Below are 57,671 nucleotides of genomic sequence, written 5' to 3'. Positions count from 1 at the left end.
ACGTTCCCAGATGGTGAGGATCCAGATAGTTTTGCCAAGTCCAATACTTTAGAAGAGCTTTCGAATTACCTGTCTGAAAACGCTAAGGATTTTATACAGTTTAAAGCATCTTTATTAGTCAAGGAGTCTGACAATGATCCAATTAAAAAAGCTGAAACTATTCGTGAAATTGTAAATAGTATCTCAAAAATACCAGATCAGATTAAACGTGAAGTATATATTCAAGAATGTGCTCGGATAATGGATATTAGTGAAGAGGTTTTGTTCAGTACTCTCGCTCAGATACATAAAAAAGATGTACAAGAAGCCAATAAGAAGTACAAACAAGAACAAAAAGCATTTGAAGTAGTCAGGAATGAGGATCAGGTTAAGGAGAAGGTAAATGTTCAATATGAATTAGAGAGAAAAATTATTGAGATTTTAATGCTTTATGGAGATAGGACAGAACAATTTGAAGATTTAGTTTTGAAGGAAGATGAGGTTTCAGGTGATTTAATAATGGAGCCTACAATCCATGAGACTCGGGTTTTTGAAAAAATATATTTAGATCTTCAAGAAGATGAAATGATGTTCTCTAATGAAAGTTTTAGGGAAATGTACTACTCAATTATAGATAAACTTAATCAAAAGAACGAATTTTCTACTAAGGATTTTATTAATCAATTAGATCAGGATTCTGCCTCAACAATAACAAGTATATTAATGGAGGACGAAAAATATAACCTTCATGATTGGCATAGAAACAATATCATTCCGAAAGAAAAAGAACACACAATATCACAATTAGTGAGTCAGACTATATTAAGTCTACGCTGTTATCTAATCGATCAGAAAGTTGCAGAATATAAAGAAGATACTTTAAGAGAACAGTCAGATACTCGAGTAATTTTAGAAGACGTAAAAGATTATGTTGGCCTTAAAATGCTATTATCAAGAAAGCTTGGTAAGGTTATCGGAGGGTACGCTACGAAGTAAGATTATGGTGTTGTGCTTGGTGAATTAAATCTACAATATTAGTTACATTCAACTTTTTAAATAATCTCGCTTTATAAGTACTTACAGTTTTTTCATTTATATCAAGCTCTTGGGCAATTTCCTTGTTTTTTCTGCCTATTGAAAGTAGTTTTAGTACTTCGACTTCTCTGGTAGACAATTTTTTAAACAACCTGCTTCTGCTCTTACGAGTATCTTCATAGTGCAAATGTTTATCCATTTTTTCACTTAATGATAATTCGCCAGCATTTACCTTTCGCACGGCAGTTTCAATTTCTTCAACACTCGCTGATTTACTTAAATAACCAGATGCTCCTGCTTTAATGGTACTAACAGCATAAATTTCTTCAGGCTGATGACTGAAAATTAAAACCCTAACATCTTTATTTTCTTTTTTTATAGCCCTAAGCGCTGTAATCCCATTTAATTCTGGCAGATCAATTTCTGAAATGATAATATCAACATCATTGCGTCTAACGAATTCAAAAATCTCTATGCCACTATTTAACGTTCCAACAACGTTAAAATCTGGTTTACTATTTAAAAACAAATCAAGACCTGTTCTTACGATGGGATGACTGTCTACAATCAATATATTTAACATGATAATTGATTTTAGGCTTGTTTAAAGCAATGTTAATAAAATGAGCTAGATGAGACTAAAGATATCAGAAGGTATTGAACAAAAATAACTAAAAACTTAAGTTAAAATACAATTTATTCGTTAAAACGCAATAATTACCGCAAATCAATAGGAATTTCGCAAATTGGTATAGGAATCATCTTGTGTTTGTTCATTGTATTGAAGCGTTTGTAAATCTCAAATGCCTTCTTTTGTCTCCCTTTAAAATCCGAAGCTGTTTTTCCTTCATCATCCATTTTCATAGCCCATTCTAATTCTGGATAAGAAGCACCAATCTGGTCTTCGTCACTGCGCGCATCGCCAAATAAACCATCACTTGGTGGGGCTTTCATAATGGAATTAGGTACTTCCAAATATTCGCCAATTTCATAGACTTCAGATTTCAATAAATCCGCAATTGGACTAAGATCTACTCCGCCATCACCATACTTGGTATAGAATCCTACTCCAAAATCCTCCACTTTATTACCTGTTCCAGCAACAAGCAATCCTAAAATGCCTGCATGATAATACAAAGTCGTCATCCGCATACGGGCTCTAGTGTTGGCTAAAGCCATATCTACTGTGGTATGATTACCATCCAAACTCACTTCGGTCTTAAACTCTTCAAACACTGGTGTCAAATCAACACGAGTATCCTTTACATTTGGAAAGCGTTTTTTAAGCTGTGCTATATGTTCTTGTGCTCTGCTAACATGACTTGGAGCTTGATGAATTGGCATTTCAATACATAATACATCTAAACCTGTTTTAGCACATAATGTAGATGTTGTTGCTGAGTCGATTCCCCCAGAAATACCTACGACGAAACCCTTTACTTTGGCATTTGTTGCATAATCCTTTAACCAATTTACAATGTGATCTACTACCTTTTCAGTATGCATAATTTTTAGAATATTTTAATATAAAAGAAATGTACCTTTGCACAACAAAAATAACGGAAACGTGTTAGGATTAAAAATGTTTTACCAAATACAAATACGATTTTGCATTATTTTAATGACAACTTTGTTTTTAGCATCCTGTTCTAAAGATAAAAGCCTTGAAAATGAAATTTCTAAGATTGATATTGATTACACCATTGAACGTTTTGATAAAGCGTTTTATAATGCCAATTCTAAAGACTTATCAAACTTAAAACAAGTATTTCCATTCTTGTTTTCAAAAAAAATACCAGATTCAATTTGGGAGAAGAGAATAAACGATACACTTCGAAAAAGTTTAATGTTAGAGGTTAATAAAAAGTTTTCAGATATAAAGGTCGTGAAAAATGAACTGAAAGGGCTTTTTCAACACTTAAAATATTACGATAAAACATTTAAGATACCACGTGTTATTACTCTAACAAATGATGTGGCCTACAGAGATAAGACGATTGTTACTGATTCCATTACATTAATAGCTCTTGATAATTTTTTAGGTGCAGACCACGAATTTTACCAAAACATTCCAAGATACCTTGCGAGTAATATGAAGAGAGAGCAAATTGCAGTAGATATTGCAAATGGTTATGCAGAGAAATATGTTTATCAATCCGGTAAAAAGACCCTATTAGATGAAATGATTTATTATGGCAAACTACTATACTTTAAGGATATCGTGATTCCATTTAAATCAGATGCTGAGAAAATAGGATACACTGAAGAGCAGTTAAGTTGGGCAGAAGCTAATGAAGGCCCAATATGGAGCTATTTTGTAGAGAAAGAATTGTTGTATAGTACTGATAGTAAGTTACTGGCACGTTTTATTATGGATGCGCCTTTTTCAAAATTCTATTTAGAATTAGACAGGGAATCACCTGGAAGATTGGGTCAGTATATTGGTTGGCAAATAGTAAGGGCATTTGCGGATAGGACTGAATTGTCAGTATTTGATATTATACAAACTGAACCTGAAGAAATTTTTAGAAAATCAAGATTTAAACCGAAAAAATAATGGCAAATACCTTAAAAAGTAAAATTGAACTAAATGTAGAGTTAGACGAAAATCGTGTGCCAGAAAAACTGAATTGGTCGGCACAGGATGGTGGTATTGATAATGAAGAGGCGAAGGCAATTATGCTTGCGGTTTGGGATAGCAATGCACAAGAAACCTTAAAAATAGACTTATGGACTAAGGACATGCCTGTTGATGAGATGAAATTATTTTTTCATCAGACTTTAGTTACAATGAGTGATACATTTATGCGGGCTACACAAGATGAAAAAATGACTGCGACCATGAAAGATTTTTGCGATTATTTCGCGGAAAAACTAGAATTGAAAAAGAAATAATTATTTAAAGCTCTTCTCTTATTAAAGTTAAAGTGAGGGTCAATATTAAATGATTCAGATACTTCAATATTTGCGTGGTGAGGATCTAATCTTTTGAGCCTCCTTAATCCACTATTATCAAAAATTTCCGAGATTATTAACTCGTTAAATTTACTTAAGCGAGTTTGACTGTCAAGTTTATTCTACTACAGACATAAATATGCAACAAGTTTAATAAAGCCTCCACTATTTTCGTTTTTTATTTCCAACTAATGGTTTAATTGGGTTTTTATATTCTCATAAAATTTAGGATAATTAAACTCTTGGTTTTTAGAAATAAGGTAACTATTACATTCATTCGTTAACTTTGAACATATCTATTAAATCTTAACGACATTCTACTACATACAATCAAATTGAAATCAATTTTTAGTTTGAAGAAACATAAACTACTTTACCTCCAAAAATTGTCATTGAAATCTTTGTGTCTAGTATATCTCCTTCATTTACAGTCATTAAATCTTGATTGTAAATGGTAAAATCAGCCAATTTTCCAACTGAAATAGAACCTTTTATATCTTCTTCAAAAGCACCATAAGCGGCATCTAATGTATATGATCTCAAAGCTTGCTCTCGTGTCATTTTTTGTTCAGGTTCATAACCACCTTCAGGTAGACCTTTCAGGGTTTTTCTGCTGACACTTGCATAAAAACTTGCAATAGGATTTAGAGGTTCTACAGGAACATCTGTGCCATTTACAATTGGAACACCACTTTGCAATAATGTTTGCCACATATATGCACCGTCTTTAATTCTTTTTTCACCAAGTCTATCTATTGCCCATGGTCTATCAGAAGACATATGTACGGCTTGCATTGCAGGGATTACACGTAATTTTGCAAATCGTGGTATGTCTTCGGGGTGTAAATGTTGGGCGTGTTCAATTCTAAATCTATGATCTTTTGAAGACTCAGGATATTTGTTAAGTGCTATTTCATAGCGATCTAAAATCTCACGATTCGCTCTGTCTCCAATAGCATGCGAGCAGACTTGAAAGCCGTGCTCCAAACCATTTAGAGCAGTTTTCCTTACAAACTCCATAGGCAAAGTTTCATGACCAAAGTGATTTGGTCTGTCCGAATATGGCTCTAATAGCCATGCGCCTCTTGATCCTAATGCACCATCACAGTTGAGTTTCACAGATCTAATGGTAAAAAGATTATCCCGATCTACCATAATTCCTTTTTTAAACCATTCATTCAATAAATCTTCATCCCAACCTGTTAACATGCCATAAATGCGTGTTTCCATTTTGCCTTCAGCCTTCATTTTATTGTATAGCTCAATAGTTTCTCTTGGGATACCTGCATCATGAAAGCTGGTAATTCCGTTTTTATGACATGCTTCAACAGCTAAATCAAAGGCCTTAATGTCTGAATCTGGAGTTCTTTCAGGTATGTGCTGAGTAATCAAAGACTGAGCACGTTCATTAAATACGCCAGTTGGTTTGCCAGATGCGTCAACTAATACCTCACCTCCTTCAACCTCGTATACCTTAACGCCATCAATTGATAAATTGATTAAACCTGCTATTTCCATTGCCTTTTCGTTAGCAAAACCAGCATGACCACTCGCATGTCTCAAATAAACTGGATTATCAGGAGAAACCTCACTCAATAAATGATGTGTTTGAAATCCATGTACCGTTTCTGCAGGTATACTGTCCCATTTACTTTGATGCCAACCTCTACCAGTAATCCACTCACCAGGTTTTGCTAATTTTACACGGTCCGAAACAGCATCTACAATAGCTTGATAACTTGTTGTATTCATTAGGTCAAGGTTTAGTTCATTATAACCTAAGCCCATAAAATGACCATGACCTTCTATTAAACCAGGAGTCATGGTCTTACCTTTTAAATCTATAAGTTTTGTGTTTTTACCTTTGAATTCTTCGGCTTCCTCAAGACTGCCAGTAAATATAATTTTATCATCTTTCGTTGCAATAGCTTCAACAGTGACTAATGAATCAACTGTATATATGGTTCCTCCAAAAATTAGCATAGTTGCTTTTTGTGAATTATGTTTAGAACAAGACCAAGCAATTAAACAAATAATTAATAATGAAATAGAAATTTTACCTGTTGACATTTTTAGAATTTTTGAGCTTCTGAAGTTACGATTTTTGGAAATATAATTTGAATTAAAAATTATCAGTTTTGATTCACTTTATTTTATAAATTAGTTTATGAGAAAAATTTTATTTGGAGTAGTAATAACACTTATTGTTTTATTTACTTTTAAATATTGCGGTAATAGAAATGAGAATAAAATGACTCTTCAATATAATGAGGAAACTATTAATTCAATCGAGGGATTTAATAACTTGGGTATAAAACTTTAATTTAAATAGGATTAGCTAAAAATAGCATTCCTGACTTTTGAAATTCCTCCACCATTAATGGCATCAATACCATTTTGCTTGAGGAATCTAGTTGCGCTCGAAGATCTTGCGCCACTCGCACAATATACAATTACTGGTTTGCCAGCTTTCTTAATTTCATCAATGCGATAAAGTAATTCTTGTAGTGGTATGTTTAAAGACTTTTTAATATGGTTCGTATTAAACTCCCTTTCAGTTCTTACATCTAGATAAATTGCACCTTTAGCAATATATTCTGTCAGTTGATTCGTAGATTGTCCGAATAGTGTGCTTAAAATTCCCATGTTGTAGTTTTTTGTCAAAAATGAGAACTTACAAGCACATTAAACGTAACTATTGTTACATGAGAGGTTTATAAAAAATAAATTTCACTTAATTTCGCTAATGAAATGAAGAATAAAATTGAATCTCGAAAAGAGGAAATTATAAGGGTAGCTACTAAACTTTTTAAGGAAAAAGGATATAGTGCAGTTACGATGCGAGATATTGCAAAATCTATGGGTATTAAAGCAGCTAGTCTTTATAACCATATAAATTCTAAACAAGATATTCTTAAGACTATTATCATTTCTCTTGCTGAACAATTCACGGCTGGTATGCTAGAAATTAAAAGTTCTGGCGAATCTTGTGTCAATAAATTAAAGGCCATTATTAAGCTTCATGTAACATTATCTAGTCAGAATATTTATGGAATGTCATCTCTAAACAACGATTGGATGCATTTAGAGGAACAACTGCCTTACTACATCAAGTTGCGATCAGAGTATGAGGATGATTTTAAAAATATTCTAGAGCAAGGTATTGGTAAGGGTGAGCTAATAAATGTAAAACCAGATGTAATGATGTTTTCCATTCTAACAACCCTGCGCTCGCTCTATTTATGGATACCCAAAAAAGAGGATATTGATCTCCATGATCTAACAGAAAATCTAAGCCAGATTTTACTGGATGGTATTAACAAATAGTTTAGATATTATTTTTTAACTTTGTTCACTAACTAACAATTGTTAGTTAAAATTTAAAACAAAGTTTATGGCTCAGTTTTATAATTTAAAAATCAAGGATATTTATAAAGAAACAGACGATTGTTCTGTTCTTACAATTGATGTTCCAGATGCATTAAAAAATGAATTTTCTTTTCATCAAGGGCAGCATCTTACCTTAAAAGCAGATATTAATGGAGAAGATGTACGAAGGTCATACTCATTATGTTCCAGCCCTGTGGAGGATAAGTGGCAGGTTGCCGTTAAGCAAATACTTGGTGGTAAGTTTTCTACCTATGTAAATGAAAGTCTAGATGCTGGTCAAAATATTGAAGTGATGGCTCCAAGTGGCACATTCGGAGTTGATATAGTTGAAGTAGCTTCAAAAAACTACTTGTTCTTTGCTGCAGGTAGTGGGATTACACCAATTATATCAATGATTAAAACCCACTTAAAAAGAGAGCCAAATTCAACTTGTAAGCTATTTTATGTAAATAAAACAGCAAAATCTATTATCTTTAAAGAAGAGCTAGAGCAGTTGAGAAACACTTATTTTGGACGATTAGAGATATACTATTTTCTGACCCAAGAAAAGCGTGATATAGAACTATTTAATGGAAGGTTTGATGATAAAAAGATGGATGTGCTCACAAAGATTTTTATTGATATACCAGATACTAGCGAGGTATTTCTTTGCGGACCAGAAAAAATGGTCAACTACGTGAGTAACTATTTAATGGAGGCAGGCTTACCAAAAGAACTGGTTCATTTTGAGTTATTTGTTACGGGTCTCACAGAAGAAGATATTAAGCGACAAGAACGCTTGGCAAAACAAAATGTTGAAGGTGTTGAGGTAACTATAATTGATGGTGGCAAAGAGTTTTTGTTTACCATGACTAAAGATTATGATAATTTATTGGACGCTGCACTAAATGCAGGTGCTGATCTACCATTTGCTTGTAAGGGCGGTGTTTGCAGTACATGCAAGTGTGAAGTTAAAGAAGGAGATGTGGAGATGAAAATAAATTATGCTTTAGAGGAAGAAGAATTAAAACAAAACTTGGTATTAAGTTGCCAAGCTGTTCCAACTACTGAAAAGGTAATTGTAGATTTTGATGTTTAATATTGAAGAAGAAAAATAAATAAAGACCAATTTAAAATGAGTGAAGATCAAATTAAAAATTTAGAAGCTCAATTCGAAGCACGTATAGAACGTGACGAGAAAATTGAACCTAAAGATTGGATGCCAGAGAAATATCGTAAAACACATATCAGGCAAATTTCTCAGCATGCCCATTCTGAAATTGTTGGTATGTTACCAGAAGGTAATTGGATAACCAGAGCACCTTCTTTAAGGAGAAAAGTAGCATTATTGGCCAAGGTTCAGGATGAAGCTGGTCATGGTTTGTATTTATACAGTGCCTGTGAAACCTTAGGTGTTTCAAGAGATGAATTATACGAGCAGTTGCATACAGGGAAGGCCAAATACTCAAGTATATTTAATTACCCTGCATTGACTTGGGCAGATATGGGTGCCATAGGTTGGTTGGTTGATGGTGCGGCTATTATTAATCAAGTGCCATTATGCAATACATCTTTTGGGCCTTATGCAAGAGCCATGATACGTGTATGTAAAGAAGAGAGTTTTCATCAGAGACAAGGGTTTGAGATTATGCTGAAACTCGCAAATGGAACACCAGAACAAAAGGAAATGGCACAAGACGCTTTAAATCGCTGGTGGTGGCCAAGTTTAATGATGTTGGGACCTACAGATGACAAATCTGTACATACGGCACAATCCATGAAATGGAAATTAAAACGTAAAACAAATGACGAATTACGTCAGCAGTTTATTGATCAAACTGTGCCGCAAGCTGATGTTTTAGGTTTAACAATTCCAGACCCTGATTTAAAATGGAATAAAGACAGAAAGAGTTATGACTTTGGGGCTATTGATTGGGAAGAATTTTTGCAGGTTGTTAAGGGACATGGTCCTATGAATAAGGAAAGAATGAAAGCACGTGTTGGTGCATGGGAGCGTGGTAAATGGGTTAGAGATGCAGCAATGGCCTATGCAGAAAAGAAACAAGCAAGAAAAGAAAAACAAGCAGTTTAAAAAAATTAAAACTATGTCAACAAAAAACTGGCCACTTTGGGAAATATTCGTAAGAAGTAAAAACGGATTAGAGCACAGGCACTTTGGTAGCTTGCATGCTACAGATGCAGATATGGCATTGGAAAATGCTAGAGATGTTTATACAAGACGTAATGAAGGTGTAAGTATTTGGGTGGTAGAATCTAAACATATTACTGCTTCCAATCCAGAAAATAGTGGAGAATTATTTGAACCAGCACAAGATAAAGTATATAGACATCCTACTTTTTATGATGTTCCAGATGAAGTAAAACACATGTAATGAAAAACGAGAATTTATATAATTATATACTTGGTATTGCTGATAATTCATTGATCTTAGGCCAACGGCTTGGAGAATTAACAGGTCATGGACCAAATTTAGAAACAGATATTGCATGCACAAATATTTCCTTGGACTTATTTGGACAGGTAAGAAGTTATTTTCAGTATGCAAGTAAAATTGCAGGTGATGGAAGATCAGAAGATGATATTGCCATGCTCAGAAAAGAAAGAGATTATAAAAATGTGTTATTGGTAGAACAACCTAATACCAACTTTGCTTATACAATTGCAAGGCAATTTTTATTCGATGCGTATCATTTGGTATTTCTAAGAGAATTGCAAAAAAGTTCAGATTTAACTTTAGCAGCTATAGCTAATAAGTGCATCAAGGAGGTAAGTTATCATGAGCGTTTCTCCTCAGATTGGGTGAGGCGCTTAGGTGATGGCACTGAAGAAAGTAAATCGAAAATGCAAGAAGCGATTGCAGATTTGTGGGTTTATACAGATGAGTTATTTCATCAAACCGAAGCAGATAAGGCAATGGTGGCTGAAGGAATTGGTATTGACGTTATTAAACTAAAGGAAGAATACTATAATTATGTGGCTGGAGTATTAGAAGAATCAACTTTAGAAGTACCTGATATTAAATACTTCCAAAAAGGTGGTAAGCAAGGAATTCATACCGAACATTTAGGATATATATTGGTAGAATTACAATATATGCAACGTGCATACCCAAATATGGAATGGTAAAATGACAACTACAGAACAAATCATTGATAAATCTTTGATAGCAATTCTAGAACAGGTATCAGATCCTGAAATTCCGGTTTTGTCAATTATGGACATGGGTGTTGTGCGTTCTGCCGTATTTGAAGATGGTGTTGTAAAGGTAGAAATAACACCTACTTATAGTGGTTGTCCAGCGATGGATGTCATTGGAGATGATATAAAAAAAGCTTTAGAAGAGGCTGGGTACAAATCAGAGATCAATTTAATTTTGCATCCTGCTTGGACAACAGATTGGATTACGCCGCGAGGAAGAAAAGCATTGGAAGATTATGGTATTGCAGCACCGCTTGAGGCAGAAACAGATAAGGACGTCTTGTTGCATGGTAAGAAAATTGTAAAATGCACTAACTGTGGTTCTCAAAATACACGATTAGTAAGTCAGTTTGGTTCAACTGCTTGCAAAGCACAATTCCAATGTGAAGACTGCCAAGAACCATTTGATTATTTTAAATGTTTAAAGTAATGTTAGGATTAAGAACAACAGCTTATATAGTTAAAGATTTGGCCCAAGCAAAGGCATGGTATACCAAAGCTTTTAAAACTGAGCCCTATTTCGATGAATCTTTTTATGTAGGATTTAATATCCAAGGATATGAATTGGGGCTATTGCCAGAGGGAAATGAAACCAATTTAAAAGGAGAAAATGTGTTATCTTATTGGGGTGTTGAAGATATCCAAAAAGAGTTGGAAAGATTAATAGAATTAGGTGCTACCATTCATGAGAAACCAATAAATGTTGGTGGTGAGCTATTGGTTTGTTCTGTTAAAGACCCTTGGAGCAATATTATAGGATTAATATATAATCCATATTTTAAATTACCTGAATAGTATGAATGACTCAATTTTATTGACAATAGAGAATAAAGTAGCACGAATAACTTTAAATAGGCCGGAGGTTTTCAATAGCTTTAATCGTGAGATGGCTTTGAGTCTCCAAGGAATTCTAGATGATTGCGATTCTAATCCAGATGTTAGGGCAATAGTTCTTACTGGAAATGGTAAAGCGTTTTGTGCGGGTCAAGATTTAAAAGAAGTGACTGATCCAGCACTTAATCCTGGATTTAAAAAAATCTTAGAGGAACATTATAATCCAATAATAACTAGAATACGATCAATTAAAAAACCAATTATTGGAGCCGTAAATGGAGTTGCCGCAGGTGCTGGGGCTAATATTGCCTTGGCTTGTGATATTGTTGTAGCACACGAAAAGGTTAGTTTTATTCAAGCATTTAGTTTAATTGGATTGGTTCCTGATAGTGCAGGAACTTACTTTTTGCCACGATTAATTGGGTTTCAAAAAGCCCAAGCTTTAGCAATGTTGGGTGACAAGATTTCTGCTGAAGAAGCGGAAAGAATGGGAATGATATATAAATCTGTTCCATTAGAGGCTTTTGACGAAACCATAAATCAATTAGCGAATAAAGTTTCTAATATGCCAACTAAGGCGCTAGGTCTTATCAAAGAATTATTTAATCAATCAATGACCAATTCTTTAGAGGTTCAATTGGCATTAGAGTCCAAATTACAAATAGAAGCAGCTAGTAGTAATGATTATGCTGAGGGTGTGGCTTCATTTATAGAAAAGCGAAAGCCAAATTTCAAAGGAAATTAGTTGGATAAAGAAACACTCATAGAAGTTCATAATAGAATAAAACCCTTTATTCATAAAACGCCTGTTTTAAGTTCTAGCTTAATAAATGAAATGGTTGGTGCTGATATTGTTTTTAAATGTGAGAACTTTCAAAAAATGGGAGCGTTTAAAATGCGAGGTGCAGCAAATGCCATTCTATCACTTTCAGAGGACGAAAGGGGCAGAGGTGTGGTAACACATTCCTCAGGCAATTTTGCACAAGCAGTTTCTTTAGCAGCTCAAAAATTAAATGTTAAGGCTTTCATAGTAATGCCTGAGAATGCTCCTCAAGTAAAGAAAAATGGAGTAAGGACTTATCACGGTGAAATCATTGAATGTGAATCAACACCAGAAGCTAGGGAAACTACTGCCAAAAAAATTGAAGAGTTAAACGGAGCTACTTTTTTGCATCCGTCAAATCAAGATGAGGTGATTTATGGTAATAGTACTGTTGCGATAGAATTATTGGAAGAGTTTCCTAATTTAGATGTAATTTTAACTCCAATTGGTGGAGGAGGATTAATTGCTGGTACAGCTTTGGCTGCGCAGTATTTTTCAAAAAATTGTAGAGTAATAGGTGGAGAGCCAATGGAAGCAGATGATGCATATCGCTCTTTGATTTCTGGTAAAATAGAAACAAATAATAGCTTTCATACAATTGCTGATGGACTAAGAACGCATTTAGGTGATCGTAATTTTCCTATTATTCAAAAATATGTGGAGAAGATTATCCGTGTTGAGGAGAGTGAAATTGTTGATGCAATGCAAATCATTTGGGAACGGATGAAAATAATAATCGAGCCTTCTTGTGCAGTACCGTTTGCAGCTGTATTAAAAAACAAAGAAGAATTTAAGAATATAAAAGTCGGTATAATTTTATCTGGCGGTAATGTAGATGTAAAAAATCTACCTTTTTAAAATATTAGAATGAACGTAGGAATTATAGGTTCTGGAACTATGGGAAGTGGTATAGCACAAGTTGCTGCCACTTCAGGATGTTCAGTAAAATTATATGACACCAATATCGATGCACTGCATAAGGCTGAAAATACTTTGGATAAGATACTGTCTCGACTTATTGAGAAAGGTAGAATTGATAGTGCAGAAAAATCAAGAATCCAATCTAATATAGACTATGTCAATAGTTTAGATGAATTAGGAAATTCTAATTTAACTATTGAAGCCATAGTAGAAGATTTAGATATAAAGAAAAAGGTATTTGAGCATCTCGAAACCTATGTTTCAGAGGATTGTATTCTAGCCTCAAATACATCGAGCTTATCAATTGCATCAATTGCCTCTGCTTTGAAAAAACCAGAACGATGTATAGGTATTCATTTTTTTAATCCTGCACCGTTAATGAAGTTGGTTGAGGTTGTTCCTGCCATACAGACATCTGAAGAAGTGCTCTCCAAGTCTGTGGATGTAATCACAAATTGGAAAAAGACGGTAGCAGTAGCTAAAGATACACCTGGATTTATTGTTAACAGAGTGGCAAGGCCATACTATGGTGAAGCACTTAGAATTTATGAAGAAGGTATTGCTGATTTTGCAACTATCGATTGGAGTTTAAAGACAATTGGTGGATTTACAATGGGACCTTTTGAATTGATGGATTTCATTGGAAACGATGTTAATTATGCAGTTACAGAATCTGTGTTTACAGCCTTTTACTTTGATTCAAGATACAAACCGTCATTTACCCAAAAACGTCTTGCTGAAGCTGGATATTTAGGTAGGAAATCTGGTAAAGGTTATTACGATTATTCAGAAGGGACTGCTAAACCTAATCCTACAGAAGATAAGATACTTGGTGATAAAATATTCAATCGTGTTCTAGTAATGCTTATTAATGAAGCGACAGATGCTTTATTTTTAAATATTGCTTCTGCAGAAGATATTGATAATGCCATGACTAAGGGTGTTAATTATCCCAAAGGGTTGTTAGCTTGGGCAGACGAGATAGGAATTGATAATTGCGTTACTACTTTAGATAGACTTTATGATGAGTATCACGAAGACAGATATCGCTGTAGTCCATTATTAAGGAAAATGCTTAGAGATAAAAAGACATTCTTTTAATGAAAGGTGAGGCAATTCCACATAAAATGTTGAGTCAAGATGCTTTTAGCCAATGGTTGGGCATAGAAATCTTAGAGTGTGAGGTTGGTCTTTGCAAATTAGGAATGACCATTAGAAAGGATATGATTAATAGTATGAATAAAGCTCATGGTGGCATAAGCTATTCATTAGCAGATGCGGCATTTGGATTTGCGGCTAATACACATGGAAAATATGCAGTGTCAATTGAGACTAGTATAAATCATATTGAAGCTGTAAATGAAGGAGATTACTTGGTGGCAGAGTCCGTAATTGAAAAAGTAAAGAATAAGCTTGGATTCAATGTTATTGAGGTTAAGCGAGAGGAAGAATTAGTTGCGTTATTCAAAGGTATAGTTTATAGAACCCAAAAAGATTGGGAAGAATAAAAATATGAAGAAAGCATATATTATAGATGGTGTACGTACACCTATAGGAAGTTATAAAGGCACATTGTCTGCTGTTCGTACAGATGATATGGCAGCCTTAGTAATTTCAGAAGTTGTTAAACGAAATCCTAATATCCCCAAAGAGGCTTACGATGACGTTATTATGGGTTGTGCCAACCAAGCGGGAGAAGACAACCGCAATGTGGCGAGAATGGCATCACTATTGGCAGGTTTACCATATACGGTTCCGGGAGAAACGGTAAACAGATTATGTAGCTCAGGATTATCCGCAATAATACATGCAAATCGTGCTATTAAGTCTGGTGATGGAGATGTATTTATTTCTGGAGGAGTTGAAAACATGACAAGGGGACCTTATGTCATTGCGAAACCATCTACAGCTTTTGGAGGTGACTCTAAAATGTATGATTCAACTTTTGGGTGGCGTTTTATAAACCCCAAAATGCACCAAATGTATGGTACAGATGGAATGGGTATGACTGCAGAGAATTTAGTAGAGAAGTATAATATTTCTAGAGAGGACCAAGATAAGTTTGCGTTTTGGAGCCAGATGAAAGCTTCAAAGGCTCAAGAAAATGGGCGATTGGCGAAAGAAATAATAACTGTTGAAATTCCACAGCGTAAAAAGGATCCTATCTTATTCTCAAAAGATGAATTTGTAAAACCGAATACCTCAATAGAAGTTTTAGGGAAATTGCGATCTGCTTTTAAGAAAGAAGGTGGAAGTGTTACTGCTGGTAATTCATCAGGATTAAATGATGGTGCGGCTGCAACAATAGTTGCGTCAGAAGAAGCAATAAAGAAATATAATCTTAAGCCGCTAGCGAGAATTGTGAGTTCAGCTGTTGTTGGTGTTGAGCCTAGAATTATGGGTATAGGCCCTGTTGAAGCGTCAAATAAGGCATTGGACAAAGCGGGATTAACAATGGATGATATAGATGTAATTGAGCTTAATGAGGCCTTCGCGGCACAGGCATTGGCTTGTACAAGAGCTTGGGATTTAAAAGACAATGATCCTAGAATAAACCCAAATGGTGGATCTATAGCTATAGGACATCCATTGGGTGTAACAGGAACAAGGATAGCATATTCTGCCGCTTTAGAACTAAATGAGCAACAAAAGAAGTTTGCCTTAGTAACCATGTGTATAGGTGTTGGTCAAGGCTATGCTGCAATTTTAGAACGTGTTTAAAATGAAAAAAATACAACATTACGTACAAGGACATTGGACCACTGGTTCAGAAGAAGGAACACCAATTCTTGATGCAGTTACTGGAGAGGCTTTTGCTTCAGTAGCAATAGAAGGTTTGAATATTCCTGAAATTCTACAATACGGCCGATCTAAAGGTGGTGAAAAGCTTCGTAAAATGACCTTTCAAGAGAGAGGTAATATGCTTAAAAAATTAGCATTATACCTTACTAAAAGAAAAGATGTATTTTATGAATTAAGCTATAGAACTGGAGCAACTAAAGTTGATAGTTGGATAGATATTGAAGGTGGATTTGGTAATCTTTTCGCTAATGCGTCGTTACGTAAATTGTTTCCAAACCAAGCCTTTCATGTAGAAGGTGATCCAATTGATTTATCAAGAGGTGGGCGTTTTATGGCCCATCATATTATGGTACCAAAAAAGGGTGTAGCAGTTCATATAAATGCATTTAATTTCCCAGTTTGGGGAATGTTGGAGAAATGCGCTGTTAATTGGATGGCAGGTGTACCGGCAGTGGTCTTACCAGCGCCATCTTCGTCTTATTTGGCAGAAGCTGTGGCAAGAACAATAATTGATTCTGGTATTCTTCCAGAGGGTTCTCTTCAAATTATTAATGGTACTGTAAAGACAATATTAGATACTGTTGAATCTCAAGATGTAGTGACTTTTACAGGATCAGCGCAAACAGGCAAATTGTTAAAAGCACATTCAAGACTTATTGAGGAATCTGTACCTTTTACTATGGAAGCGGATTCATTAAATGCATCAATATTAGGTGAGGATGCGCTACCGGGAACTAGAGAGTTTGACTTGTTTATTAAAGAAGTCCGTAAAGAAATGACTGTAAAGGCTGGGCAAAAATGTACAGCGATTAGACGTATTATTGTGCCTGAAAAATTAGTTGAGGATGTGCAAATTGCTTTGGGGAATGCACTAGACAAGGTGACAATTGGAGATCCAAGGTTAAAAGAAGTACGAATGGGTTCTTTAGTTAGTCGTCAACAAGTGCAAGCCGTGAAAGATTCGGTTTATGATTTGGCAAAAGAGGCTGAGATTGTTTATGGTGATTTAGATAAATTAAAAACCATTGGTGCTGATGCAAAAAAAGGAGCCTTTATAAGCCCAATTTTATTGAGATCTGATCATCCATTTAACAGTACAATTGTCCATGAACGAGAAGCTTTTGGGCCTGTAAGTACTATTATGCCTTACAAAACCTTGGATGAGGCTGTGACTTTAGCGCAAATGGGTAAAGGCTCGTTGGTGTCTTCAATTGTGACTTATGATGATAATATTGCAAGAGATTATGTGGTTAATGCAGCAAGTCATCATGGTAGGATTTTAGTGTTAAATAGGGAAAGTGCTAAAGAAAGTACTGGCCATGGTTCACCTTTGCCTTATTTAGTTCATGGTGGTCCGGGTCGTGCTGGTGGTGGTGAAGAAATGGGAGGAATGCGTGGGATAAAACATTATTTACAGCGTACTGCAATTCAGGGTTCGCCAACTACAATAACAGAAATTACAGGAATCTATCAACAAAATGCTAAATACAAAAAGGCAGAGCAACACCCATTTAAATACCACTGGGAAGATATTCGGCCGGGTATGTCTTTAAAAACCCACAATCGTACTATAACGGATTCAGACATTGTAAATTTTGCTAATCTTACTTGGGATCATTTTTATGCGCATACAGATATTACATCTTTAGATGGTAGTATTTTCGAAAAGCGGACTGCTCATGGTTATTTTATCATTTCGGCCGCGGCAGGTTTGTTTGTTTATCCAAATAAAGGTCCAGTAGCAGCGAATTATGGATTAGATAGTATTAGATTCTTAAGGCCATTATATCATAATAATACAATTTATGTGCGTTTAACCTGTAAGGAAAAAGTAGATAGAGATGTAGCTTCAGCAGAACATCCAAGTGGTATTGTAAAATGGCATGTAGAGGTTTTTGATGCTAATTTCGAAAACAGACTAGAAAGCCAAAAGAGCGATAAAGACAGTCCTTTAGTTGCAGTTGCTACCATTTTAACTATGGTTCAGAAAAAGCAAGAAACTTTTGTTGAAATGACAGATGAAAAAATAAATGAATGTCTATCTAAACTCACTGAAGATACCAAGCCAAAATGGGGAATCATGACACCACAGCACATGATTGAGCATTTAGAATATACTTATAAAATTGCTTCAGGAGAAATTCAAGACTTTGAAGTTTCTACACCAGAAAAGATAATAGAGAAAGTAAAGAATAGTCTTTGGGATTATTCAAAATTCCCTCAGAATTCGCAATTCCCTTTACTTGAAAAAGACACACTCGACTCTTTAAAACACACAGATTTAGTAACAGCTATTTCAAAATTTAAAGATCAACGTGAAGCGTATATAGAATACTTTAAAGAGAATCCAGATGCCATACTAGATAACATGGTGTTTGGAGAATTAAACAGATATGAATGGTATCTTCTAGAACGAAAACATTTGAACCATCATTTTGAACAATTTGGATTAATATAATTATGGCTGAAGCGTACGTAAAACAAACCATAGAAAATGGAGTAGGGTATATTGAGTTTTTTCATCCTGCTCACAATTCATTACCTAGTGATATACTTGCCAGACTTGCAGATACAATAACCGAAGCTGGACAGAACTATAAAATCAAAGTAATTGTTCTAAAGAGTGGAGGAGACAGAACGTTTTGTGCAGGCGCGAGTTTTAATGAACTTATAAGTATTAATGATGAAACCACAGGTAAAATATTCTTTTCAGGATTTGCCAATGTCATTAATGCCATGCGAAAATGTCCAAAATTCATAATTGGAAGAGTACAAGGAAAAACCGTTGGAGGAGGTGTTGGTCTTGCATCTACAACAGATTATTGTATGGCAACAAAATTTGCCTCAATTAAATTGAGTGAGCTTAATGTTGGAATAGGACCGTTTGTTGTTGGTCCAGCTGTTGAAAGAAAGTTAGGTTTAAGTGGAATGTCCCAAATAGCAATTGATGCCAATAGTTTTTATTCAGCAGAATGGGCAAAACATAAGGGCTTATTCACCCAAGTTTATGAGACAACTGAAGAACTTGATGACGCGGTTAAGGCATTTGCAGAGAACTTATGTAATTACAATACTGAAGCCATGGCGGAGATGAAGTCGATGTTCTGGCAAGGCACTGAAGATTGGGATACCTTATTAGCTGAACGTGCTGCAATTAGTGGTCGATTAGTTTTAAGTGATTTTACAAAAGAGACATTGAAGAGGTTTAAGTAATGATTTACAGTTTTCAAGGATATATTCCTGTTGTTCACAAAAGTAGCTTTGTACATCCTTTAGCTGCTGTCACTGGCAATGTGATTATTGGCAAAAACTGTTACATTGGACCTGGTGCAGCCATAAGAGGAGATTGGGGTCAAATCATTTTAGAAGATGGCGTTAACGTGCAAGAAAATTGTACTATACATATGTTTCCTGGCAAGTCTATTACCTTGAAAGAAAGTGCTCATATTGGACATGGTGCCGTAATTCATGGTGCTAACTTGGGTAAAAATTGTCTTATTGGTATGAATACCGTAATTATGGATGATGCTGAAATAGGTGATGAGTCCATAGTTGGTGCAATGGCTTTTATAAAGGCGGAAACCAAAATACCAAAACGAAGTTTGGTCGTTGGTAATCCTGCTAAAATTGTTAAGCAAGTGAGCGATAAAATGATAGCATGGAAAACAAAAGGAACACAATTATATCAGCAATTACCAGCTGAATGTCATGCTACACTAAAGGAGGTTGAGCCATTACGAAAAGTTCCATCTGATAGAAAACTTCAAGATGATCTTTACAAAACACTTCGAGAAACTTTTCTAAAAAGTAATTAAATATTATTCAAATCAATTTCATTAGTTTCTTTCCCAGTTGACAAGGTGATAAGACTTTGTACATTTCCTAAATAAGGTAAAAGTGTTAATTTAGAAATTATAAAGTGCTCATAGGCTTGTATATCTTCAACAACTAATTTTAATAGATAATCAAAGTTTCCACTTACGCGATGGCACTCAATTATTTCAGGGAAGTTGTTTATTTCAGTCACAAATTTTTCAAGGTAGCTGCGTGTATGTCCTTGGAGTGTAATGCCTATAAATACCGTAAGCTTAAGACCTATCTTTTTATTGTCTAAGACAGCAACATATTTTTTAATATAACCTTCTCTTTCAAGCTTTTTAATACGCTCAAAAACAGGAGATGTGGTCATACCTAACTCATCTGCTATACTTTTGGTTGTTCGGTTACTATTATGCTGGAGAATTCCCAGTATTTGGGTGTCAATTTTATCCAAATTGTAGGCCATAAGAATTTTATTTTGTCTAATCAATAAAACTCAAATATAAAAAGAATAAAAAATTTATAAAAATATAATATAAAGAAAAAAATTCTGTTTTAATCCAATTTAAAAGTTTTTAACACAAGAAAATTATGATATTAAGTATCTTTGATGCTTATAAAAACTATATTCAAATTGGCTAAAATTGAATTTAAAATGCCCCGATTGGGTGAAAGTATAACTGAAGCAGCTATTATCACATGGTTTAAGGATGTTGGAGACCCTATTGAAGAGGACGAAATGCTGTTAGAAGTTGCAACTGATAAAGTTGATTCCGAGGTGCCATCTAATATTTCCGGTACTATTGTAGAAATTTTGTTTGAAGTTAATGAGGTCATTAAAATAGGTGATACCATAGCTATTATTGAGGGTAATGGCGAGACTGTGAATTCAAAACCTAAAAAGAGTATCATTTCCAAAAAACTTGAATTCTCAGAACGTAAGCAAAAGAAGGTTGTAATTAAACCCCAAACACTTCAACTGCAAAACACGGAAAAGTTTAGTGTTTCAAATTCTAATACATTCTTCTCTCCATTAATAATTTCAATTGCAAAGGAACATCATATAAGTTTTGAAGAGCTGGCTCGAATACCTACTACTGGTAAGGAAGGTAGATTGCGTAAGAGTGATGTATTTCAATATATTGAAGAGGGTAGACCATATAAATTTGCCCAGTCCTTAACTCAAGATCCAACTGCTTATCGAATTCCTCAATTGACTTTTGATAAGGGTAAGGGTAAGATTGTAGAGATGGATCGCATGCGTCAAATGATAGCAGATCATATGGTGTATTCAAAACACACATCACCACATGTAACTGCTTATGTAGAAGCAGATTTGACTAATATGGTGATGTGGAGAAATACTAACAAAAAAGTCTTCCAAGAAAAATATGGCGAGAAGCTCACTTTTACACCATTGTTTGTGGAAGCAGTCGCAAAAGCAATTAAAGACTTCCCTGATATAAATGCATCCGTAGATGGGAAAAATATCATTATAAAGAAAGATATTAATATTGGTATGGCAACGGCTTTACCAAGTGGTAATTTAATTGTTCCTGTTGTTAAAAATACGGATTCAAAGAGTTTATTAGAGCTAGTGAAAGATGTAAACTTATTGGCTTCAAAAGCTCGTGAAAATAATCTGCAGGGAGATGATATTAAGGGAAGTACTTTCACTATTTCTAATGTGGGAACATTTGGGAGTGTTATGGGTACACCAATAATAAACCAGCCAGAAGTTGCCATTCTTGCTTTGGGTATTATTAAAAAACGCCCTGAAGTTATCGAAACTGAAAATGGTGACGAAATTGCAATTAGAAGCATGATGTATTTATCACTTTCTTTCGATCACAGAGTTGTAGATGGCTTTTTAGGTGGGAGTTTTGTCCGTCGTGTAGCAGATTATTTTGAACAATTTGATATTAATAGAAAAATATAAGTTATGTCTTATTCAATCAATATTAATAAAGTTGAAAAATCTGGTATAGACCAATTAGATTTTGATAATATTCCTTTAGGAACAACCTTTACGGACCATATGTTCGTTTGTGATTATGAAAACGGAGTATGGGTTAACCCAAGAATAGAACCTTTAAGACCCATACCAACACACCCTGCTGCGATGGCATTACATTATGGTCAGGCGATTTTTGAGGGTATGAAAGCCTACAAGGATCCAGAAGGTACACCAATGCTTTTTAGACCAGAACAAAATGCCACTAGAATGAATAAAAGTGCAGATAGAATGGGTATGCCATTATTTCCTGAAGAATTATTTGTGGAAGGCTTAAGGGAGCTTGTCAGTATAGAAAGAAATTGGATACCACCTCAACAAGGAAGTGCATTGTACCTAAGACCATTTATGTATGCGGACGAACCATTTATTGGTATGAGAGCTGCTACCCATTTTAAATTTATAATAATGGCTTCTCCAGCAGGACTATTTTTCAGTAAACCAATAAAATTATGGGCTGAGAATTTTTTTATTAGAGCAGCACAAGGAGGAACTGGAGAGGCAAAAGCAGCAGGCAATTATGCTGCAGCAATAAGACCTACAGAGTTGGCCAAGTCAAAAGGCTATGATCAGGTTTTATGGTTAGATGCTGATGAGCACATGTTTATCCAAGAAGTTGGAACAATGAATATCTTCTTTAAAATAAATGGTGAATTTATAACGCCAGAATTAGATGGTTCTGTATTACATGGAATAACAAGGGCAAGTGTCATAGAGTTATTAAGAGATCTGGGCTATAAGGTCACGGAAAGAAAAATTACCATTCTAGAAATTAGAGAAGCTTCAAAAAACGGGGAACTAGAAGAAGCTTTTGGTACTGGAACTGCAGTTGGTATAGCATATATACAGGAGATAGGTAAGGAAGGTGATACGATTCATGTTTCAACCGAAAATCCAGTAGGAGTAAAAGTCAATGATACCCTTAATGCAATAAAAACTGGCCTTATAGAAGATAAGTTTGGTTGGATGAGAAAGGTTCAAAATGAACTCGCTTAAATGAAAAAAGAAATATTAAAGAAAGGCTTTATAAAACTCTGTACGGCCAAGGCAATGACTGAGTTATATGAGGCTAATTTCAAGCAAGTTTCAAAATATGTACACGCTACATCAAGAGGTCATGAAGCTGTTCAAATAGCTCTTGGATTGCAATTGTTGCCTCAAGATTATGCATTTCCTTATTATCGGGATGATGCCATGTTGCTTGCGTTTGGTATGGAACCTTACGATTTAATGCTGCAGCTTTTAGCCAAGAAGGATGATCCGTTTTCTGGTGGTCGGTCTTACTATTCTCACCCAAGTCTAAAGGATGATGACAAACCTAAAATTCCGCATCAATCTTCTGCAACAGGTATGCAAGCTATTCCTGCAACAGGAGTTGCGATGGGAATTAAGTACAAGGAACTACAAGGACTAAATGAGATCACAATGGAAAACCCCTTAGTGGTTTGTTCCTTGGGAGATGCATCTGTAACAGAGGGTGAAATTGCTGAGGCATTCCAAATGGCTGCTTTAAAACAGATGCCAATTCTTTATCTGGTTCAAGATAATGGTTGGGACATATCTGCAAATGCCGAAGAAACTAGAGCTCAAAATGCATTTGAATATGCTAAAGGATTTCATGGTCTTGATGCTATAAGTATTGATGGAGCAAATTTTATAGAAAGCTACAATGCTTTAGAGGAAGTAATTGCAACTATTAGAAAAGAAAGAAGACCAATTCTGGTGCATGCAAAAGTGCCGCTATTAAATCATCATACTTCTGGTGTACGCATGGAGTGGTATAGAGATGATTTAGATGAAGCTAAATTTAGAGATCCATACCCAGTTATTAAAAAGCAGTTATTGGATGCTGGATTTTCAAAACAGGAAGTAAAAAAATTAGAAGAATCAGCTTATAGAAAAGTTGATTCTGATTTTAAAAAAGCTTTAAAAGCAGAAGACCCAAAACCTGAAGATTTATTTACACACGACTTTGTGCCAACACCTATTATTGAAGAAAGTGGTGTGCGTGAACCAGAAGGTGCAGAGAGAGTTGTTATGGTAGATTGCGCTTTGTTTGCCGTAGAGGAGCTAATGCGTGAGCATAAAGAGTGTTTATTATATGGGCAAGATGTTGGTGGTCGATTAGGAGGCGTTTTTAGAGAGACTGCAACATTGGCACAGAAATTTGGTGACGATCGTGTGTTTAATACACCAATACAAGAGGCATTTATCGTAGGTTCTACCGTTGGAATGAGTGCCGTTGGATTAAAGCCAATTGTTGAGGTGCAATTTGCAGATTATATTTGGCCAGGATTAAACCAGTTATTTACCGAAGTAAGCCGAAGTTGTTATTTAACAAATGGGAAATGGCCGGTGAGTATGATTCTTAGGGTTCCCATTGGCGCATATGGTAGTGGAGGACCATACCACTCTTCATCAGTAGAGAGTGTTGTTACGAATATTAGAGGGATAAAAATTGCTTACCCTAGTAATGGTGCAGATTTAAAGGGGTTGATGAAAGCAGCTTATCACGATCCAAATCCGGTTGTCATTTTAGAACATAAAGGGTTGTATTGGTCTAAAGTGCCTGGTACAAAAACAGCAACTTCAATTGAGCCTGCAGAAGATTATATTCTGCCATTTGGTAAAGCTTGGGTTCTTCAAGAAATTTGGAAACAAGAAGATGTTGAAACACTCACAATTGTCAGCTATGGTATGGGAGTACATTGGGCATACAATGCATCTGGTGAATTGGGATTGAGAGACCAAATTGAAATTATTGACCTCAGAACTTTGTTTCCATTGGATGAGGATACTATAATGAAATCTGTAAAGAAAACAGGTAAGTGTTTAGTTGTAACTGAAGAACCTTCGAATAATAGTTTTGCCAGAGCCTTGGCCGGTAAAATTCAGGAAGAATGTTTTAAGTATTTAGATGGGCCAGTTATGGTTATTGGTAGTGAAAATATGCCAGCTATTCCATTGAATTCTACATTGGAAGAAACTATGATACCATCAACTGAAAAGATTAAAGCTAAAATTGAGATGATTTTAGATTATTGATTTATTAATCTATAAATAAGTATAGCTGTTCTTTTAGTTAAGGCTTCAAAAGTGTTGAGATTTACAGTTTCCTCTGGAGTATGTGCGCCTGAGCCCATTGTACCCAATCCATCTAAACAATCAACATATTCTGCAACAAATGAAGTATCTGCGGCGCCACGTTTTCCTGGGTCGTAAGCCAATACCTCTCCTTGATTTAAATCCATGCTTACCGTGTTTAATATGGATAATAGGTTTTTATTTCCATCGGTAGGTCCCATAGCTGGATAGCTATCTGTAAATGAAATTTCTGCTGAGGTCTGTGGTAAGTTATTCTCAACGATAGCTTTCATTTTTGAACGAGCATCTTCTTTTTGTTTTTCGGAAATAAATCGCAGTCCACCTTTTACGATGGCAGTTTGTGATACAACATTACTTTTCCCGAAGGTATTTCCTTTGCTGGTCATTTCATCTAATTCTAAAAATGTACCACCAAGTAATACACCTGGGTTAAAGGTTAGGTATTCTTCACCTTTTACTGAGGTATAAAACTCATTTAGTATCCGAGACATTTCAAAAATCGCACCTGCTCCAACATGTTCATTAAATATTCCTGATGAATGTGCGCGTTTACCAGAAACTTCTACTTTCCAACCGGAAGACCCTCTTCTGGCAATAGTCGCATAATTAAATCCAGTTGAAGTTTCAAATCCTAAGGCAATATCACTTCGCTTAGCTGCGTTCACTAAATCTTTTCTGCTAATACTTAATGGTTTTCCTGTGCTTTCTTCATCACCGGTAAAGGCAACAATAATTTGAGCATTATTCAATAGGTTGTTTTCATGTAATGCCTTTAATGCATATAAAATGATAACATCACCGCCTTTCATATCATTTCCACCTGGTGCATGAGCAATACTATCATTTACCATTTTAAATTCTTGGAAAGGACTGTCTGACTCAAAAACCGTATCTAGATGTCCTATGAGTAATAGTTTTTGTCCTTTATTACCAGATGTTTCGGCAAAGAAGTGCCCAGCTCTATTCATTTCTTCTGGCATTTCAATCCATGAAGTTTCAAAATTGATGTCTTCAAAAGCATCCTTAAACACCATTCCAACTTTCTTAACACCTTCAAGGTTCATGGTGCCACTATTTATATTAACAACTTTCTTTAAAAAGGAAATTGCTTCTGAATTGTTTTGCTCAATAGAACTTAAAATTCGTTTATCTGTTTTTGATAGGTTCTGAGCAAATAAAGCGTGCGATAATATTATAAAAAGGAGGTAGAGTAATTGCTGGATTTTCATTTTTATTTTTGTTGACTTTATCCTCTAAAGGTAAAAATTAAAATAATTAATTATGAAAAGTCAAATTATAGAATTTGTATCTTTCTATTTTAAAAAATAACAGGTTGTATTCTCATTGTATTTTGCATGTTTAATGTGCTAAAGGAATAAAATCATTGTACTAAAAATTTATAGATGCTAACTAAAAAACGATACTCGGTCAAAGACATGGTGCTTTGGACACGAGGAGAATCTTTAATATATCTTTTATATGCTGGTATAATTACTGTATTATACCATGTTTTTGAATTTACTTTTCTAAATGTGCCATGGACGCCAGTGGCTTTAATTGGTACAGCCGTTGCCTTCTTGGTTGGTTTTCAAAACAATTCTGCTTATGGTAGAATATGGGAAGCTAGAAAAATTTGGGGAGGAATAGTGAACACCTCTAGAACTTGGGGAATGAAGATTCAAGATATGGTTACTGATGAGTATTGTGATAAGCCTGTTGCCGAAGATGAATTGAAGTATCATAAAACTACGTTAATATATAGGCATATTGCATGGATGACCGCAATGAGATATGCTATGCGTCAAAGAAAATCTTGGGAAACACAGCATCAGGCTAAAACCAATCAAGAATGGCGAGATATGATTCATATTCCAGAAGAAGTATCTACACTTGAAGATAATTTATTAATGTATTTATCCGAAGAAGAAAGAACTTATGTTCTATCTAAAGGAAACAAGCAAACGGCCTTGTTGTATTTACAGTCTAAACGTATTAGAAACTTAAAGGAAAAGGGACTTATTTGGGAATTTGCTTTTCTGGAGCTTGAGAATGTTTTAGAATCATTATTTACACATCAAGGAAAGTCTGAGCGTATTAAAAACTTTCCATATCCAAGGCAATACGCAAGTTTATCTCTGTATCTTACAAGAGTATTTGCAATTTTATTACCATTTGGCCTTATACCTGAGTTTGCGGAAATAGGTCATTCTATGTCAGATAGTTTTTATTTAATTGGAAAATATTTTATTTGGACAGCAGTTCCATTTTGCGCAATTGTATCATGGGCTTTTCATACCATGGAAAGATTAGCGAGAACAGGTGAAAATCCGTTTGAAGGCGGACCAAATGATGTGCCAATTTCCACTATTGCAAGAGGTATTGAAATAGATTTACGTCAAATGTTGGATGAGAGCCCTGAAGATATACCAAGTCAATTTCCCGAGGAAAAAAACGTGCAGATGTAATTCGATCTACAGATTGTAATCAGATAATGGTTTTGTGAACTTTTCAGGATCTTCTGCCAAATAATAACGAGGATCATCAATTGCTTCTACTATAATATCTTCAAAAAGTGGACTTCCTTTACGTAACAGAACTTTACAATCTTGACTAAGATGTTTAAGCTTAATTTCCTTTCCTTCGGTTTTGTATTTATTTACCAAATTGAATATAGCTTCTAAGGCTGAATGGTCACTTATACGAGATTCTATAAAATCAATTTCAACTTTATCGGGATCATTTTTGACATCAAACTTAGAATTGAAATTTTGAATCGAACCAAAAAATAATGGACCCCATATTTCATAGGTTTTTGTTCCATCTGGTTGAATACGCTTACGTGCTCTAATCATTGTAGCATTTTTCCAAGCAAAAACTAATGCAGAAATAATGACACCTGCAATTACAGCAACTGCTAAATCTTTCCAGACTGTAATTGCTGAAACAGCTATTAAAACAATAGCATCTGAAATTGGTATTTTTCTCAGTATTCTAAAACTACTCCACGCAAATGTTCCAATCACCACCATAAACATAACACCTACTAATGCTGCAATAGGAATTTGTTCAATTAGAGGTGCTCCGAATAATACAAAGCATAACAATGCTATGGCAGCAACGGCTCCTGAGAGTCTTCCACGCCCTCCTGAATCTACGTTGATAATTGATTGGCCAATCATGGCACAGCCACCCATACCTCCAAAAAGTCCATTAAGTACATTTGCTCCACCTTGGGCTATACACTCTCTGTTGCCATTACCTCTAGTTTCGGTTATCTCATCAACTAAATTTAAAGTCATTAAAGACTCAATTAAACCAACAGCTGCTAGAATGAATGCTGTAGATATTATTAAATCCCAATGGCCAGCTAAAGTACCAAAAAGTCCAAAAATCTGATCTTGAAAAGTAGGTAAGCCACCTTGTAATCCTTCGCCACCACCTTCTCTAATAAAGCTACCTACTGTGCTCATTTCAATTCCACCAAAGATGGTGATGCAAGCAACTGCAATAATTGCAATTAAGGCTGCAGGAATCTTTTTTGTTAGTTTTGGCAGTCCATACATAATACCCATGGTCAAGCCTATGAAGCCCATCATTTTCCAAAAAGGTAAATTAGAGAATAGTGCCGAAAACCATTCGGATGTATTGTTTAGAAATAAAATATCTTTAGGTACAGCGTTTGGAAAAAGTCCAAGCTGAGACAAAAATATGACTATTGCCAATCCATTAACAAATCCCATCATTACTGGATGTGGAATTAATCTAACAAATTTGCCTAGTTTAAAAATACCAGCTAGTATCTGAATTCCGCCTACAAATAAAAGGGTGATAAAAAGCCATTGTAAGCCAAGATTTTCAATTGGTGCTTCTAACGTCATCCCAACTTCGTTTCCTTTCTGAATCAAGTGTACCATCACTACGGCCATAGCGCCTGTTGCGCCAGAAATCATACCAGGTCTACCACCAAATAATGCGGTAACTATACCCATCATAAAAGCACCGTATAATCCTACCAGAGGATCTACACCTGCAACAAAGGCAAATGCTACTGCCTCTGGAACTAATGCCAGTGCAACAGTCAATCCTGATAATATATCATTCTTTGGGTTTTGAGTAAAGTTCTTTCTTGTAGTTTGGCCAAGTATCATAATAGATGTGCTTAAAAGTCGGCAAAGATATATTATTTAGAATGAAAGCCTAATTTGTATAGCTATCAAATCAAAAAAAGCACCAATCATTGGTGCTTTTCAATACTAGTATTTTTAACGAGTTATTTTTCTGGTGGGAATTGCATCAAAGTTTTCTGAACAAATTCCTTAATGCGAGCCTCTTTCTTCTCAATATTTTTTGTTACCAAGTAACCAGTGCCTGAGCCTTGCCAAATTAATTCCTTCTTAGCGTTATCAATTATATCAATGTAAAGCATACCTTCTGTGCTCGTAGAAACTTGGTTGCCTCCCCAGCCAGGACCCCAGCCCCAGCCACCGTAGCCTCCCCAGCCCCAGCCGCCCCAACCCCAGGCATTGTTATAAACATCTACTCTTTGGGTTGATTTGGTGAACATGCTAACTAACATATCTGGATCTTCTGATTTAGTGTAGCCTTTAGCAAGTAATTCTGTTTCAATAGCTCTCAAGATCCTACGTTTATCTAAGTCACTGATTTCTGCTTTATCAATACCTGGCTTAAAAAAAGCAAAGGTCTTGTATTGGTCAAAATTTGCTTCTCTATCATAATCTGTTGCAACTTTTACAGAGCTGCATGATGTTAAAACAAGAGCAAAAACTAAAATGGGGATAAATTTTAATAATTTTTTCATATGGCTTTTTTTAAATTTTTTCCAATAAACTATCATCAACTGGGTTTGGTAATGTTACTTTTAAGTTTGGTTCGGCTTCCATAGCTCTTTTAATCGCGAAAATGGCGCCTTCATTTCTTGCCCAACTTCGTCTTGAAATTCCGTTGTTTACGTCCCAAAATAACATTTGTTTTAAACGTCTTGATGCTTCATTAGTGCCATCAAGAACCATACCAAAGCCACCATTAATTACTTCGCCCCATCCAACGCCACCGCCATTGTGTATACTTACCCAAGTGGCTCCTCTAAAACTGTCTCCAATCACATTATGAATAGCCATATCTGCTGTGAATCTTGAACCATCATAGATATTACTTGTTTCCCTGTAGGGCGAATCTGTTCCGGAAACGTCATGATGATCTCTGCCTAAAATAACTTCGTCAATTTCACCTTTTTTAATTGCCTCATTAAATGCCTCAGCAATTTTTACACGACCTTCAGCATCTGCATATAAAATTCTTGCCTGTGAACCCACAACTAATTTATTTTTTTGAGCTCCTTCAATCCACTGTATGTTATCAGCCATTTGTTGCTGAATCTCCATTGGAGAATTCTGCATTATTTTGTTTAATACATCACAGGCAATTTTATCTGTTTTTTCTAAATCTTCAGGTTTTCCGGATGCACAAACCCATCGGAATGGTCCAAACCCGTAGTCGAAACACATTGGTCCCATTATATCTTGTACATAACTTGGATACTTAAATTCTCTGCCTAATTCACTACCGTCAGATAATACATCTGCTCCAGCTCTTGAGGCTTCAAGTAAAAATGCATTTCCGTAATCAAAGAAATAAGTTCCCTTTGCCGTGTGTTTATTTATTGCAGAAGCGTGTCTTCGTAATGCTTCTTGTACTTTCTCTTTAAATTTTACAGGATCACTTGCCATCATATCATTGGCTTCGTCAAATGTTAATCCAACAGGATAGTAACCTCCGGCCCAAGGATTATGCAATGATGTTTGGTCGCTTCCTAAGTCGATATGAACATTCGCTTCATCAAATTTTTCCCATACATCAACAACATTACCTAAATATGCAATTGAAACAGTTTCATTTTTCTCTTTTGCATGTTCCACTCTAGATACCAATTCATCAAGATCAGTAATTTTTTCATCTATCCAACCTTGATCCAATCTAACTTTTGTGATTTTAGCGTTTACTTCTGCACAGACTGTGATGCATCCAGCGATATTACCTGCTTTTGGTTGAGCTCCAGACATACCGCCAAGTCCAGATGTAACAAATAAATTACCTTTTGGTGATTTTCCAATTTTTCTGAATCCGTTTAACACTGTAATTGCGGTGCCATGTACAATACCTTGGGGTCCAATGTACATATAGCTTCCAGCTGTCATTTGGCCATACTGTGTTACACCAAGCGCATTATACTTTTCCCAATCATCAGGCTTAGAATAATTAGGTATCATCATACCATTTGTAACAACAACGCGTGGCGCCTCTTTATGAGAAGGAAATAAACCCATTGGATGACCAGAATATATAACAAGTGTTTGCTCGTCATTCATCTCTGCCAGATATTTCATTGTTAATCTATATTGTGCCCAATTTGAAAAAACACCTCCATTTCCACCATAGGTAATTAGCTCATGAGGATGCTGCGCGACAGCATAATCTAAATTATTTTGAATCATAAGCATTATACCAGCGGCTTGTTTAGACTTTGCTGGATATTCATCAATTGGTCTGGCGTACATTTTATAGTCTGGACGCAGTCTATACATGTAAATACGGCCGTAAGTATCTAGTTCATTTTTAAATTCTGGGAGTAATGTCGCATGATGCTTTTTATCAAAATAGCGTAAGGCATTTTTTAAGGCTAATTTTTCTTCTTGATCAGATAAAATAGCTTTTCGCTTTGGAGCGTGATTTATTTCTGTGTCATATGGTTTTTGCTCAGGTAATTGTTCTGGAATTCCCTCCAATATCTGGTCTTTGAATGATATTTTAATTGTTTGCATTACTTAGTTTTTAAAGCATCCTTGTTAAAACCGTATGGACAATGTCTGCATCCACTTTCGCAACAATATCCTCTTTTAAGATGATATTGTTCGGTAAAGCAACGGTATCCTTCTGGCGTTAAATAATAATCACCTTCTTCTATTGGGACATATTTCTTCATCTTAAACAAAGATAATGTAAATTGGTGTGATTTTTGAAGTCTATAACTTGTGATTCTAATTTCAAAATATTTAGTGCCAAGAGGTTATTTAGGAATAACCTTATTTCCTTTTATGGTACTGAAAAGCAAAGCATTATCAAAAAACAGAGTTTTGATTAATCATGAAAAAATTCATTTAAAACAACAACTAGAATTGTTGGTGATCCCATTCTTTATTTTATATGGATTAGAGTTTGTTATTCGTTTAATAAAACACAGAAATTGGCATTTGGCTTACAAAAATATTTCATTTGAAAGGGAAGCATATATAAATGAAAGTAATTTTGACTATTTAAGAAATAGGAAGAATTGGAGTTTTATGAATTATTTTTGACAACTATATGCAAGCCAATAAGACTTCAAGAATTCAAGAAATATTACTCAGTAAAGACAAGGATATAAGCTTGTTTATAAAACGGGAGGATGAACTGCATCCCATTATCTCAGGAAATAAATATAGGAAGCTCAAATACAATTTAATTGAGGCTAAAAACCAAGAAAAGAATACTATCCTGAGTTTTGGTGGCGCTTTTTCAAATCATATTGCTGCTATAGCATACGCTTCTGAGATTAATGGATTTAATTCAGTTGGTGTTATAAGAGGAGAAGAATTGGTTGATAAAATTGAATCCAATCCAACTTTGAACTTTGCAAAATCTTGCGGAATGAAATTCTTTTTTGTGAGTAGGGAAACATACAGAAATAAGAATCATCAATCATTTACTAAAGAATTACAAAATAGATTTGGAGATTTTTATTTGGTACCTGAAGGAGGAACTAATGAACTTGCAGTTAAAGGTTGTGAGGAAATTTTGAAACAAGATGATAGAAACTTCAATTTTATATGTACTTCTGTTGGTACAGGTGGGACAATATCTGGATTGGTAAATGCATCTGATGCTAATCAAAAAATATTGGGTTTTCCGGCGTTAAAAGTTGATTTTTTAAAGGAAGATATTCGTAAATTTGCCAATCAAAAAAACTGGGAATTGATAACGGATTATCATTTTGGTGGATATGGAAAAATAAAGCCAGAATTAATTACGTTTATTAATAGTTTTAAAGACAAATTTGGTATTCCGTTAGATCCAATATACACAGGAAAAATGATGTATGGGATTTTTGATTTGATAAGCAAGGATTATTTTCCGAAGAATTCAAAAGTACTAGTTATTCATACAGGCGGTCTCCAGGGAATAAAAGGTATGAATTTGAGATTAAAACAAAAGAACTTACCATTGATTAAGGTATGATTAAAAGTTTAAAATATTTTGTAGTAATACTTTTTATTTTTGGTTGTGGCCCAAAAAAAGGGATAGTTACCAAGAAAAAGGACGATAATGACAAAACTGTCGTAGTTGTAACTGATTCTACAAAGGACGAAGATTCAAATAGTGAGATAGTATCAAAGCCACCAGGCTCAGTTGATGCTTACATATCAAAATATGCGTCTATAGCTAAAGCTGAAATGCACCAATCAAAAATACCAGCAAGTATTACATTAGCTCAAGGAATTTTAGAATCAGGTTCTGGGAAGGGCAGGTTGGCTGTTGAAGCAAATAATCATTTCGGTATAAAGTGCCATGGGTGGAAAGGAGCAAAGATTTATCATGATGACGATAGGTCTCAAGAATGTTTTAGAAAATATCAAAAAGCAGAATTATCTTATAAAGATCATTCAGAGTTTTTAACAGGCAGAAAACGATATTCAAAATTGTTTGAGCTAAAACCAAATGACTATAAGAGCTGGGCTAAAGGTTTGAGAGCAGCTGGTTATGCAACAGATAGAAAGTATCCCCAAAAACTTATTAGTTTAATTGAACGTTATGAGCTCTATAAGTATGATGATGAGGTTCTAGGAGACGAAACGCCAAGACGAGTAATGGTAAATAGTGGTATTACATTTCATATAGTAGAGAAGGGAGATACCCTTTATTCGCTGTCTAGACGATATAAAACAACTGTAGATGCCATTAAGGGATTAAATGATTTAGATTCTAATGATTTGACCATTGGTCAAGAGCTTAAAATTCCAAATTAAAATATGTTATATCAAAGAAGTAGTGCACTTTTTAAGGAAGCAAAGACCGTAATTCCTGGTGGAGTAAATTCTCCTGTAAGGGCATTTAATGCAGTCGGTGGGACACCAATTTTTGCAAAAGAAGCCAAAGGTGCTTATGTGTATAGTGAAGATGGTAACCGGTTTATAGATTATATTAATTCTTGGGGCCCAATGTTACTGGGTCATGCATTTCCACCAGTTGTAGATGCAGTGATCGAGAAATCAAAGCAAGGCACTTCATTTGGAATGCCAACTGAATTAGAAACCAAGATTGCAAAGTTAGCTGTCTCTATGGTACCTAATATTGACAAAATTAGATTTGTGAATTCAGGTACAGAGGCTTGTATGAGTGCAATAAGGTTGGCAAGAGGTTATACAAAAAGAGATAAGATTATAAAATTTTCTGGTTGTTACCATGGCCATAGTGATTCATTTTTAATTGCGGCTGGAAGTGGTGCTACGACATTTGGTACACCGAATAGCCCAGGTGTTACACAAGGTACGGCAAAGGATACTTTATTAGCAAGGTATAATGATCTATCAAGTGTTGAGGAACTGGTTGTTGCCAATACAGATGAAATAGCAGCTATTATAATTGAGCCAGTAGCAGGTAATATGGGTTGTATTCCCCCTAAAGAGGGATTTTTAGAAGGATTAAGAGATATGTGCAACACGAATGGGATCCTTCTCATATTTGATGAGGTAATGACAGGCTTTAGATTAGCAAAAGGAGGAGTACAGGAGCTTAAAGGTGTTGATGCTGATATTGTTTGTTTTGGTAAAGTAGTCGGTGGAGGTTTGCCAGTGGGTGCATTTGCATCACGCAATGAAATTATGGATGTGCTTGCTCCAAATGGACCAGTATATCAGGCAGGTACTTTAAGCGGTAATCCATTAGCAATGGCTGCTGGTTATGCAATGCTTAAGGCCATTGAGACCGATAAAGGTTTAATGAATCGATTAGAAGAGAAAACAAAATATTTACATACTGGTATTGCTGAGGCATTACGCAAAAATAATGTTACTCATACTGTAAACAGAATTGGTAGTATGATTTCAGTCCATTTTGCTGAAGATGAAGTTGTGGATTTTGAAACAGCTGCTAAGGGTAATAACGACACCTTCAAGGCGTTTTTTCATGGCATGTTAGAAAGAGGTATTTATATTGCACCAAGTGCCTTTGAAACTTGGTTTATTACCGATGCATTAACTTACCAAGATTTAAATGAAACTATCTCTGCTGTTGAAGAGATTGCAAAAACGCTATAAAAAAAGCCTTGCAATTTACAAGGCTTTATATTTAGTTTTTAACCGAAATTATTCCTTCGGAAATTCTTTGTAACGTAAATATTGTTCTTCAGATAAAATTGCTTGCATTTTATCTTCTAGTAATGCATTTATTTTTTCTCTCACACCTTCTTCCACATTTGTTACATTTTTAAGATCTAAAGTAGCTTGCATATATTCTTTGTATGCAGTATATACTTGGTCTTCTTGTTCATTATCAAATTTTATAAACTTTCTTAATTTTTCAGTTATTTCTGATGCTTTTTCATTTACCGTAATAATACTGGTTTGAGCCATTAATGATTGTGAACCGAAAAACATAGCTAGAGCAAAAAAACAAAGGGTGATTAACTTTTTCATATTGATTAATTAATTTGAGCCTAAAATAACAATTTTATTTAATTAAATAAAAAAGTATCGCCTAAGCGATACTTTTTACAGTAAAAAAGAATTGTACTTTATTTTCTTTTTATGCGCTTATCCCGTCTTTGGTGTCTCCTTGGTTTCATTTTTTCAAACTTTGCATATTGCTCCTCGGTTAAAATATCCTTCATTTTTTGTTTCATTTCAATTTTACTATCTAACCTTGCATTTTGCATCTTCAAAAATTCTTCTTTCGAAGGTTTGTCTTTTTCTTTTTTGTTTTGATGTGCCTTTCTTTTATTTTGTCTTTCAACTGCTTGCTCAAGGAGAATCGATTCCACTTTTTTTTGTTGTATATCTGTTAAATCTAGTTTTAACCTCAATTTTTTAGTTTTAAGATTTGCAACTTCTTCAGGAGTCAAATCTTTCATAATTTCTTTCTTGTGGTCATTTCCCTTTCTCTCTTGTCGTCGCTCTTGTGCATTTACACTCAATGTTGAGAATGCTATCGCAATTACTACTAAGCTTTTCATTTTTAATTGTTTTAAGTTATATAATTATGACTATATGAAAATCAATAGGTTTAACCTCAAATTTTGTTTTAACAAATATTTATAAGTGCTTGATTTGAAAAAGGATCTGTTTTCATTTTTTACTATCTTGTAGAAAGTTATCTGCCATTATGCTTTATTGGATTTCAACTTTATTTTTAATCATAGGAATTTATATTGCAATAAGTCTTGCACTTTATTATGTGCAAGATTATATGCTGTTTAAACCTGAAAAACTACCTAAAGATTTTCAGTTTGATTATGAAAATCAGCAAACTAAAGAATACAATCTAGAAACCCGCGATGGAGCCATTATAAATGGACTAAGGTTTTTTCCAAAAGATGAGAGTAAAGGTGTAGTGTTATATTTAAAAGGCAACTCTAAAAGTATTAAAGGTTGGGGCAAATTTGCAGTAGATTTTACCAGACATGGTTATAATGTTTTAATGGTAGATTATAGAGGGTTTGGAAAAAGTACTGGCAAGCGATCACAAAAAGCTCTTAAAAGAGATTTACAAAAGGTCTATGATAAGATTAAGGAGAGGACTTCAGAAGATAGAATAATACTTTACGGACGGTCATTAGGTTCTGGTTTTGCTACAAAATTGGCTTCATTGAATAACCCAAAAATGCTTATATTAGATGCGCCATATTATAGCCTCACCAAGGTCGCTGCTAGGTATGTACCGTTTATGCCACTTTCAATTTTATTAAAATACCCATTACCAACTTACAAATGGTTAAAATATGTGCAGTGTCCAATACATATTATTCATGGAACACATGACAAACTGATACCATATAAGTCTAGTGTTAAATTGGCACAAATAAATCCGAAACTCACCAAAATACATACTGTTATTGGTGGTGGCCACAAGAATTTAAATAATTTTGAATCGTATCATAAAATGTTGGATGAAATAATAAATAGCCAACCAAAAACTATAGATTTAGAATCAACCAGTATTAATGTCATTCACTCAACAAAAAAGAAAGCTTAAGAGAATATTTGTTGTTCTTTTAGGAGCATATATTATGGTAGGAGTAGCGCTTTATTACTTTCAGGAAAAATTAATGTTTTTACCCACTACATTAAATGAGAACTATGTATACGAGCTTAATTATCCTCATGAGGAATTGTTTTTAAAACCCAGCGATGATGCTTTAATAAATGCTATTCATTATAAGGCTGAGAATCCTAAAGGTGTTATATTATATTTTCACGGTAATGCAGGTGATTTAAGTCGATGGAGTAAAATTACCGAGTACTTCGTTGAAATGAACTATGATGTTTTGGTAATGGATTATCGTACTTATGGCAAAAGCCAAGGAAAACTGAGTGAAGATACCTTGCATAGTGATGCGCAATTCTGTTACGATTATCTTTTAAAGCAATATTCTGAGGACAATATTACGCTGTACGGCAGGTCGTTAGGTACTGGTATGGCCTCTAAATTGGCGATTAAGAATAAGCCAAAACAGTTAATTTTAGAAACACCCTATTATAGCATTCTAGATGTGGCAAAACATCGATTCCCGCTATTTCCTATAAAGTCATTGCTACGTTACCATTTCCCCAATTATGAATACGTACAAAAAGTAAAATGTCCTATAGCCATTATACATGGAACATCTGATAAAGTGGTTCCTTATGAATCCGGTAAAAAACTGTCTAAATTAAATATTGACAACCTTGACTTTATCTCAATTGAAGGTGGAGGCCATAATGATCTTGTTCAATTTGAAGATTATCATTTAGCAATTCAAAACTTATTAAAATAAAAAAAAAGCTCCAATTTAATTGAAACCTTTTTTAAAATTTGTTACCAAATTATTTAGGATCTAATATATCATTTACACGTTCAATGGCGTCTGTAATATGAATTCTACTCATAGAGTCCGCACCGCGTGCATTTCTAAGTTGCGAACGTAGAGATTTTAATTCAGCTCTTACAACTGCTCTTATATCAGATTGACTCACATCTACATTTGTAGCTCTTATAAAGCGTCTAAATTGAGCAGGAACAGGTGGTTGTTCATTTGTCATAATAAACTCCATACGCTCTATATAGGCGCGTTGTAAATTTCGTCTATAGATATCTATTTTTCGGCCAGTGCGTAATTCACTGAATAAACCACGTCGTAAGTCTTTCATCATGTCATATAGACCATAGGCTTGACTTCCGTTAATTGATTCATTTTCTAATAGACGCTGCATTCTGCCAAAATCCATCATATTGTTAAGTGTGCGAGTTTGGATGCCTCTAACACGTTCTATATGACCAGCGCTTTCTATTTTATTAAATATGTTATTGTCAAGCATCCATTCAGGAGTTGTAAATAATTCATCTTGTAAAAATTGCATTGCTTTTTTCTGATGATCCGTTGATACATGTGTATAAACTGCACCTTCTTGGTCATAAGTCTTATAGTATTCGTAAACACCTCCAATATTAGAAGAAACGTGTCCCATATAGCGGTTAAATTGACTAAGAACTTGAGCATACATGGTTTCTAAGTCATCATAATTTTTACCATCTTCTGCTGTCCATTCAATTAAGTTTGGAACAATTCTCTGAAGGTTTTTAATTCCGTAGGCACTTGCCAAAACAGCGTCGTCACCTAAATCTTCTGTTTGAGAACTAGGGTCTATTACACCAAATTGCTGTCTTCCAAACCTATACTTTGGATCTCCAGCATGTTCAAGTATCCAACTATCTAAAGTTTTCTTTTCATCGTCTGCTGTCTCTGCATCTAAAATAGGCTTGTAACCCCACATAATAGCATATTTGTCATAAGGACCAATATTTGGCATTAAGGCTACACCTTCATCACCTGGTTGTGCAACATAATTAAAGCGTGCATAATCCATAATGGATGGTGCTGTCCCAAATTGTTTAGTAAATTCTGGATCACGTAGTTTTTCTACTGGATATGCAACACTACTACCCATGTTATGTGGTAATCCAAGGGTGTGTCCAACCTCATGAGCAGAAACGAAACGGATTAAACGGCCCATTACTTCATCCTTAAATGCTACACCTCTAGCATCTGGATTTATAGCTGCGGTTTGTACAAAGAACCAATTACGTAATAATGTCATTACGTTGTGGTACCAGTTAATATCACTTTCTAAAATTTCTCCAGATCTTGGGTCACTTACGTGAGGTCCATTAGCATTTGGGATTGGCGATGCCAAATATCTTACTACAGAATATCTAACATCTTCTGGAGACCACTCTGGGTCTTCTTCTGGCGTTGGAGGATCCATAGCTATAATTGCATTCTTAAATCCTGCAGCTTCGAAAGCAACTTGCCAGTCTTCAATTCCTTGCTTAATGTATTTGCGCCATTGCTCCGGTGTTGCTCTATCAATGTAATAGATAATTGGTTTTTTTGGTTCAACCAATTCACCACGTTTAAACTTCTCTACATCTTCATCTTTAACTTCTAATCTCCAACGATCTAAATAGCTTATGGTTTTACTTTCTTGAGCATCTAAACCATAATCTACTTGTCCTCTCGCGAACCATCCAACGCGCTGATCGAACATGCGACGCTTCATAGGTTCTTTTGGAAGTAAGATCATAGAGTTATTTAATTCTAATGAGATACTTCCTGTACTAGAATTTGAAGGCGGACGACCTGCGGCATATGTCTTTACATGTCTTGCTTCAATGTTCAAAGGATAACTTTTAACAGATTCAATAAAAGATTTATCAGACTCTAATCTTGTGATTCTGTATTGTTGTCTTCTTGACTGAGGATAACCCAATGCTTTAACATCTTTGCTAAATAAAGGTGTTACATCGATTACTGTACTTGTAGAATCTTTGCTATAAGCCTGAATTGGAAATGTAGCTAAAACAGGCTCAAAATTTGAGTTTACCACTGCTTCATGAACTGGTAACGAATCTGCGGCAACCACCTGATGAGAAACCACTCTTAACACTACCTTTTTACCATTTCTTTGCCAACGCAATACCTGAGTATTTTGTTTTCCACCACCGAAACCAATACCACTAGCAGTCTTTGCTATACGTGTAACCATAAGCATTTCTCTATTAAATAGAGTGTCTGGTATTTCGTAATAATACTTGTCATCCACAGTATGAACGGTAAATAACCCTTCATCACTTTTAGCGTCTTTAGTAATTACTTTGTTATAAGGTTTTGGATCGTTTTTACCAGGTTTTTTTCCTGGAGGTTTTGCTGTAGCTGTGGCATCTGGAGTTTTCGATTTACTTGCTTTTTCTGCTGTTTTACACGAAAAAGCCATAAAAGCTAGTACTACAAATAGTAGCTTAATGTTTATTTGCTTCACGTTAGTCGGTTTTTTAAAAATTCGTCTGAAAATACGGATTACAAGAGCAATGTCTGTGTTAAAAACCTGACTTTAGTATTTATTTAACGCCAACTAAAGGCTGTCTAAAAATTCTTGGATTAATGAAATACCTTCTTCATGCAATAAAGTTGTCCCAATAAATGGCATGCTGAAACCTGGATTGTTTTCAGAAATTCTAAATGATATACTTTGTTTTCTTTCCACAATATTTGTTTCGCTAAACGGTGTTGAGAAGTCTAAATTTAAGGTGGATTGATCATCACAAAACCCACCAGGAATATGACAGTGTGCACAATTTACTTCAAAGTAAGCTCTAGATCTTTCTTCCATTGAATAGGACAAGTCTTGCCAATTTGGTACACTGTCAATTGAACTTACTTCTGTTATTCCTGTAAGTTGGCCTGTATTTATTAAATTCTGTAGCTGATTAACACCATTTCTGTCAAAATTCAAAGATCTCAGTTTAGGTCCTATTGGCGTTGTATCGTCATAACTGCTATGACAGGAAAAACAATCCTGATTTGATGGAATTTCATATTGGGTAGATCTTTCGTTACCTTCAATATCAATCCATGTAATTGGTAATATACTTCCGCTAGGATCTAATACAGCTTCAGTCTGATCTGCATTCCACTTATAATCTCCATATTCCCAGATTCCATTGGATTTTATGAGCACTCTTGTTTCTATGATTTGTCTCCCCATTGATAAATCACGTTCATCTAAATTGTAATAAAAAGTTTTTGCTATGACCGTGTTATCTGGAAATATTGGAAGTCCGTCACCATTGTACTGTAACGATGTATTATCAGGTAATGCAATTAATCGTTCTTTGTGAGCATAATCTGAAAAAAGAGGTGTACCTATTTCATATTCGAATGCCTTAGGCGAAATGATGAGATCACTAATGTCACCTGAATAAAGATTTAATTCAGAAAGATTTGTCTTAAATTCCGCAACTACAGCAGGTGTTTCAACTATAGTCATACCATCATCACTTACGCAAGAAAAGACGAAAATTAAAACTAATAGGAGGGACGTAAGTTGCTTCATTTTTGGGCCTGATGAAGGTTAATAGCAGAGCGAATTTAACAAAAATGAATAAAAAAGCAAGTTTATTTGGTTGAATGGGAATCTAATCGTATCAAAAAAGGAACCATAATTATATAGTTCCTTATTAAATGTGTTTGAAAATGTTAGAAATTAGACTATTTCTACAAATAACCCTTCTTCTGTCTTTTCAACTTTGGTTAAGCCTAATTTACTTAGACCTTTTATTCCTTTGTCCCAACCTTTATTGCTCAATCCAGATTGTGATTTTAATTCGGTTAAAGTCATTCGTTTTTCAGACTTTAGGATATCAAATATTATTTTTTCATTATCGCTTAATTCCACCTTTTTCTTTTCAGGTTTCATTTGAGGGAAAAACAATACTTCTTGAATACTTTGATTATTAGTTAAGAACATTACTAGTCTATCCATGCCAATACCCATTCCTGATGTTGGTGGCATACCATATTCTAGGGCTCTTAAAAAATCATAATCTATAAATTCAGTGGCTTCATCATCACCTTTTTGAGCGAGCTTTAATTGATGCTCAAATCTTTCTCTTTGATCAATAGGATCATTTAACTCCGAATATGCATTTGCTATTTCTTTACCACAAACCATAAGTTCAAATCGTTCGGTCAACTCTGGGTTTTCTCTATGCTCCTTGCATAATGGACTCATTTCTTTCGGATAATCAGTAATGAAGGTTGGTTGAATATAATTGCCTTCACATTTCTCTCCGAATATTTCATCTATTAGTTTTCCTTTACCCATGGTATCATCTACTTCAACAGCCATAAATTTTGCAGCCTCTCTGATTTCGTCTTCGGACTTTCCGTAAATATCAAAACCTGTAAACTCTAGGATAGAATCACGCATTGTAATTCTTTTGTAAGGTGCTTTAAAACTAATTTGATGTTCTCCAAACGTTGCGTCTGTAGTACCGTTAACAGCAATTGCACAATATTCTAACAGTTTTTCGCAGAAGTCCATCATCCAATTATAATCTTTGTAAGCCACATAAATTTCCATTGCTGTGAACTCAGGATTATGGGTTCTATCCATACCCTCATTTCTAAAGTTTTTAGAAAACTCATAAACGCCTTCAAATCCGCCAACAATAAGTCGTTTTAAGTACAATTCATTAGCAATTCTCATGTATAAAGGAATATCTAATGAGTTATGATGAGTTATAAATGGACGTGCCGCTGCACCACCAGGAATTGGCTGTAATATTGGAGTTTCAACTTCAAAATAACCTGCATCATTAAAGAAGTTACGCATAGCATTGAAAAGCTTGGTGCGTTTTACAAATACTTCTTTAACATGAGGATTAACGGCTAAATCTGCATAGCGCTGACGATAACGCAACTCAGGATCATTAAACTCATCATAGGTATTTCCCTCTGAGTCTTGTTTTGGTAACGGCAATGGTTTTAAGGCTTTACTCAAAAGACTGAATTCTTTAACCATAACCGTTTTTTCGCCTACTTGTGTTGTAAATAATTCACCTTCTATACCAATGAAATCACCAATATCTAAAAGCTTTTTATATACATCGTTATATTGTGTCTTGTCTTCACCAGGACAAATTTCGTCTCTATTAAAATATACTTGAATACGACCTTCACTGTCCTGCAATTCAGCGAATGATGCTTTACCTTGAATTCTGCGAGACATCAATCTACCAGCAACAATAACTTTTCTACCTTCTTCATAATTAGATTTAATCTGTTTAGAAGTGTGGTTTACTGGAAATAGGTCGGCTGGGTATGGATTTACACCTAAAGCCCTAAGTTTGCTTAACTTTTCTCGTCTTACTAATTCTTGTTCTGAAAGTTGCATTCTGTTAATTTTTAAAAGCGCAAAATTAAACTATTTCAAAAGTAGTATGAAATCTTTTAGAATAAATTGCATTCCGTGAAATAATAAAAGTTTTAAAAATACTTGAAATATCAATTTTGTAAAGGTTTGTAGTGACAATTATCATTATTTATTTAGAGCTATTGTTGTTATTTAGTGCTGCGTTTTATCCAGATTATTAGAAGATTGAAAACAACATAAATTTAATAGAACTAAACAAAAAAAGAATAATAAGAACAAATAGCGCATAAAGTGAAACTACATAAAAATAGGATAGTTTGAAATAGATAAATATCCAAAGTGTAACAACTTATAACACTTTGCGTCATATGGATACAGATTAATAAAAATCTGTATAGAAAAAACAATATTTAGTTGGTTTGTCCTATTGAGTTTACCAAATTAAAAATGTTTTTTTCATATTGCTTTTTAAAATGTTAGATGTTAGATCGGCAAACTCAATGAGACAATTTTTAACTTTTGTTTTGAAGTTTTAATCATCAATTCATCAAACGAGAATATGAGTATTTGGCGTGTTTTACTTTCCATTATTTGTCCACCTTTAGCAGTTTTTGATAAAGGATGTGGATCAATATTTATAGTATTTTTATTATGGTTTTGCGGTTGGGTTCCAGGTGTTATTGCGGCCTTAGTTATTTTAAATAATCCCGATAGATAATTGCTTATCTTTGCACTCTTAAATTCATTTTAAGACGTGATTTTTTTTGTTATTTGATAATGAATAAGGATATAAAACTAGAGGATTTAGGTTTAAAAGATTTTAAGGATACTTGGGATTATCAAGAAACTCTTTTTAAGGCAATTTTAGATACCAAAATAAAGAATAGAAGAGAAGATGCTGGATTCGCAACCGACAATCATTTTCTCTTTGTTGAGCATCCTCATGTTTATACCTTGGGTAAGAGTGGCGATTTGTCTAATTTACTCTTGTCTGAACCTCAATTAACAGAAAAAGGTGCGACCTTTTATAAGATTAATAGAGGTGGCGATATAACATATCATGGCCCTGGTCAAATCGTTGGATATCCGATTTTAGACTTAGATAATTTCTTTACAGATATTCATAAATACCTTAGGCTTTTAGAAGAGATTATAATTCTTACGTTGGCAGAATACGGTATAACGACGGAACGAAGTCCTGGTGAAACAGGTGTTTGGTTGGATGTTGGAACACCATTTGCGCGTAAAATTTGTGCTATGGGAGTTAGAGCTAGCCGATGGGTAACTATGCATGGTTTTGCTCTTAATGTAAATGCGGATTTGGGTTATTTTGATAATATAATTCCATGCGGTATAAGAGGTAAAGCTGTTACTTCTTTAAATAATGAATTAAAGTTAAAATATGTTGATGAAGAAGAGGTAAAGGCAAAGATTTTGAAACATTTTGGTAACCTCTTCGAAGCAAATTTCATTTAGTGTATGTAAAAATTAATTTGCTACACTATTGAATGTCTATAAAATCTTGAAGCTATACTTCAAAAGCTTTAGTTGGAACTGCATGAAAACCTGTGGTTTTAGCTGTTTTCTTTAGTTCTTCTACACTGATAAGTTTAGAAACATATACTGTAACTTTTTAGGGAATATATCCATGTTAACCTTTACGGATTTAATTCCATCTAAACCAAGAATTCTATTTTATATGCAATCTAAATCTTTTTTTCTACAGCATCGGTTCCAAAATCTCTACCATTTGGTCCAAGTATTATATTATCAGATATTAAGCTCATAATTATTGATTTAATAGTTAATAATCTAATTTTAGAATAAGTAACATTGAGGGACAAATTTGTCTTACCAACCTATTTATCTCCAATATACAATTCAAATGAAATATATAAATTGATATTTGGTAGTCTTAAGAGAAATTTAAGATAGAATTTGGTGTATTGTTTAGTTAATTAAGCTTCATCATTAAAAAACACTTTATAAAAGTGCATTTTTTTCTCCGCATCATAGCCTCTCTCTAAATATTCAGCAGAGGCATCAGGTGCATCAACATCTAGTTTTATTTGAATATTGGTGTCTAATTTAATTTCGGTCTTAATCTTTTGTTTTTGTTTTTTTAGTACCCGTTCTGAAACATCAAATCGGTTTCTTATCAACACCTTATTATCGGCCTCATAGGTTTTTTTGTAATCTTCAAATAGCTGTATTTGATTTTCTTCATCAAACACCTCTTCCTTAAATGTTTCAATATTTACAATTTCATTTTCTTTAAAGAATTCAAAGGTTTTGGCCAAAAAGTTACTTTTCTCTTGTCCACCAAAATTTGGTTGAATAACCTCCTTTGAAAATTCTCTACACATTTCAATACAATTCTTGGTGTGCTGGTTACTATCATCAGGGTATTTAATATTTAAAAAGCTTTTAATCCAGTATTGAGTATCGTAAGTATTGTTGTCAACACTTAAAACAATTTTACCTTCCATATCAGAGGTATTCAATATTAAAGAACCTTTATCAATTTTTTTTGATTGGATTCCGTTTTGAACTAGGATATCATAATTGCCAGATTCTAAATAGGTCTGAAAAAAAGGAACTTTATTTTCAACTTTGAATATACCGACGGCATCAGTTAAATAATCTTCGTATTGGATGTTTTCAAAATGACATACTAGTACGTCACCAGTTTTAATTTGTGCAGAATTACTTTGTTCATAGAGATGAGATATGATGTGTTTCGATACTTCAACAAATTCAGTTTCGCCATTGAAAATTTGGTTTGAATAGGTGTTGATTTCATTTAAATCAACATCACTATGGTGATGAAACCTGAAACTTTCAGAGGTACTAACAAAGGATTTTAATAGGTAAGGTAACATTAGTTCATATGTTTCTTCATCAAAGTCTACGCACTGATCAGAAAACGCGTTTCTTGTGTCATTGAATTTATTACCAACCTTATGGATAACACAGGCTTTTAAGGAAGCTTTTTGTCTTTTTATCATTAGAGATGTTTACATTATTAATTTGAGGTGCAATACTACAAAAGGTGTAGAACATAAAAGTGAAAACGCCAAAATAAATTTGGCGTTTTCGGACTCGAGGACTTTAGATTTGGTTACCTCTATATTTAAATGAAACTCAGGCTCTTATTAATGATTATTCTTTGATAAGAACTGTGTGGACATTTATATTATAAAATTAGTAATTACCTTTTAGTTTTAAAAATAAAGGTAGCTAGTAGGGATCAATAAAGTTTATAAGTTAGTATTGTTTTGCTGTCGCTTAAAGTAACTAATTCTAAATTTCTATCGCTATCTAAATTGGTTAAAATTGCTTCTGAAGTTCCATATATAGGAAAATTTGGAATAGGTTTTCCTTGGCTATCAAATAAATAGATTTTTTTGGTTTGTAAATCTGTGGTAGTTACATAAATTTTATTGTTAAGATAGAATATTTGTGGATTGGTATAATCGCCAAAATCTAAATCTACGGTATTAGCTCTAATTTGTAATTTGTTTTCATCTAAATTAACCAGCGTTTTGCTCGTAGCATCAATTACATGGTTTTTGGATAGATTTATTTGTTTAGTTGATTTTTCACCTTTTGCGTTGACTTGTATTAACTGGCCTAATGTGTTAGTTGTTGTGAACTTATTTTGATGCAAATAAATCTGATTTTTTGAAAATCTAATTTTGTCATTCACTATAACACGATCAGAACCTCTTCTATTGAGTATTTTAAGTCTTTCACCTGCACCAAAAACAATGAAGTCCTTATTACCAATTCTAAAGTGTTTTGGTTGAGTGATTATTGTACCACTATTGCTTTTGTATTTAAAACCATTTACAATCTTAGCTCTAGTATTATACATTAACAGATTTTTGTCTTGGGCGACTAATAACCTGTAATCTTTTTTCTTGTCGTAATCAAATACAGATAATGGTTTTGTAATGGGGTCATTAAACTTTAACGGGAAGGGTCCAACATCCTTACCATTTCTATCTATAACATACACTCTTTTTGAAGTTGCAAAAGCAAGCTGAAGACGTCCATTTTTATAAATATCTATTTGCTCAATTTCACCTAAAATTTTGTCTTGTAATTTTTTCTTCCATAATATGTTTCCAGCACTTGATATAAGATAAAGGTTGTTCTTTGTATCTTGTATTACAATATCCTTGGTTCTATTTAGATGGTTAGTTACAACCTGAGGACCTAGAATAATATCATCCTCAATGCTAGTATTAAAATTTTCTGCAATGGTTTTAGCACTTCTTTTCTTCTTGAATTTTTCAATAATTCCATTTATATGGGCATAATCGTCTTCATAGATATATTGTACCGCATTGGCATCATATCCAGCTAAATTTGAATTAAAAATATCAGATAAATTCTCAGAGTTTTTATAAATAAAAATGGAAGATTCGTCACTTAAGTTTTCTTGTATGTATTGAAAAGCTTCAGAATTCGCGAGTGTTTTATTGCTTAAATAATCAGTTATTATTTTTTTTAAATATTCAACTTTGCTAGAAAATATTACAAAATCATCTTTTGTAAAGAAATAAGATGACTTGTCAAATGTAATAACAGGCTGAAACTGATATTTAAAAAAGTCTGGTTTACCAAAACTATAGATATCTATTTCTCTAAATGATTCTTTAAAGCTTTTATCATCAATTGACTCTATTAATAAATCTGTATCCAATGAATGTAGAATTAAAGCATTGTCAATAAGGGCGATTTCACCACTGTAAGTTAAAAAAGACTTTAAATTATCAGTACCTACAATGGTTGTATCCTTAAAGTTTTTTCTAAGTTTTGAGTAATCATCAAATAAAAGGCTCTTTAATTCTTTTGTGTCGCTGGGAGCTATTAGTGATGTATTTATTTTTTGTGGTAAAGTATACTTAATTTTAGAAAGTATATCGTTTAAAGTATCAGTATTTGTTACGATACCATTAAAGGATATGTTACCAGAATTTTGATTGATATCAATAATGGCATACTCATCATTCAAAAATTCTGAGAACAACAAATCTGAGTATTTAATATTATCACTTTTAAAAATCACAGATGCCAGTGCAGAATTATCTATTGTTTCAATTAAATCATAAAATTCCGATGATATATCTTTTGTGTTTAATCTAGAGCCATAATCTGCATTATTCGATCCAATAAACACTCCGTTAATATGGTTATAATAAAAGTCCGTTGAATCAATAATTATTTTAGTTACTTCGGAGTTTTTGATTCCTTCCCGAAGATTACTTGATAAACTATCAGACGCAAATAAATCAATTTCACCTTTAGAAAGGATTAGGAATTCCGTCTTGTTAATTGATTTTTCTTTAAAAGCTATGTATATAGGAGATGTAAAATTAAATTTACTTATTAAGGATTCTATATTTTTTATGTCCTCATTATATAAGGAATAAAGAATTGGGTTAGACTCCAAACTAATACTAAAGTCATTTAAAGCATTAACCTTAATAATAAGATCTGAAGTTTCTGGGATAAAATGAAATGGTTTTAGGTTTTTATCATAATCTTTTTGGCAAGACACTAGAAGAATGCAAACCAAAACATAATAACAATAATATTTCATTTATACTGTAGGATTAAATTAATATCAAATATAATAAGTTATAAATCCAATTGATATTGTTCTGGTAATAATCTGAATGATTTTCGATGGTATTTTGTAGGGCCGTATTTTTTAATAGCTTCTCTATGCTCCTTGGTTGGGTATCCTTTGTTTTTTTTCCAATTATACATGGGAAATTCTTCGTGTATTTGTTTCATGTACAAATCCCTGTAAGTTTTGGCAAGAATAGATGCGGCCGCTATACTTAAATATTTACTATCGCCTTTAATTATGGTTTTGTAGGGTATACTTTTATAAGGTTTAAACCTATTGCCGTCTACTATTATGTAATTAGGCTCAATATTTAGATTTGAAATTGATTGGTGCATAGCCTTAATTGAGGCATTGAGGATATTAATTTCATCAATTTCAGTTTCATAGATGTGTTCAATAGAGAAGTGAGAAGCTTCAGATTCAATAATAGATTTTAATTGATTTCTATTTTTTTCTGAAATCTGTTTAGAGTCATTTAATGAGGAGTTGTTAAATGATAAAGGAAGGATAACAGCAGCTGCAGTTACGGGACCTGCCAAACAACCTCTACCGGCTTCATCTGTACCACATTCTAAGCCATAATTTGAATATTGAATTTTTAAAGGCAAAATGTTAAAGTTTGAACAAAATTAAAATTTTAACGCAACCCTTTTACAGTTTGTGTATCTAATTGTTGAGTTTATTCGTGAAAAACGCGCTGAAACTTTTAAAATATAAGATTAAAAGATTCTTAATTGAGTTAACATTTTTTTGACAAAAACACTTGTTTATTTAATATTAAATTAAGATGTTTGCAATTAGACTAACTCAAATAATTGTTTTATGAAATTAAAGTTAACATGGTTATTAACGCTATTTATGGCGTTCGTGATGCAATTTTCTTTTGCACAAGAGAAAACTGTCACAGGTACAGTTACTACAGCTTCGGATGGTTTACCCCTTCCTGGTGCTACAGTAGTTGTAAAGGGTACGGCGAGAGGTACTCAAACAGATTTTGATGGCAAATATGCTATTCAAGCTCAATCAGGAGATGTATTAGTCATCTCTTATGTTGCTATGGATGCTACTGAAGTTACAGTGGGTGCAAGTAACGTATATGACGTAGCTCTAACTGAGAATGCGTTAGAAGAAGTTGTAGTCGTAGGTTATGGTACTACAACAAAAAAAGCCTTTGCAGGTACAGTTACACAGGTTGATTCCGAAAATATCGAGAATAAAAACTTCGCTAACGTAACACAATCCTTAGCTGGTGAGGCATCAGGTGTACAGGTAATTAATACAACTGGTCAGCCAGGTACTGTTTCTACTGTACGTATTCGTGGTTTCGGTTCTATTAGTGGTAACCGTTCTCCACTTTATGTAGTAGACGGTATTCCTATTACCGCAACAGAAACATTAAATGCTATTAATCCTACTGATATTAAAAGTACGGTAATATTAAAAGATGCGACGGCAACCGCTATTTACGGTTCGAGAGGATCTAATGGTGTAGTATTAATTACTACGAAGAGTGGTTCTTCTGCTGAAAGTTATATCGAAGTAGACGTTAAGTCCGGTGTTAACTCTCAGATAATCCCACGTTATAATACAATAACTAATCAAGAAGAAAATCTTGAGTTAATCTGGGAAGGTCTTAGAAATGGTCGCAGAATCAATTTTGGTGAGGATCTTGCCACTGCAAATGCATGGGCAACTGAAAACTTAATTGGTGATACTGGTATTACTGGTGTTCTTCCTTTACGTTATAATATGTGGAATGCGCCTGGTAACCAACTAATCGATCCAAATACTGGAAAGTTTACAGGGGTTTCAAGAAAATTTACACCTGAAAATTTTGAAGATTTAATTATTCGTGACGGAATGCGTTACGAGGCAAATGTAAGATTCGGTGGAGGTGACGAAAAGTCTAGATACTTTATATCTGGTGGTTTTTTAGATGATAACGGTATAGCACGGAATTCTTCTTACAAGAGATATTCAGCGCGTGTTAATGTGTCGTCTCAGATTAAAGATTGGTTAAAAGTAGGTACAAACATATCATACTTATATGCAGAACAAAGAAATAGCGCCAACTTAGGTGGGTCTTCTGCAATTTTTGAATTTATTGATAAAGTTCCGAGAATATTTGGTGTTTTTGCTAGAGATAACAACGGTAATAAAATACCAGACCCTGTGTTAGGAGGATTTATTCCAGATTATGGTGCAATTTCATTCGGTGGAGCAGTTCCGGGAAGACCTTCATCTGATGGTGTAAGTCCATATGGTAATATGCTTTTTGACTTTAATGGTTATGACAGAAACGAGCTTGTTGGTAGTGTAAATCTTGATGTTAATATTACTAAAGATTTAACCTTCGAAACGTCTTACAGTTATCAGTATAGAGGTAACATTTTTAAGCAAATGTCTAACCAGTTCTATGGATTTGGTTCTTCAGCTGGTGGTGAGTTATTCCAAAGTAACCAAACAAACGAAACAAGTAACTTCTTACAATTATTCCGTTACAGAAAAGATTTTGGAAAGCATTCTATAGAGGCACTTGCTGCGCACGAGAGTAATGAACTAAGTTTTAAGGTTCAAACAGGTTCGAAGTCTGGAGCGGAGGTTCCTTTTGCACTTGAGTTAACACAGTATATTGTTAATCAAGATCCAGCAGAAGGTTTCCAGGAAGGAAGGACTTTAGAGTCTTACTTCGGTCAAGTTAATTATGATTTCGACGATAAATACTACTTAACAGGATCTATCCGTCGTGATGGTTCTTCAGTTTTCGCAGAGAATAAATGGGATACATTTTGGTCTGTTGGTGGTGCCTGGATTATGACAAATGAGTCATGGTTAGAGGATAGTGATTTTTTAAGGTACTTAAAAGTTAAGGGTTCTTTCGGTTTAGCAGGTGATGAGCAAGGTGTAGTTGCTGCTACTGGTCAGTACTATAACGGGGTTAATTTATTTGATGTTACAAACTTAGATGGTGGTTTCGCTGTATCTTTAGTAGGTAATATTGCAAATCCTGATATTACTTGGGAAAGAAAGAGACAATTGCAAGCAGGTGCTGAATTTACGCTAGGAGATATCGTAGATGGTAGTATCGACTGGTATAGAAATGATACAGAGAATTTATTCTTTAACAAACCTGTAAATCCATCGTCTGGTTCTAGTGGTTTACTTGTAAATGACGGTGAGTTAAGAAACACAGGTATTGAATTCGATTTAAATTTCCACGTAATAAATAAGGACAACGTTACTTTAGATGTTGCTGTTAATGGCGCGGCATTTGACAACGAATTATTGGCTTTACCAGCTCAAACAGCTGATGAGTTTATTAATAGAGGGAATACTGCCCTTCAAGTTGGTCGTTCAATATTTGATTTTTACATGAGAGAATATGCAGGTGTTGATCCTGCTGATGGTTTCCCAATGTGGTATGAGTATTACGACGATTTAAACAACAACGATATTTTTGACGCCGGTGAAGAAATTGAAACTGGATCTTTAGAAGTTCATAAATTCAGAAACCCTGATTCTAATAATTTCAAGAAAAGGGTGACTAAAGATTATGCTGTTGCAACCGAAAAATGGGCCGATAAGTCTGCGATTCCTGACCTTCAGGGTGCATTCAGATTACAAGGTAATATTCATAACTTTACTTACGGTATACAGTTTACATACCAGTTTGGTGGCTATGCTTATGACAACAACTACAGAGAATTTTTTGAGCGTGGTTTTGCAACGGCAAGTGGTACATTGCATGCTGATATTAGAGATAGATGGCAACAGCCAGGTGACATAACTAATGTGCCTTTATTAGGTAATGGATCTGTTCCGAATGATGTTGGACAGAGTGATAGATTTATCATTAGTTCTGATTACATCTCATTAAACAGTATTAATATTGGTTATAATTTACCAAGTAAGTTTTTGGATAAAACTGGTATTGATAATGTTAATATATTCTTCTCGGGCGATAACTTATTTATTTCTACTGCAAGAGAAGGATATAACCCAACAGTTAGAGAATTTGGTAATACAAGTAGAAACTTGTATGCACCTTTATCTTCTTTTACTCTTGGAGCAAGAATAAAATTTTAACTTAAAAAAAAGCGATATGAAAAAAAGTGTTTTAAAATTAATTGGTTTAGGTTGTTTAGTGATAGGCCTTCATAGTTGTGAGGAGGACTTCTTAGATCAGCAGCCTACACAATTTATTTCAGAGACAGAATTGGGTGAGGTTGTAAACTTAAACCCAGGCTTAGTACAAGGTTCAGTTGATGGTATTTATACTACAATGTTTACTAGTGGTACTGGTGGTACAGGTGGTCATGATGATTTTGGTCAAAAAGCTTATGATATATTCTCGGATATGTTATGTAGTGATATGGCATTATCTGGTAGTGTATATGGATGGTATAGAGCGTCAATAACTGAGATGCAGGCTACTCAAGATTTTACTTATACGGATAACTTCCAGACATGGTCATACTATTATGGACAGATACTTAATGCAAATTTAGCCATGTCTAACTTAGGTGGTGCGGATGCAGATCCAACAAATCCTGAGGCTAGAGCATTATTAGGTCAAGCATTAGCTTCAAGAGCGCATTCATTTTTTATGTTAGCACAATTGTATGCTGATGATTATGTAGCTGATCAACCAATTATACCTTTATATGATAGGTTAACAGCTGAGACTTTACCTAAGTCCACTCAGGCTGAAGTATATGGGTTGATAGAAAGTGATTTGAACAGAGCAATAGTGTTATTAGAAGATTACACTCAAGGTTCTAAGGCTCAAATTGATAAGTACATTGCGCATGGTATACTAGCGTATGCAATTGCGGCGCAGAGATCACGTTGGGACGAAGTTGCAGCTGCGGCAAATTTTGCCAAATCAAATTCAGTTTTAATGCCAAATACAGCTGATACATTTGGTATAAGAGGCGGTTTTAATGAAGTAGGTAATCCATCTTGGATGTGGGGAGTTGATATCAATGAAAATTCTGGTGTCGGTCTTCTTTCATGGTGGGGTCAGGTAGACTTCTTTTCTTACAGTTATGCAGCTGTAGGTGATACTAAAGTTATGGACGAAGGTTTATATAACAGTATGAGAGCAGATGATATCAGAAGAGATCAATTCTTTGCTACTCCTGGTGCAAACTACTTACAACCATTATTTAAGCAATATGATGCAGATCGTGTACCATTTGGTACTTCTACTCAAGTAAAAGCTGATTATGTATACATGCGTCATGCTGAGATGGTTTTGTTAGAAGCAGAAGCTTTAGCGAAATCTGGTCAGGATGGAGCCGCAAGAAATGTTTTACACTCTTTAGTTGATAATAGAGTTGATGATCCTTCGTATATAGATGCATTAAGTGGTCAAGCTTTAATTGACGAGATTTATATGCAGACTAGATGGGAATTATGGGGTGAAGGTAAATCGTATTTTGCTATGAAGAGAAATCAGGCGACAATTACAAGAGGTAGTAACCACTTGTCATTTGTTGGAGAATCGATTTCTCATAATGATAACAGATTAACTTTCGAGATTCCTCAAAGAGAGATTCAGGATAATCCGTTTATCAACGATCAAAACTAAATTAAATTAAAAGACTTATCTCAAAATGAAGAAAATTTTAAAATTATTAATAGTTGGATGTCTTGTGCTGACTTACAGTTGTGAGGAGGAAAAAGACACACTAACTCCAAATTACATTGCTTTTGGTACTGATGCAATAACTGAGACGGTTGATGTAGGAGCTGGAAGTAAGACAATCGAGGTTGCAATTTACACTGGAAATAAGACAGAATCAGACAGAACTTTTAATTTAACTTCTGTTAATTCAACTGCTCCAGCTAATGCATTCAGTGCACCTAGCTCTGTTGTTATTGAAGCAGGTTCGAATTCAGCAATGATAGCAGTTTCTGCATTAGAGGCTGGTTTAACATTTGAATTTACAGATATCGTTGTTGAATTTGCTGAAACTACTGAAATCGACACTGTTCCATCAACAAGTTCAGTTGTAATAAGTGTTGCATTAGTATGTCCTCCAGCTGATGCTGCAAACTTAACAGTAGAAATAGATACGGATAATTGGCCAGATGAAACTGTTTGGAATATTCTTGATGCAGGTGGTAATGTTGTTGCTGCGGGTGGACCATACAACAATCCTGCAGATGATTTCACAACAATAGTTGTGCCGGTAGGAACTCTAGCGTCAGGAACTTATACATGGCAGTTAGGCGATCTTTACGGAGATGGTGGTAGTGCTATTAGAGTATTAAACGGATGTAATCAAGTTATAGCTAGTGGTGCTGTTGGAGGATCTCTAGCCTCTGGTACATTTACGATTGATTAAAATTTAGAATACAAATTTTATACTCAAAAGACCGTTATTCCAAATAACGGTCTTTTTTTTATGAATTTATTTAATATTTGTTCCACATAAGTTGGTTAATTATTTAATTACATTTGCATCAACCTCTACATAAATAACCTTAGAGAATTAGTTTAATTTAATGTTGGCCAAAAATATTTTTACCATCTTTTTAGTTTTGTTTGTGGTTAATACAATGTGTTCACAAACGAAATTGAGTACTGGGAATGTTAATAGGCCGGATAATCCATTCGGAGAAGATACATCAGCAGTTAAAAGGGCAAAGGGATTCAAGAATGTAGCTTCTATTGATATGTATCTTCGATTTAATACTGAAGTTGATACATCTATTGTAGATACAACTTTGGTAATCGATAAGCAATACAAGTTTAATTATTTGCAAAGTGACAATTTTGGTTTAATGCCATTTGCAAATATTGGCCAGACCTATAATACATTAACATATAATCCAAAGGGCAAAAATCTAATACCCTTATTTGGTGCTAGGGCTAGACATTTTAATTATTACCATTCAAATGATATAAAGTATTATGAAGTACCAACACCTTGGACAAGATTAACCTATAAAACGGCATTTCAGCAAGGTCAAATGTTAGATGCTTTTTTTTCTGTGAATTTATCAAAGCAATTTAATTTTTCTATTGCTTATAAAGGCTTAAGATCCTTAGGTAATTATCAGAATGCTTTAACCAGTTCTGGTAATTTCAGATTTACTACTAATTATAAATCAAAAAATAATCGATATAACGCCAGAGGTCATATCGTAATGCAAGATTTACTCAATCAAGAGAATGGTGGGTTGCAAGATGTGGATATTGAGAATTTTGAAAACGGTAATGAGGAGTTTTTAGATAGGTCTGTCTTTGATCCTAATTTTGAGAACGCTGAAAATATTCTTGTTGGTAAACGATTTTTCTTAGATCACTCTTATGAAATTATTAAGAAAACCGACTCATTAGATAGCAATAACTTATACATTAACAATACTATTTCCTTTGAAGATAAGTATTACGATTACACACAAAACTCATCTGTAACTGATTATTTTGGTGATTCGTTTACTAATGAAATAAAGGATAAAGTGACATTAGAGAATTTTCAATCGAAAATTGGATTTCTTTATCAAAACGATTTATTGGGAAACTTTTCGTTTAATTTAAACTATACCAATTTAAATTATGGATATAACAGTGTTGTTTTAATTTCAGATGAATTAATACCTAATAGAATTAAGACAAGTTTTATTGGAGTTGATGCTGGTTATTCAAAAGAAATTGGCGCTCTAAAATTACGAGGTACCGCTGGCTTGAATTTGTCTGACGAATTTAGTGGTAATTATATCGATGCTAACCTAACTCTAAAAATTAATGAAGATATAAGCTTCGGTGGAGGAATAAATATTTCGTCTAGACTTCCAAATTATAATTATTTGCTTTATCAATCCGATTACATCAATTATAATTGGTATAATCTCGATTCTTTTAACAATATTAATTCACAACAACTTTCGGTATATCTAAGCTCAGATAAGTACTTAAATGCTAAATTAGATATAACGAATATTGATAATTACACCTATTTCAATTTGGATGGTATAGTTAATGGCATCAAAGTTATACGACCAGCTCAGTATGATAAATCACTTCAGTATCTGAGATTGAAATTGGAAAAAGAACTTAAATTCGGAAATTTTGCTTTGGACAATACGGTAATGTACCAGAATGTTGTTAGTGATGACAACGTTTTAAACGTACCTGCATTATTAACCAGAAATACGTTTTATTATTCTAATCAAATTTTTAAAAATGCAATGACATTACAAACGGGGGTTACATTTAATTACTTTACTAAGTACAATATGAATGGATACGACCCTTTACTCGCAGAGTTTTACACTCAAAATGATTCTGAGTATGGCGGATTTCCCCGTTTAGATTTTTTTATTAACGCAAAAGTTAGACAGACGCGTATATTCTTAATGGCTGAACATTTTAATTCGGCCTTTACTGGATATAATTTTTACTCAGCTCCAAATCATCCTTACAGAGATTTCACTGTAAGGTTTGGATTGGTTTGGGACTTTTTTCTGTAATTATATATGAGCAATAATTATCTAACACCTTGACGAATAGGTATTTGTTTTGAGCTGGTTTTTTTAAAAAAAAAGGTTGTCAAAGTACTTGTTATATAGTAGAAGGGGTTTATATTTGCGCCCCTTTTGCGTTGCATCTGGTGTTG

The 57,671-nt window shown here is 34.2% G+C and carries 53 protein-coding genes (1 of these 53 running past the window's edge); 35 read left to right on the top strand and 18 right to left on the bottom strand.

The annotated features are described in order from the left end of the window. Positions 1 to 975: the 3' portion of a DNA primase gene (dnaG, locus tag DUZ96_RS01425; RefSeq protein WP_114299752.1), read on the top strand. The gene continues 1,005 nt to the left of window position 1, outside the view; only the last 975 of its 1,980 coding nucleotides appear in the window; the start codon falls outside the window, past its left edge; the stop codon is at positions 973 to 975. Here dnaG and DUZ96_RS01420 read toward each other — a convergent pair. Together DUZ96_RS01420 and nadE are read right to left on the bottom strand one after the other, a co-directional pair. After that, the gene (locus tag DUZ96_RS01420) at positions 965 to 1,597 is read right to left on the bottom strand and encodes a response regulator transcription factor (RefSeq protein WP_114299751.1); all 633 of its coding nucleotides are present in this window, start codon (positions 1,595 to 1,597) and stop codon (positions 965 to 967) included. The two genes, dnaG and DUZ96_RS01420, sit on opposite strands and share 11 nt — an antisense overlap. Positions 1,598 to 1,731: 134 nt before the next feature. Further along, positions 1,732 to 2,520 (bottom strand): NAD(+) synthase, encoded by a 789-nt coding sequence (nadE, locus tag DUZ96_RS01415; protein ID WP_114299749.1) that lies wholly within the window; start codon positions 2,518 to 2,520, stop codon positions 1,732 to 1,734. A 115-nt stretch (positions 2,521 to 2,635) separates the two neighbouring features. Here nadE and gldB point away from each other — a divergent pair, with 115 nt between their 5' ends. Then, positions 2,636 to 3,571, top strand: coding sequence for a gliding motility lipoprotein GldB (gene gldB / locus DUZ96_RS01410; protein WP_258774287.1), 936 nt, complete (start codon positions 2,636 to 2,638; stop codon positions 3,569 to 3,571). Next, positions 3,571 to 3,909 (top strand): gliding motility protein GldC, encoded by a 339-nt coding sequence (gene gldC / locus DUZ96_RS01405; protein WP_114299745.1) that lies wholly within the window; start codon positions 3,571 to 3,573, stop codon positions 3,907 to 3,909. Before gldB ends, gldC begins: the two co-directional genes overlap by 1 nt. 408 nt (positions 3,910 to 4,317) lie before the next feature. Here the strand turns inward: gldC and DUZ96_RS01400 are convergent, their stop codons facing one another. Further along, positions 4,318 to 6,039, bottom strand: coding sequence for an amidohydrolase (locus DUZ96_RS01400; RefSeq protein WP_114299743.1), 1,722 nt, complete (start codon positions 6,037 to 6,039; stop codon positions 4,318 to 4,320). A 97-nt stretch (positions 6,040 to 6,136) separates the two neighbouring features. Here DUZ96_RS01400 and DUZ96_RS12860 point away from each other — a divergent pair, with 97 nt between their 5' ends. Continuing rightward, entirely contained in the window at positions 6,137 to 6,292 is a 156-nt protein-coding gene (locus tag DUZ96_RS12860; protein WP_181855212.1) for a hypothetical protein, read from the top strand. An 11-nt stretch (positions 6,293 to 6,303) separates the two neighbouring features. Here the strand turns inward: DUZ96_RS12860 and DUZ96_RS01395 are convergent, their stop codons facing one another. Beyond that, positions 6,304 to 6,615 (bottom strand): rhodanese-like domain-containing protein, encoded by a 312-nt coding sequence (locus tag DUZ96_RS01395; RefSeq protein ID WP_114299741.1) that lies wholly within the window; start codon positions 6,613 to 6,615, stop codon positions 6,304 to 6,306. A gap of 105 nt (positions 6,616 to 6,720) precedes the next feature. On the opposite strand from DUZ96_RS01395, the gene DUZ96_RS01390 reads away from it, so the two are divergent. The 15 genes from DUZ96_RS01390 (at position 6,721) to DUZ96_RS01320 (ending at position 19,753) form a co-directional block, all read left to right on the top strand. Further along, positions 6,721 to 7,296: a TetR/AcrR family transcriptional regulator gene (locus tag DUZ96_RS01390; RefSeq protein WP_114299740.1), complete on the top strand. Its 576-nt coding sequence runs from the start codon at positions 6,721 to 6,723 to the stop codon at positions 7,294 to 7,296. Between the two features lie 67 nt (positions 7,297 to 7,363). Beyond that, positions 7,364 to 8,437, top strand: coding sequence for a 2Fe-2S iron-sulfur cluster-binding protein (locus DUZ96_RS01385; protein ID WP_114299738.1), 1,074 nt, complete (start codon positions 7,364 to 7,366; stop codon positions 8,435 to 8,437). A gap of 36 nt (positions 8,438 to 8,473) precedes the next feature. Further along, the gene (paaA, locus tag DUZ96_RS01380) at positions 8,474 to 9,430 is read left to right on the top strand and encodes a 1,2-phenylacetyl-CoA epoxidase subunit PaaA (RefSeq protein ID WP_114299736.1); all 957 of its coding nucleotides are present in this window, start codon (positions 8,474 to 8,476) and stop codon (positions 9,428 to 9,430) included. Positions 9,431 to 9,443: 13 nt separating this feature from the next. Next, a complete protein-coding gene (paaB, locus tag DUZ96_RS01375) occupies positions 9,444 to 9,731 on the top strand; it encodes a 1,2-phenylacetyl-CoA epoxidase subunit PaaB (protein WP_114299734.1) in 288 nt (95 codons plus the stop codon). Beyond that, positions 9,731 to 10,486, top strand: a complete 756-nt coding sequence (gene paaC, locus DUZ96_RS01370; protein WP_114299732.1) for a 1,2-phenylacetyl-CoA epoxidase subunit PaaC — start codon at positions 9,731 to 9,733, stop codon at positions 10,484 to 10,486. The genes paaB and paaC overlap by 1 nt, the downstream gene beginning before the upstream one ends. A gap of 1 nt (position 10,487) precedes the next feature. Further along, complete coding sequence (gene paaD, locus DUZ96_RS01365; protein WP_114299881.1) at positions 10,488 to 10,988, top strand: 1,2-phenylacetyl-CoA epoxidase subunit PaaD; 501 nt, start codon at positions 10,488 to 10,490, stop codon at positions 10,986 to 10,988. After that, the gene (locus DUZ96_RS01360; RefSeq protein ID WP_114299883.1) at positions 10,988 to 11,353 is read left to right on the top strand and encodes a VOC family protein; all 366 of its coding nucleotides are present in this window, start codon (positions 10,988 to 10,990) and stop codon (positions 11,351 to 11,353) included. Before paaD ends, DUZ96_RS01360 begins: the two co-directional genes overlap by 1 nt. 1 nt (position 11,354) lies before the next feature. Further along, positions 11,355 to 12,137 carry an enoyl-CoA hydratase-related protein gene (locus DUZ96_RS01355; protein WP_114299730.1) on the top strand — a complete coding sequence of 261 codons (783 nt, stop codon included), beginning with the start codon at positions 11,355 to 11,357 and terminating at the stop codon, positions 12,135 to 12,137. After that, a complete protein-coding gene (locus DUZ96_RS01350) occupies positions 12,138 to 13,073 on the top strand; it encodes a pyridoxal-phosphate dependent enzyme (RefSeq protein WP_114299729.1) in 936 nt (311 codons plus the stop codon). It abuts the gene before it with no gap. A 9-nt stretch (positions 13,074 to 13,082) separates the two neighbouring features. Beyond that, positions 13,083 to 14,237, top strand: coding sequence for a 3-hydroxyacyl-CoA dehydrogenase NAD-binding domain-containing protein (locus DUZ96_RS01345; RefSeq protein ID WP_114299727.1), 1,155 nt, complete (start codon positions 13,083 to 13,085; stop codon positions 14,235 to 14,237). Beyond that, positions 14,237 to 14,644 carry a PaaI family thioesterase gene (locus DUZ96_RS01340; RefSeq protein ID WP_114299725.1) on the top strand — a complete coding sequence of 136 codons (408 nt, stop codon included), beginning with the start codon at positions 14,237 to 14,239 and terminating at the stop codon, positions 14,642 to 14,644. Before DUZ96_RS01345 ends, DUZ96_RS01340 begins: the two co-directional genes overlap by 1 nt. Positions 14,645 to 14,648: 4 nt before the next feature. Beyond that, the gene (locus tag DUZ96_RS01335; RefSeq protein ID WP_114299723.1) at positions 14,649 to 15,857 is read left to right on the top strand and encodes an acetyl-CoA C-acyltransferase; all 1,209 of its coding nucleotides are present in this window, start codon (positions 14,649 to 14,651) and stop codon (positions 15,855 to 15,857) included. Position 15,858: 1 nt separating this feature from the next. Next, on the top strand, positions 15,859 to 18,396 hold the full coding sequence (paaZ, locus tag DUZ96_RS01330) for a phenylacetic acid degradation bifunctional protein PaaZ (protein WP_114299721.1): 2,538 nt from the start codon (positions 15,859 to 15,861) through the stop codon (positions 18,394 to 18,396). A gap of 2 nt (positions 18,397 to 18,398) precedes the next feature. Further along, on the top strand, positions 18,399 to 19,151 hold the full coding sequence (locus tag DUZ96_RS01325) for an enoyl-CoA hydratase/isomerase family protein (protein ID WP_114299719.1): 753 nt from the start codon (positions 18,399 to 18,401) through the stop codon (positions 19,149 to 19,151). Continuing rightward, positions 19,151 to 19,753, top strand: coding sequence for a transferase hexapeptide repeat family protein (locus tag DUZ96_RS01320; protein WP_114299717.1), 603 nt, complete (start codon positions 19,151 to 19,153; stop codon positions 19,751 to 19,753). Before DUZ96_RS01325 ends, DUZ96_RS01320 begins: the two co-directional genes overlap by 1 nt. On the opposite strand, the gene DUZ96_RS01315 is transcribed toward DUZ96_RS01320, so the two are convergent. Next, positions 19,750 to 20,223: an Lrp/AsnC family transcriptional regulator gene (locus tag DUZ96_RS01315; protein WP_114299715.1), complete on the bottom strand. Its 474-nt coding sequence runs from the start codon at positions 20,221 to 20,223 to the stop codon at positions 19,750 to 19,752. The genes DUZ96_RS01320 and DUZ96_RS01315 overlap by 4 nt on opposite strands. Before the next feature lie 189 nt (positions 20,224 to 20,412). Between DUZ96_RS01315 and DUZ96_RS01310 the strand changes: the two genes are divergently transcribed. The 3 genes from DUZ96_RS01310 to DUZ96_RS01300 are packed head-to-tail and all read left to right on the top strand — an operon-like array spanning position 20,413 to position 24,816. Beyond that, positions 20,413 to 21,696: a dihydrolipoamide acetyltransferase family protein gene (locus tag DUZ96_RS01310; RefSeq protein WP_114299879.1), complete on the top strand. Its 1,284-nt coding sequence runs from the start codon at positions 20,413 to 20,415 to the stop codon at positions 21,694 to 21,696. A gap of 3 nt (positions 21,697 to 21,699) precedes the next feature. After that, complete coding sequence (locus DUZ96_RS01305; protein ID WP_114299645.1) at positions 21,700 to 22,767, top strand: branched-chain amino acid aminotransferase; 1,068 nt, start codon at positions 21,700 to 21,702, stop codon at positions 22,765 to 22,767. Then, the gene (locus DUZ96_RS01300; protein WP_114299643.1) at positions 22,768 to 24,816 is read left to right on the top strand and encodes a thiamine pyrophosphate-dependent enzyme; all 2,049 of its coding nucleotides are present in this window, start codon (positions 22,768 to 22,770) and stop codon (positions 24,814 to 24,816) included. Here DUZ96_RS01300 and DUZ96_RS01295 read toward each other — a convergent pair. Beyond that, positions 24,810 to 26,105, bottom strand: a complete 1,296-nt coding sequence (locus DUZ96_RS01295; RefSeq protein ID WP_114299641.1) for a M20/M25/M40 family metallo-hydrolase — start codon at positions 26,103 to 26,105, stop codon at positions 24,810 to 24,812. The genes DUZ96_RS01300 and DUZ96_RS01295 overlap by 7 nt on opposite strands. A gap of 174 nt (positions 26,106 to 26,279) precedes the next feature. Between DUZ96_RS01295 and DUZ96_RS01290 the strand changes: the two genes are divergently transcribed. Further along, a complete protein-coding gene (locus tag DUZ96_RS01290) occupies positions 26,280 to 27,341 on the top strand; it encodes a bestrophin family protein (protein WP_258774286.1) in 1,062 nt (353 codons plus the stop codon). 6 nt (positions 27,342 to 27,347) lie between these two features. On the opposite strand, the gene DUZ96_RS01285 is transcribed toward DUZ96_RS01290, so the two are convergent. The 4 genes from DUZ96_RS01285 to DUZ96_RS12855 form a co-directional block, all read right to left on the bottom strand. Beyond that, complete coding sequence (locus DUZ96_RS01285) at positions 27,348 to 29,024, bottom strand: SulP family inorganic anion transporter (RefSeq protein ID WP_114299639.1); 1,677 nt, start codon at positions 29,022 to 29,024, stop codon at positions 27,348 to 27,350. A gap of 122 nt (positions 29,025 to 29,146) precedes the next feature. Next, a complete protein-coding gene (locus DUZ96_RS01280; RefSeq protein WP_114299875.1) occupies positions 29,147 to 29,695 on the bottom strand; it encodes a DUF4136 domain-containing protein in 549 nt (182 codons plus the stop codon). 10 nt (positions 29,696 to 29,705) lie between these two features. After that, the gene (locus tag DUZ96_RS01275) at positions 29,706 to 31,700 is read right to left on the bottom strand and encodes a urocanate hydratase (RefSeq protein WP_114299873.1); all 1,995 of its coding nucleotides are present in this window, start codon (positions 31,698 to 31,700) and stop codon (positions 29,706 to 29,708) included. Positions 31,701 to 31,714: 14 nt separating this feature from the next. Then, positions 31,715 to 31,876, bottom strand: a complete 162-nt coding sequence (locus DUZ96_RS12855; protein ID WP_181855207.1) for a DUF5522 domain-containing protein — start codon at positions 31,874 to 31,876, stop codon at positions 31,715 to 31,717. Positions 31,877 to 31,925: 49 nt separating this feature from the next. Between DUZ96_RS12855 and DUZ96_RS13025 the strand changes: the two genes are divergently transcribed. The 4 genes from DUZ96_RS13025 to hemL are packed head-to-tail and all read left to right on the top strand — an operon-like array spanning position 31,926 to position 35,246. Continuing rightward, positions 31,926 to 32,249 carry a hypothetical protein gene (locus DUZ96_RS13025; protein ID WP_114299637.1) on the top strand — a complete coding sequence of 108 codons (324 nt, stop codon included), beginning with the start codon at positions 31,926 to 31,928 and terminating at the stop codon, positions 32,247 to 32,249. Positions 32,250 to 32,256: 7 nt separating this feature from the next. Beyond that, positions 32,257 to 33,168 carry a 1-aminocyclopropane-1-carboxylate deaminase/D-cysteine desulfhydrase gene (locus tag DUZ96_RS01265; RefSeq protein WP_114299635.1) on the top strand — a complete coding sequence of 304 codons (912 nt, stop codon included), beginning with the start codon at positions 32,257 to 32,259 and terminating at the stop codon, positions 33,166 to 33,168. Next, entirely contained in the window at positions 33,165 to 33,956 is a 792-nt protein-coding gene (locus tag DUZ96_RS01260; RefSeq protein WP_114299633.1) for a glucosaminidase domain-containing protein, read from the top strand. The genes DUZ96_RS01265 and DUZ96_RS01260 overlap by 4 nt, the downstream gene beginning before the upstream one ends. Positions 33,957 to 33,959: 3 nt before the next feature. Further along, a complete protein-coding gene (hemL, locus tag DUZ96_RS01255) occupies positions 33,960 to 35,246 on the top strand; it encodes a glutamate-1-semialdehyde 2,1-aminomutase (protein ID WP_114299631.1) in 1,287 nt (428 codons plus the stop codon). 48 nt (positions 35,247 to 35,294) lie between these two features. Here the strand turns inward: hemL and DUZ96_RS01250 are convergent, their stop codons facing one another. Both DUZ96_RS01250 and DUZ96_RS01245 read right to left on the bottom strand, forming a co-directional pair. Next, on the bottom strand, positions 35,295 to 35,624 hold the full coding sequence (locus DUZ96_RS01250; protein ID WP_147267043.1) for a hypothetical protein: 330 nt from the start codon (positions 35,622 to 35,624) through the stop codon (positions 35,295 to 35,297). Positions 35,625 to 35,722: 98 nt separating this feature from the next. After that, positions 35,723 to 36,160 (bottom strand): hypothetical protein, encoded by a 438-nt coding sequence (locus DUZ96_RS01245; protein ID WP_114299627.1) that lies wholly within the window; start codon positions 36,158 to 36,160, stop codon positions 35,723 to 35,725. A 149-nt stretch (positions 36,161 to 36,309) separates the two neighbouring features. Here DUZ96_RS01245 and DUZ96_RS01240 point away from each other — a divergent pair, with 149 nt between their 5' ends. Together DUZ96_RS01240 and DUZ96_RS01235 are read left to right on the top strand one after the other, a co-directional pair. After that, positions 36,310 to 37,179, top strand: a complete 870-nt coding sequence (locus tag DUZ96_RS01240; RefSeq protein WP_114299625.1) for an alpha/beta hydrolase — start codon at positions 36,310 to 36,312, stop codon at positions 37,177 to 37,179. After that, the gene (locus DUZ96_RS01235; RefSeq protein ID WP_114299623.1) at positions 37,148 to 37,960 is read left to right on the top strand and encodes an alpha/beta hydrolase; all 813 of its coding nucleotides are present in this window, start codon (positions 37,148 to 37,150) and stop codon (positions 37,958 to 37,960) included. Before DUZ96_RS01240 ends, DUZ96_RS01235 begins: the two co-directional genes overlap by 32 nt. 49 nt (positions 37,961 to 38,009) lie before the next feature. On the opposite strand, the gene DUZ96_RS01230 is transcribed toward DUZ96_RS01235, so the two are convergent. The 3 genes from DUZ96_RS01230 to lysS form a co-directional block, all read right to left on the bottom strand. After that, the gene (locus DUZ96_RS01230) at positions 38,010 to 40,457 is read right to left on the bottom strand and encodes a zinc-dependent metalloprotease (protein ID WP_114299621.1); all 2,448 of its coding nucleotides are present in this window, start codon (positions 40,455 to 40,457) and stop codon (positions 38,010 to 38,012) included. 138 nt (positions 40,458 to 40,595) lie between these two features. Next, positions 40,596 to 41,576 carry a hypothetical protein gene (locus DUZ96_RS01225; RefSeq protein ID WP_258774285.1) on the bottom strand — a complete coding sequence of 327 codons (981 nt, stop codon included), beginning with the start codon at positions 41,574 to 41,576 and terminating at the stop codon, positions 40,596 to 40,598. A 150-nt stretch (positions 41,577 to 41,726) separates the two neighbouring features. Beyond that, on the bottom strand, positions 41,727 to 43,418 hold the full coding sequence (lysS, locus tag DUZ96_RS01220; protein WP_114299617.1) for a lysine--tRNA ligase: 1,692 nt from the start codon (positions 43,416 to 43,418) through the stop codon (positions 41,727 to 41,729). Between the two features lie 538 nt (positions 43,419 to 43,956). On the opposite strand from lysS, the gene DUZ96_RS01215 reads away from it, so the two are divergent. Both DUZ96_RS01215 and lipB read left to right on the top strand, forming a co-directional pair. Further along, positions 43,957 to 44,115 (top strand): YqaE/Pmp3 family membrane protein, encoded by a 159-nt coding sequence (locus tag DUZ96_RS01215; RefSeq protein ID WP_114299615.1) that lies wholly within the window; start codon positions 43,957 to 43,959, stop codon positions 44,113 to 44,115. A gap of 59 nt (positions 44,116 to 44,174) precedes the next feature. After that, complete coding sequence (gene lipB / locus DUZ96_RS01210; protein WP_114299613.1) at positions 44,175 to 44,873, top strand: lipoyl(octanoyl) transferase LipB; 699 nt, start codon at positions 44,175 to 44,177, stop codon at positions 44,871 to 44,873. 482 nt (positions 44,874 to 45,355) lie between these two features. On the opposite strand, the gene DUZ96_RS01205 is transcribed toward lipB, so the two are convergent. The 3 genes from DUZ96_RS01205 to DUZ96_RS01195 form a co-directional block, all read right to left on the bottom strand. Further along, positions 45,356 to 46,405, bottom strand: a complete 1,050-nt coding sequence (locus DUZ96_RS01205; RefSeq protein ID WP_114299611.1) for a nucleoid-associated protein — start codon at positions 46,403 to 46,405, stop codon at positions 45,356 to 45,358. Positions 46,406 to 46,647: 242 nt separating this feature from the next. Beyond that, positions 46,648 to 49,008, bottom strand: coding sequence for a hypothetical protein (locus tag DUZ96_RS01200; protein ID WP_114299609.1), 2,361 nt, complete (start codon positions 49,006 to 49,008; stop codon positions 46,648 to 46,650). 38 nt (positions 49,009 to 49,046) lie between these two features. Further along, a complete protein-coding gene (locus DUZ96_RS01195; protein ID WP_114299607.1) occupies positions 49,047 to 49,649 on the bottom strand; it encodes a ribonuclease HII in 603 nt (200 codons plus the stop codon). Positions 49,650 to 49,863: 214 nt separating this feature from the next. Between DUZ96_RS01195 and DUZ96_RS01190 the strand changes: the two genes are divergently transcribed. The 4 genes from DUZ96_RS01190 to DUZ96_RS01175 all read left to right on the top strand — a co-directional run bounded on the left by DUZ96_RS01190 (position 49,864) and on the right by DUZ96_RS01175 (position 57,525). Then, positions 49,864 to 53,127, top strand: a complete 3,264-nt coding sequence (locus tag DUZ96_RS01190) for a SusC/RagA family TonB-linked outer membrane protein (protein WP_114299605.1) — start codon at positions 49,864 to 49,866, stop codon at positions 53,125 to 53,127. A gap of 16 nt (positions 53,128 to 53,143) precedes the next feature. Next, positions 53,144 to 54,634 carry a RagB/SusD family nutrient uptake outer membrane protein gene (locus DUZ96_RS01185; RefSeq protein WP_114299603.1) on the top strand — a complete coding sequence of 497 codons (1,491 nt, stop codon included), beginning with the start codon at positions 53,144 to 53,146 and terminating at the stop codon, positions 54,632 to 54,634. Between the two features lie 25 nt (positions 54,635 to 54,659). After that, a complete protein-coding gene (locus tag DUZ96_RS01180) occupies positions 54,660 to 55,394 on the top strand; it encodes a hypothetical protein (protein WP_114299601.1) in 735 nt (244 codons plus the stop codon). Between the two features lie 214 nt (positions 55,395 to 55,608). After that, positions 55,609 to 57,525, top strand: coding sequence for a putative porin (locus DUZ96_RS01175; RefSeq protein ID WP_258774284.1), 1,917 nt, complete (start codon positions 55,609 to 55,611; stop codon positions 57,523 to 57,525). Positions 57,526 to 57,671: the final 146 nt, after the last annotated feature.

Source organism: Winogradskyella sp. KYW1333, assembly GCF_003335675.1.
GTDB lineage: Bacteria > Bacteroidota > Bacteroidia > Flavobacteriales > Flavobacteriaceae > Winogradskyella.
Note: the sequence above shows the minus strand (reverse complement) of the source record. Positions and strands in the feature narration are given on the sequence as shown.

Coding starts and splice junctions, on each gene's coding strand:
- DUZ96_RS01420 (WP_114299751.1), bottom strand. CDS start 1,597: ATGTTAAATATATTGATTGTAGACAGTCATCCCATCGTAAGAACAGGT.
- nadE (WP_114299749.1), bottom strand. CDS start 2,520: ATGCATACTGAAAAGGTAGTAGATCACATTGTAAATTGGTTAAAGGAT.
- gldB (WP_258774287.1), top strand. CDS start 2,636: ATGACAACTTTGTTTTTAGCATCCTGTTCTAAAGATAAAAGCCTTGAA.
- gldC (WP_114299745.1), top strand. CDS start 3,571: ATGGCAAATACCTTAAAAAGTAAAATTGAACTAAATGTAGAGTTAGAC.
- DUZ96_RS01400 (WP_114299743.1), bottom strand. CDS start 6,039: ATGTCAACAGGTAAAATTTCTATTTCATTATTAATTATTTGTTTAATT.
- DUZ96_RS12860 (WP_181855212.1), top strand. CDS start 6,137: ATGAGAAAAATTTTATTTGGAGTAGTAATAACACTTATTGTTTTATTT.
- DUZ96_RS01395 (WP_114299741.1), bottom strand. CDS start 6,615: ATGGGAATTTTAAGCACACTATTCGGACAATCTACGAATCAACTGACA.
- DUZ96_RS01390 (WP_114299740.1), top strand. CDS start 6,721: ATGAAGAATAAAATTGAATCTCGAAAAGAGGAAATTATAAGGGTAGCT.
- DUZ96_RS01385 (WP_114299738.1), top strand. CDS start 7,364: ATGGCTCAGTTTTATAATTTAAAAATCAAGGATATTTATAAAGAAACA.
- paaA (WP_114299736.1), top strand. CDS start 8,474: ATGAGTGAAGATCAAATTAAAAATTTAGAAGCTCAATTCGAAGCACGT.
- paaB (WP_114299734.1), top strand. CDS start 9,444: ATGTCAACAAAAAACTGGCCACTTTGGGAAATATTCGTAAGAAGTAAA.
- paaC (WP_114299732.1), top strand. CDS start 9,731: ATGAAAAACGAGAATTTATATAATTATATACTTGGTATTGCTGATAAT.
- paaD (WP_114299881.1), top strand. CDS start 10,488: ATGACAACTACAGAACAAATCATTGATAAATCTTTGATAGCAATTCTA.
- DUZ96_RS01360 (WP_114299883.1), top strand. CDS start 10,988: ATGTTAGGATTAAGAACAACAGCTTATATAGTTAAAGATTTGGCCCAA.
- DUZ96_RS01355 (WP_114299730.1), top strand. CDS start 11,355: ATGAATGACTCAATTTTATTGACAATAGAGAATAAAGTAGCACGAATA.
- DUZ96_RS01345 (WP_114299727.1), top strand. CDS start 13,083: ATGAACGTAGGAATTATAGGTTCTGGAACTATGGGAAGTGGTATAGCA.
- DUZ96_RS01340 (WP_114299725.1), top strand. CDS start 14,237: ATGAAAGGTGAGGCAATTCCACATAAAATGTTGAGTCAAGATGCTTTT.
- DUZ96_RS01335 (WP_114299723.1), top strand. CDS start 14,649: ATGAAGAAAGCATATATTATAGATGGTGTACGTACACCTATAGGAAGT.
- paaZ (WP_114299721.1), top strand. CDS start 15,859: ATGAAAAAAATACAACATTACGTACAAGGACATTGGACCACTGGTTCA.
- DUZ96_RS01325 (WP_114299719.1), top strand. CDS start 18,399: ATGGCTGAAGCGTACGTAAAACAAACCATAGAAAATGGAGTAGGGTAT.
- DUZ96_RS01320 (WP_114299717.1), top strand. CDS start 19,151: ATGATTTACAGTTTTCAAGGATATATTCCTGTTGTTCACAAAAGTAGC.
- DUZ96_RS01315 (WP_114299715.1), bottom strand. CDS start 20,223: ATGGCCTACAATTTGGATAAAATTGACACCCAAATACTGGGAATTCTC.
- DUZ96_RS01310 (WP_114299879.1), top strand. CDS start 20,413: ATGCCCCGATTGGGTGAAAGTATAACTGAAGCAGCTATTATCACATGG.
- DUZ96_RS01305 (WP_114299645.1), top strand. CDS start 21,700: ATGTCTTATTCAATCAATATTAATAAAGTTGAAAAATCTGGTATAGAC.
- DUZ96_RS01300 (WP_114299643.1), top strand. CDS start 22,768: ATGAAAAAAGAAATATTAAAGAAAGGCTTTATAAAACTCTGTACGGCC.
- DUZ96_RS01295 (WP_114299641.1), bottom strand. CDS start 26,105: ATGAAAATCCAGCAATTACTCTACCTCCTTTTTATAATATTATCGCAC.
- DUZ96_RS01290 (WP_258774286.1), top strand. CDS start 26,280: ATGCTAACTAAAAAACGATACTCGGTCAAAGACATGGTGCTTTGGACA.
- DUZ96_RS01285 (WP_114299639.1), bottom strand. CDS start 29,024: ATGATACTTGGCCAAACTACAAGAAAGAACTTTACTCAAAACCCAAAG.
- DUZ96_RS01280 (WP_114299875.1), bottom strand. CDS start 29,695: ATGAAAAAATTATTAAAATTTATCCCCATTTTAGTTTTTGCTCTTGTT.
- DUZ96_RS12855 (WP_181855207.1), bottom strand. CDS start 31,876: ATGAAGAAATATGTCCCAATAGAAGAAGGTGATTATTATTTAACGCCA.
- DUZ96_RS01265 (WP_114299635.1), top strand. CDS start 32,257: ATGCAAGCCAATAAGACTTCAAGAATTCAAGAAATATTACTCAGTAAA.
- DUZ96_RS01260 (WP_114299633.1), top strand. CDS start 33,165: ATGATTAAAAGTTTAAAATATTTTGTAGTAATACTTTTTATTTTTGGT.
- hemL (WP_114299631.1), top strand. CDS start 33,960: ATGTTATATCAAAGAAGTAGTGCACTTTTTAAGGAAGCAAAGACCGTA.
- DUZ96_RS01250 (WP_147267043.1), bottom strand. CDS start 35,624: ATGAAAAAGTTAATCACCCTTTGTTTTTTTGCTCTAGCTATGTTTTTC.
- DUZ96_RS01245 (WP_114299627.1), bottom strand. CDS start 36,160: ATGAAAAGCTTAGTAGTAATTGCGATAGCATTCTCAACATTGAGTGTA.
- DUZ96_RS01240 (WP_114299625.1), top strand. CDS start 36,310: ATGCTTTATTGGATTTCAACTTTATTTTTAATCATAGGAATTTATATT.
- DUZ96_RS01235 (WP_114299623.1), top strand. CDS start 37,148: ATGTCATTCACTCAACAAAAAAGAAAGCTTAAGAGAATATTTGTTGTT.
- DUZ96_RS01230 (WP_114299621.1), bottom strand. CDS start 40,457: ATGGCTTTTTCGTGTAAAACAGCAGAAAAAGCAAGTAAATCGAAAACT.
- DUZ96_RS01225 (WP_258774285.1), bottom strand. CDS start 41,576: ATGAAGCAACTTACGTCCCTCCTATTAGTTTTAATTTTCGTCTTTTCT.
- lysS (WP_114299617.1), bottom strand. CDS start 43,418: ATGCAACTTTCAGAACAAGAATTAGTAAGACGAGAAAAGTTAAGCAAA.
- DUZ96_RS01215 (WP_114299615.1), top strand. CDS start 43,957: ATGAGTATTTGGCGTGTTTTACTTTCCATTATTTGTCCACCTTTAGCA.
- lipB (WP_114299613.1), top strand. CDS start 44,175: ATGAATAAGGATATAAAACTAGAGGATTTAGGTTTAAAAGATTTTAAG.
- DUZ96_RS01205 (WP_114299611.1), bottom strand. CDS start 46,405: ATGATAAAAAGACAAAAAGCTTCCTTAAAAGCCTGTGTTATCCATAAG.
- DUZ96_RS01200 (WP_114299609.1), bottom strand. CDS start 49,008: ATGAAATATTATTGTTATTATGTTTTGGTTTGCATTCTTCTAGTGTCT.
- DUZ96_RS01190 (WP_114299605.1), top strand. CDS start 49,864: ATGAAATTAAAGTTAACATGGTTATTAACGCTATTTATGGCGTTCGTG.
- DUZ96_RS01185 (WP_114299603.1), top strand. CDS start 53,144: ATGAAAAAAAGTGTTTTAAAATTAATTGGTTTAGGTTGTTTAGTGATA.
- DUZ96_RS01180 (WP_114299601.1), top strand. CDS start 54,660: ATGAAGAAAATTTTAAAATTATTAATAGTTGGATGTCTTGTGCTGACT.
- DUZ96_RS01175 (WP_258774284.1), top strand. CDS start 55,609: ATGTGTTCACAAACGAAATTGAGTACTGGGAATGTTAATAGGCCGGAT.